The organism is Burkholderia sp. 3C (genome assembly GCF_054589155.1).
Window position 1 is genome coordinate 205,189 of sequence record NZ_BAAILN010000044.1, and the last position, 57,671, is coordinate 262,859.

General features: G+C 64.5%; 46 protein-coding genes, 1 pseudogene and 1 riboswitch. Of the genes and pseudogenes, 19 read left to right on the forward strand and 28 right to left on the reverse strand.

Annotation, left to right across the window (positions count from 1 at the left end; translation table 11 throughout):
* The 4 genes from ACYP33_RS07335 to ACYP33_RS07350 all read right to left on the reverse strand — a co-directional run.
* On the reverse strand, positions 1-2,631 hold a 2,631-nt coding region (locus ACYP33_RS07335; protein WP_459620695.1), incomplete at its 3' end, for a tetratricopeptide repeat protein.
* On the reverse strand, positions 2,621-5,446 hold the full coding sequence (locus ACYP33_RS07340; RefSeq protein ID WP_459620697.1) for a sugar ABC transporter: 2,826 nt from the start codon (positions 5,444-5,446) through the stop codon (positions 2,621-2,623). The genes ACYP33_RS07335 and ACYP33_RS07340, both read right to left, overlap by 11 nt.
* Positions 5,447-6,009: 563 nt before the next feature.
* Positions 6,010-6,441, reverse strand: a complete 432-nt coding sequence (locus ACYP33_RS07345) for a hypothetical protein (protein WP_459620698.1) — start codon at positions 6,439-6,441, stop codon at positions 6,010-6,012.
* Positions 6,442-6,517: 76 nt separating this feature from the next.
* Positions 6,518-8,482 (reverse strand): acyltransferase family protein, encoded by a 1,965-nt coding sequence (locus ACYP33_RS07350; protein ID WP_459620699.1) that lies wholly within the window; start codon positions 8,480-8,482, stop codon positions 6,518-6,520.
* A 430-nt stretch (positions 8,483-8,912) separates the two neighbouring features.
* Here ACYP33_RS07350 and ACYP33_RS07355 point away from each other — a divergent pair, with 430 nt between their 5' ends.
* Both ACYP33_RS07355 and ACYP33_RS07360 read left to right on the forward strand, forming a co-directional pair.
* On the forward strand, positions 8,913-9,380 hold the full coding sequence (locus ACYP33_RS07355; RefSeq protein ID WP_459620701.1) for a hypothetical protein: 468 nt from the start codon (positions 8,913-8,915) through the stop codon (positions 9,378-9,380).
* Between the two features lie 185 nt (positions 9,381-9,565).
* Positions 9,566-10,057 carry a DoxX family protein gene (locus ACYP33_RS07360; protein WP_414449996.1) on the forward strand — a complete coding sequence of 164 codons (492 nt, stop codon included), beginning with the start codon at positions 9,566-9,568 and terminating at the stop codon, positions 10,055-10,057.
* Between the two features lie 132 nt (positions 10,058-10,189).
* On the opposite strand, the gene ACYP33_RS07365 is transcribed toward ACYP33_RS07360, so the two are convergent.
* The 12 genes from ACYP33_RS07365 to ACYP33_RS07420 form a co-directional block, all read right to left on the reverse strand.
* The gene (locus ACYP33_RS07365; RefSeq protein WP_459620704.1) at positions 10,190-11,293 is read right to left on the reverse strand and encodes an amidohydrolase family protein; all 1,104 of its coding nucleotides are present in this window, start codon (positions 11,291-11,293) and stop codon (positions 10,190-10,192) included.
* Between the two features lie 186 nt (positions 11,294-11,479).
* Entirely contained in the window at positions 11,480-11,947 is a 468-nt protein-coding gene (locus ACYP33_RS07370; protein ID WP_459620706.1) for a GlcG/HbpS family heme-binding protein, read from the reverse strand.
* A gap of 90 nt (positions 11,948-12,037) precedes the next feature.
* Positions 12,038-12,958 carry a LysR substrate-binding domain-containing protein gene (locus tag ACYP33_RS07375; protein WP_459620708.1) on the reverse strand — a complete coding sequence of 307 codons (921 nt, stop codon included), beginning with the start codon at positions 12,956-12,958 and terminating at the stop codon, positions 12,038-12,040.
* A gap of 133 nt (positions 12,959-13,091) precedes the next feature.
* Positions 13,092-13,946, reverse strand: a complete 855-nt coding sequence (locus tag ACYP33_RS07380; RefSeq protein ID WP_459620710.1) for a fumarylacetoacetate hydrolase family protein — start codon at positions 13,944-13,946, stop codon at positions 13,092-13,094.
* 28 nt (positions 13,947-13,974) lie between these two features.
* Positions 13,975-15,180, reverse strand: a complete 1,206-nt coding sequence (locus tag ACYP33_RS07385; RefSeq protein WP_459620712.1) for a porin — start codon at positions 15,178-15,180, stop codon at positions 13,975-13,977.
* A gap of 156 nt (positions 15,181-15,336) precedes the next feature.
* A complete protein-coding gene (locus tag ACYP33_RS07390) occupies positions 15,337-16,083 on the reverse strand; it encodes an SDR family oxidoreductase (RefSeq protein WP_414450002.1) in 747 nt (248 codons plus the stop codon).
* A gap of 77 nt (positions 16,084-16,160) precedes the next feature.
* Positions 16,161-16,856 carry a GntR family transcriptional regulator gene (locus ACYP33_RS07395; RefSeq protein WP_414444403.1) on the reverse strand — a complete coding sequence of 232 codons (696 nt, stop codon included), beginning with the start codon at positions 16,854-16,856 and terminating at the stop codon, positions 16,161-16,163.
* A complete protein-coding gene (locus ACYP33_RS07400; protein WP_414450003.1) occupies positions 16,856-18,091 on the reverse strand; it encodes an LVIVD repeat-containing protein in 1,236 nt (411 codons plus the stop codon). Before ACYP33_RS07400 ends, ACYP33_RS07395 begins: the two co-directional genes overlap by 1 nt.
* Before the next feature lie 59 nt (positions 18,092-18,150).
* Positions 18,151-19,467 (reverse strand): MFS transporter, encoded by a 1,317-nt coding sequence (locus tag ACYP33_RS07405; RefSeq protein ID WP_414450004.1) that lies wholly within the window; start codon positions 19,465-19,467, stop codon positions 18,151-18,153.
* Between the two features lie 291 nt (positions 19,468-19,758).
* Positions 19,759-21,318 carry an aldehyde dehydrogenase (NADP(+)) gene (locus tag ACYP33_RS07410; RefSeq protein ID WP_459620714.1) on the reverse strand — a complete coding sequence of 520 codons (1,560 nt, stop codon included), beginning with the start codon at positions 21,316-21,318 and terminating at the stop codon, positions 19,759-19,761.
* A gap of 20 nt (positions 21,319-21,338) precedes the next feature.
* Positions 21,339-22,253: a 5-dehydro-4-deoxyglucarate dehydratase gene (kdgD, locus tag ACYP33_RS07415; protein ID WP_414450006.1), complete on the reverse strand. Its 915-nt coding sequence runs from the start codon at positions 22,251-22,253 to the stop codon at positions 21,339-21,341.
* A 122-nt stretch (positions 22,254-22,375) separates the two neighbouring features.
* A complete protein-coding gene (locus tag ACYP33_RS07420; protein ID WP_414450007.1) occupies positions 22,376-23,299 on the reverse strand; it encodes a LysR family transcriptional regulator in 924 nt (307 codons plus the stop codon).
* Between the two features lie 151 nt (positions 23,300-23,450).
* On the opposite strand from ACYP33_RS07420, the gene ACYP33_RS07425 reads away from it, so the two are divergent.
* The gene (locus ACYP33_RS07425) at positions 23,451-24,464 is read left to right on the forward strand and encodes a zinc-binding alcohol dehydrogenase family protein (protein WP_459620717.1); all 1,014 of its coding nucleotides are present in this window, start codon (positions 23,451-23,453) and stop codon (positions 24,462-24,464) included.
* Positions 24,465-24,562: 98 nt separating this feature from the next.
* Positions 24,563-25,000 (forward strand): GlcG/HbpS family heme-binding protein, encoded by a 438-nt coding sequence (locus ACYP33_RS07430; RefSeq protein ID WP_414444396.1) that lies wholly within the window; start codon positions 24,563-24,565, stop codon positions 24,998-25,000.
* A gap of 185 nt (positions 25,001-25,185) precedes the next feature.
* Here the strand turns inward: ACYP33_RS07430 and ACYP33_RS07435 are convergent, their stop codons facing one another.
* The 3 genes from ACYP33_RS07435 to ACYP33_RS07445 form a co-directional block, all read right to left on the reverse strand.
* On the reverse strand, positions 25,186-26,490 hold the full coding sequence (locus ACYP33_RS07435) for an Nramp family divalent metal transporter (protein ID WP_459620720.1): 1,305 nt from the start codon (positions 26,488-26,490) through the stop codon (positions 25,186-25,188).
* 105 nt (positions 26,491-26,595) lie between these two features.
* Complete coding sequence (locus tag ACYP33_RS07440; RefSeq protein ID WP_459620722.1) at positions 26,596-27,567, reverse strand: ferritin-like domain-containing protein; 972 nt, start codon at positions 27,565-27,567, stop codon at positions 26,596-26,598.
* A 407-nt stretch (positions 27,568-27,974) separates the two neighbouring features.
* Entirely contained in the window at positions 27,975-28,721 is a 747-nt protein-coding gene (locus ACYP33_RS07445) for an SDR family oxidoreductase (protein WP_414450012.1), read from the reverse strand.
* A gap of 129 nt (positions 28,722-28,850) precedes the next feature.
* On the opposite strand from ACYP33_RS07445, the gene ACYP33_RS07450 reads away from it, so the two are divergent.
* A complete protein-coding gene (locus ACYP33_RS07450; RefSeq protein ID WP_459620724.1) occupies positions 28,851-29,822 on the forward strand; it encodes a LysR family transcriptional regulator in 972 nt (323 codons plus the stop codon).
* A gap of 3 nt (positions 29,823-29,825) precedes the next feature.
* Here the strand turns inward: ACYP33_RS07450 and ACYP33_RS07455 are convergent, their stop codons facing one another.
* The 3 genes from ACYP33_RS07455 to ACYP33_RS07465 all read right to left on the reverse strand — a co-directional run bounded on the left by ACYP33_RS07455 (position 29,826) and on the right by ACYP33_RS07465 (position 31,984).
* Positions 29,826-30,458 (reverse strand): NAD(P)H-binding protein, encoded by a 633-nt coding sequence (locus ACYP33_RS07455; RefSeq protein WP_459620726.1) that lies wholly within the window; start codon positions 30,456-30,458, stop codon positions 29,826-29,828.
* A gap of 34 nt (positions 30,459-30,492) precedes the next feature.
* Entirely contained in the window at positions 30,493-31,077 is a 585-nt protein-coding gene (locus ACYP33_RS07460) for a YceI family protein (protein WP_459620728.1), read from the reverse strand.
* A gap of 76 nt (positions 31,078-31,153) precedes the next feature.
* Positions 31,154-31,984 carry an SDR family NAD(P)-dependent oxidoreductase gene (locus ACYP33_RS07465; protein WP_459620730.1) on the reverse strand — a complete coding sequence of 277 codons (831 nt, stop codon included), beginning with the start codon at positions 31,982-31,984 and terminating at the stop codon, positions 31,154-31,156.
* 281 nt (positions 31,985-32,265) lie between these two features.
* Here ACYP33_RS07465 and ACYP33_RS07470 point away from each other — a divergent pair, with 281 nt between their 5' ends.
* The 3 genes from ACYP33_RS07470 (at position 32,266) to ACYP33_RS07480 (ending at position 34,360) form a co-directional block, all read left to right on the forward strand.
* The gene (locus ACYP33_RS07470; RefSeq protein ID WP_459620732.1) at positions 32,266-32,859 is read left to right on the forward strand and encodes a TetR/AcrR family transcriptional regulator; all 594 of its coding nucleotides are present in this window, start codon (positions 32,266-32,268) and stop codon (positions 32,857-32,859) included.
* A gap of 190 nt (positions 32,860-33,049) precedes the next feature.
* Positions 33,050-33,175: a hypothetical protein gene (locus ACYP33_RS07475; protein WP_459620734.1), complete on the forward strand. Its 126-nt coding sequence runs from the start codon at positions 33,050-33,052 to the stop codon at positions 33,173-33,175.
* A gap of 132 nt (positions 33,176-33,307) precedes the next feature.
* Positions 33,308-34,360 (forward strand): GGDEF domain-containing protein, encoded by a 1,053-nt coding sequence (locus tag ACYP33_RS07480; RefSeq protein ID WP_459620736.1) that lies wholly within the window; start codon positions 33,308-33,310, stop codon positions 34,358-34,360.
* Between the two features lie 353 nt (positions 34,361-34,713).
* Here ACYP33_RS07480 and ACYP33_RS07485 read toward each other — a convergent pair whose 3' ends face one another.
* The 5 genes and pseudogenes from ACYP33_RS07485 to ACYP33_RS07505 form a co-directional block, all read right to left on the reverse strand.
* Positions 34,714-38,583, reverse strand: coding sequence for an SNF2-related protein (locus ACYP33_RS07485; RefSeq protein ID WP_459620738.1), 3,870 nt, complete (start codon positions 38,581-38,583; stop codon positions 34,714-34,716).
* Complete coding sequence (locus tag ACYP33_RS07490; protein ID WP_459620739.1) at positions 38,583-40,274, reverse strand: EH signature domain-containing protein; 1,692 nt, start codon at positions 40,272-40,274, stop codon at positions 38,583-38,585. The genes ACYP33_RS07485 and ACYP33_RS07490 overlap by 1 nt, the downstream gene beginning before the upstream one ends.
* A gap of 44 nt (positions 40,275-40,318) precedes the next feature.
* Positions 40,319-41,023: an OmpA/MotB family protein gene (locus tag ACYP33_RS07495; RefSeq protein WP_459620741.1), complete on the reverse strand. Its 705-nt coding sequence runs from the start codon at positions 41,021-41,023 to the stop codon at positions 40,319-40,321.
* Position 41,024: 1 nt separating this feature from the next.
* Entirely contained in the window at positions 41,025-43,028 is a 2,004-nt protein-coding gene (gene zorA, locus ACYP33_RS07500; RefSeq protein WP_459620743.1) for an anti-phage ZorAB system protein ZorA, read from the reverse strand.
* Between the two features lie 444 nt (positions 43,029-43,472).
* Positions 43,473-44,387: pseudogene (locus ACYP33_RS07505) on the reverse strand (tyrosine-type recombinase/integrase); the annotation flags it as partial.
* Between the two features lie 591 nt (positions 44,388-44,978).
* On the opposite strand from ACYP33_RS07505, the gene ACYP33_RS07510 reads away from it, so the two are divergent.
* The 7 genes from ACYP33_RS07510 (at position 44,979) to ACYP33_RS07540 (ending at position 52,597) form a co-directional block, all read left to right on the forward strand.
* Positions 44,979-46,082: a substrate-binding domain-containing protein gene (locus ACYP33_RS07510; protein WP_459620745.1), complete on the forward strand. Its 1,104-nt coding sequence runs from the start codon at positions 44,979-44,981 to the stop codon at positions 46,080-46,082.
* A gap of 230 nt (positions 46,083-46,312) precedes the next feature.
* Positions 46,313-47,371 (forward strand): ABC transporter substrate-binding protein, encoded by a 1,059-nt coding sequence (locus tag ACYP33_RS07515; RefSeq protein WP_459620747.1) that lies wholly within the window; start codon positions 46,313-46,315, stop codon positions 47,369-47,371.
* A gap of 22 nt (positions 47,372-47,393) precedes the next feature.
* On the forward strand, positions 47,394-48,215 hold the full coding sequence (locus ACYP33_RS07520) for an ABC transporter permease (RefSeq protein ID WP_459620748.1): 822 nt from the start codon (positions 47,394-47,396) through the stop codon (positions 48,213-48,215).
* Positions 48,212-49,132: an ABC transporter permease gene (locus ACYP33_RS07525; RefSeq protein ID WP_459620750.1), complete on the forward strand. Its 921-nt coding sequence runs from the start codon at positions 48,212-48,214 to the stop codon at positions 49,130-49,132. Before ACYP33_RS07520 ends, ACYP33_RS07525 begins: the two co-directional genes overlap by 4 nt.
* A gap of 41 nt (positions 49,133-49,173) precedes the next feature.
* Complete coding sequence (locus ACYP33_RS07530) at positions 49,174-50,208, forward strand: ABC transporter ATP-binding protein (protein WP_459620752.1); 1,035 nt, start codon at positions 49,174-49,176, stop codon at positions 50,206-50,208.
* A gap of 29 nt (positions 50,209-50,237) precedes the next feature.
* On the forward strand, positions 50,238-51,062 hold the full coding sequence (locus tag ACYP33_RS07535; RefSeq protein ID WP_459620753.1) for a phosphodiesterase: 825 nt from the start codon (positions 50,238-50,240) through the stop codon (positions 51,060-51,062).
* Between the two features lie 329 nt (positions 51,063-51,391).
* Complete coding sequence (locus ACYP33_RS07540) at positions 51,392-52,597, forward strand: MFS transporter (protein ID WP_414444371.1); 1,206 nt, start codon at positions 51,392-51,394, stop codon at positions 52,595-52,597.
* 258 nt (positions 52,598-52,855) lie between these two features.
* Here the strand turns inward: ACYP33_RS07540 and ACYP33_RS07545 are convergent, their stop codons facing one another.
* Positions 52,856-53,791, reverse strand: a complete 936-nt coding sequence (locus ACYP33_RS07545; RefSeq protein WP_414444370.1) for an EamA family transporter — start codon at positions 53,789-53,791, stop codon at positions 52,856-52,858.
* Here ACYP33_RS07545 and ACYP33_RS07550 point away from each other — a divergent pair.
* The 4 genes from ACYP33_RS07550 (at position 53,790) to ACYP33_RS07565 (ending at position 57,471) form a co-directional block, all read left to right on the forward strand.
* Positions 53,790-53,972, forward strand: a complete 183-nt coding sequence (locus ACYP33_RS07550; protein ID WP_459620756.1) for a hypothetical protein — start codon at positions 53,790-53,792, stop codon at positions 53,970-53,972. The two genes, ACYP33_RS07545 and ACYP33_RS07550, sit on opposite strands and share 2 nt — an antisense overlap.
* A 452-nt stretch (positions 53,973-54,424) precedes the next feature.
* A riboswitch (TPP riboswitch) is annotated at positions 54,425-54,518 on the forward strand.
* Positions 54,519-54,592: 74 nt separating this feature from the next.
* Positions 54,593-56,524, forward strand: coding sequence for a phosphomethylpyrimidine synthase ThiC (thiC, locus tag ACYP33_RS07555; RefSeq protein ID WP_414444368.1), 1,932 nt, complete (start codon positions 54,593-54,595; stop codon positions 56,522-56,524).
* 235 nt (positions 56,525-56,759) lie between these two features.
* Positions 56,760-56,972 (forward strand): glycine zipper 2TM domain-containing protein, encoded by a 213-nt coding sequence (locus tag ACYP33_RS07560; RefSeq protein ID WP_414444367.1) that lies wholly within the window; start codon positions 56,760-56,762, stop codon positions 56,970-56,972.
* A gap of 142 nt (positions 56,973-57,114) precedes the next feature.
* Positions 57,115-57,471 (forward strand): hypothetical protein, encoded by a 357-nt coding sequence (locus ACYP33_RS07565; protein WP_459620758.1) that lies wholly within the window; start codon positions 57,115-57,117, stop codon positions 57,469-57,471.
* Positions 57,472-57,671 lie beyond the last annotated feature (200 nt).

Here is a 57,671-nt window from a genome sequence, read left to right on the forward strand (position 1 = left end):
CAGCGTGCGGCGCGTCGCGGCCATGGTGTCGGTGCCGCCGTCGTCTTTCAGCAACTGGCCGAGCAAGGCCGCCGCCGCGTCGCCGTTCTCGAAGATGTCGGCCAGCAGCACGCGGCGGCCCCGCAGCTCGTCGCGCCGCTCGACATCCTGCCCCGCGCGGCGTGCCCGCAGCGCACGCGCCGCGCTGCCGCCCGCCGTCTCGGCCTTCACGTCCTGCGCCATCTGCAGCCAGACCTTGCGGCGGATCGACCACGCCAGATCCGGGTCGCCGGCATCCTCGTGCGCTTCGGCGAGCGTGAGCAGCCACAGCGGATCGCGCGACATCGACGCGCCCTGCCGCCGCAGCAGATCGAGCGCGGCGGCCGGCCGGTTCATGCGCATCTCGGCCGCCGCGAACGGCCCCCACAGCGCGCTGTCCTGCAACGCGCGCGAGCGCCACGCAACCATCATGTTGCGCAGCTCGGCGTCGCTGCCGTAATCCACCAGCGTCCAGATCAGCGCGGCGCGCACGTCGTCGGTCGCGCCCGGCAGATCGACCGCGCGGCGCAGGTCGGCGAGCGCGGCCAGCGGCGCGCCGGTCTCGCGGTAAAACTCCGCGCGCGCGCCGAGCACGCCCGGCGATTGTTCGGCCCGCGCACGATCCTCGGGCGAGAGGCCCTTGAGCAGCGCATCGACGCGATCCATCGCGCGCGCCAGCGTGTAGTAGTAGATCGCTTCCTGCAACGCGCGCATCGTGTGATCGCGCTCGAACTGAAGCTGCGAGGTCCGCCCCGCGTCGAGCGGGTACGGATCGTAGAAGTACGTCATCGCGCTCAGGTCGTCCGGGGTCGCCACGCCGCTGGCCAGCAGGTGCCGGTAGGCCGCGTCGGCGACGCCGTCCTGTTGCAACAGGCGCGCGAGCTGCGCCTCGTTGCGCCAGAACTGCGTATCGGTATCGGCCGCGCCCGGCTGCGCGGCCTGCAGCATCGCGAGCGCCGGGGCGTACTGGCCCTGGCGATACAGGATGCTCGCGCCGTGCAGCGCGTAGGACGTGTTGCCCGGTTCCGCCTGTTGCAGCTTGCGCCAGATGCCGAGCGCCTCGTCATCGTGGCCGGCGCGCTCGGCGAGCAGCGCCATGCGTTCGTCGAGCGCGTGGCTGCCGGCGGTGCGCAGGCGCGCGTGCAGGAAGGCCAGCGCGTCCTCGGGCCGGCCGAGCCGTTCGAAGGTGGCCGTGGTGGTATCGACCAGCCGCATGTCGTTCGGCGACGCATCCGACGCATGCACGAGCGCCACGACGTAGCTCGCATCGTCGTGCAGCATCGGCGCGAGGCGCAGCACGTTGGACCAGCCGGACGGATCGTTCGACGCCTGCGCGTAGCCGAGCCACGTATGCAGCGCGAGCAGCGGCGCGTTGTTCCATTCGGCGATCTGCGCGAGACGCTTGAGCCACAGCGCCGAATGCGGATTCTTCGCCACCTGGTCGGTGGCGACCTTCTGCGCGTTGGCGAGATCGTTCGATTCGAGGAACGACTGGTAGAGCAGGCTCGGCAGATCGTCGGAGGCGCGGCTGGCGGCGGGTGCGGTGGTGGCACCGCCGTCGGCCGGTGCCTGCCCCGTCGTAGCGGCAACCCGCACGATCCGCACCTCGCCCGCCCGCGTCGCGATACGCCGCGCACGCGGCCAGCCCTCGCCGACCGGGCCGTCCATGTAGAGGAACGCCGCCGCGTGCACACGGCGCGGCGCTGGCATCGACGCAACCCGCAGCGCGGCGCGCTCGATCCGGCCCACGTCCACACGGCCCATTTGCTGCGTGGACAAGCCGAGCAGCGTCTTCGCGTATTGATCGACGAGATCGGGACGCTGCGCGGCCCGAGCCAGATTGAGCAGCACGATCAACGTGTCGCGATCGTCGGCCAGCCCGCCGAGATGCGCTTGAGCGGCGGCCAGCGCCTCGTCCAGATGATTGCCGGCGCGCAGCGCGGCCACGCCCGCGATGAAGCAGCGCCGCTGTTCGGCGCGCGTCGTCGCATCGGCCTGCAGGCTGAACCACGCCGCCGCCGCGCGCCGGTAATCGCCGCCCCACAAGCCGTATTTCGCGACCTCGGCATTCCAGCGCCGACGGTTCGGCGCGTCCTGTCGCACCAGGCGCTCGTAGAACTGCGCGGCCAGCGCCGGCAGGTCGAGCGCCGCCGCGTTGCGGGCCAGCACGGTGAGATCGTCGGTGTCCCAGGCATCGCCCGCCACCGCCGCGAGCCGGGCCCGCAGCGAGGCGATCGCGCTGGCGCGGCGCGGATCGCCGGGCGGGAACGCGAACGCCTGCTGCTCGTCCACGTTCAGGCGCAGCAGCGTGGCCGCGCGATGCAGGCGCGCGTCGGGCTGGGCGTCCATGCGCGTGGCGATCCGTTCGGCATCCTCACGACGGCCCAGTTGCTGGTATTGCTCGCCGAGCGTCTTGAGCAGCTCGACGTTGTCGGGCTGCACGCGCAGCCACGCCTCCTGATACGCCACGCCCAGTTCGCTCGGGCCGGTAGTCGAGGCGATCCGCTCGCGCAGCGCTTCGCGCGGCCACGCCGTATAGAGGATCGCCACCGCCCCCGCCGCCAGCAGCAGCACGAGCCACGGCGGGGCGATGCGCGGGCGGTCAGCGGCCACAATCGATCTCGACGGCTTGATACGTGACGCGCGAACCGGCCACGCCGGTCGTGTCGAAGCGCAGCAGCGCGCCGTCCGCGTGTGTCGCGACCGGCTGGCCGGCGACCCGCACGCTGCAACGCTGCGCGTTCGCCAGTTCGACGAACGGCTGGTAGTAGCCGCCGAATTCGAACGCCAGGCCGTGCGGCGTCACCCGGAAGTGGCGCACGAAGCCGTTGGCCACCGCGATGTAGGGGCGCTGCGGCGCTGCGGCTGCGGCGGCCGGCGCGAGCGTGAAGCGCGCGGCGCCGTCGTCGATGTGGAGGTAGTTGCCGTCGGGGCCTGGCGCATAGCCGGTCACGCCCGAGGCGTGCGCGAGGTCGGGCACCTCGCTGCCGGCCCAGTGCAGCTCGCGCACCATGCCGTTCCCGCGCACCAGCCAGCCGTCGCGCGTGCCGGTCTGGCGCGCCACCGCGAAGGTGTGCCAGTCGAGCACCTTGCGGATGTAGTCGGTCACGTGCACCGGCAACAGCGGCTGCTTCAGCACGGCCGCGAAAATCTTGTCGAGCGAGCGCAGCGACGCCACCTTGGTGCCGCTGTACATGTGGTAATAGATGTCAATCGGCTTGAAGCGCAGCGGGCTGTCGGTCATCGAGAAGGTTTCGAGCACGCGGTCGAAGCCGTAGAACGGGCCTTGCCAATCGTTGGTGTAGACGTTCTCGTCCTGGTTCGGCGCGTAGACCTGATACGCGTTCGGCCCCTTGTCGACGCCGATCGGCGCGATCGCCGTCCAGGTCGGCTGCGAGCGCGTGATCACCGTGTCGCCGCCGTTGAAGTTGTAGACGCCGGCCTCGTACACCTTGCGCACCACGATGCCGGGCGGCTGGCAGTCGCCCGACCATTGCAGCACCACCACCTTCTTGTCCTGCGGCGCGAGCTTCGCGTTGATGTAGTCGATCGAGCCGGTGATCTCGCGGTCGATATTGAACTTGTAGCCCGGGATGTTCAGCGAGAACGCCGCATCGCCGCCGCCGCGATCGACCTTCGCGCCGGTGCTGCCGTCCACGTCTTCCCACTGGAACGGGTGCGAGTAGGTGTGCGTACCGATCTCGACCCACGGCAGCGCGAACATCTTGCGCGCGATCTCCTCGAGCCGTGGCGAAATCTTCGGATACAGCCCCGCCGGGCCCACCTCGCCCTCGATCACCGACAGCGTCATCGGAATCTTGTAGCGCGAGAAAATCTGCTCGTAGAGCGCCTCGCCCGAATAGTCCGGGCCGGGAAACTCGGTGCGCGACGCGAAACCGTCGCCATCCACGTGCGTCATCAGCAGGCGGCGGCCGTTTTCGGTGGTCACGCTCGGCGACGGCAGCGCCGGCAGCCGCAGCGCGGCCGTCAGGAACGACATCGGCTGGATCGCCCAGCGCTCCATCTCCACACCGTCGAGCGACACCACCGTGTATGGCGCGAGCGCGTAGCCGCCCCACGGCAGGATCGCCACCGGGTCCAGTTCGCCGCCGTTCACGCCGAGGCGCAGCAACGCATGGCCCGTCGCGCCGACGTGCACGCCGAGCAAGTCGCGCGGGTCGTTGCGAGGATTGATTTCGAAACCGATCATCGGATCGCGGGCGATCACGTTCACCGGCCCCGAGAACGGCCCGGCCACCGTCTGCAAGCCCAGCCCGGCCCCGAGCGGGCCGGCCGGATCGAAGCCGAGCTGGTCGAGGAACGCCACCGGCACATGGTCGACCACGCGCGCGGCGATCCAGCGCTCCCAGGCGCGCGTGTTCGGCACGCCCGTGCCCTGCAGCCACACCACCACGCCCGCGTAACGGTCGGGTGTGATGTCGTTCGGCAGGCCGGAGGCGAAATCCGCGTATTGCACGTCGTAGCCGAGATAGTTCAGCGGCGTCGCGAGATCGCGCACGCCGATGCTGCCGTCGAGCGGCTGCTTCGGGTTGTGATCCTGCACCACCAGAATCTTGCGCGGCAGCACCTCGATCGCGCCGATGCCCACGATGTCGCGCGCGGGGCTCGTCGCGTACGGCTCGACGCCGAGCGCCAGCACCGTTTCAGCGGTCTGGCGCGCGCAGTTGCGATCGGTGCGCGCGCAGGATTCGATCGACACCACCGGCACCCCGGTTTGCGCGGTGAACGCGCGGGCGGCGGCCGCGCGGCTGTCGCGCAGCGCGGGCGGCACATCGAGCGGGAACGTGCCCGTCTCGTTCAGGCCATGCACCAGCGAATCGCCCACCACCGCGTAGAGTTCCCGCGCGACCGGCATGGCGGCCTGCAAGGCATCCGGGCCGCCGGCGACGAGCCGCGCGTCGGGGTGCGCCGCGCGAATCGCGGCGACGGCGGCGAGCGCCTCCGGCGAGTCGAGCAGAAAGCCGCGATAGCCGCGCTGCCACAACGGCTCGATGGCGCGTGCCACGAACTGGGCCGGCGCTTCGCCGGCCTCGGCCGTGGTGCGCGCCATCCACAAGGTGTGCGCGAGCGGATGGGCCTGCGGATCGAAACCGCGCGCGGGGTCCACCACTACCGCGTCGAAGGCCTGCAAGGCGTCGACCGGCGGATTGGCGGCGAAGTAGAAGGCCAGATTGGGGCGGTGGGTGGTGGCCGTATCACCGGCGGCCGGGAGCGGCTGCGCGGCTGCCGGCATTTCGGCTCGCGCGGGGGCCGACTGGGCGACCGCCCGAGTGGGCGCATTGATCGCACCAATGAGCAGCCACGACAGGCCGATACACAACGCACGCGACACGGCGCGGCGTTGCGCGTTCCACTGCCGCCTGGGCGCGCACAATGCAGCGCCCGACAGGTCGGTTTGATTTCGCATGCAAGTCTTCGGATTGCACCGCGCATGAAAGCGCAATGTCATTCTGGGTTCGCGAGTGTTCGAAGCGGGAAATCGCTGCGACAGGCTGCCGTTGCCACGGCGTCGAACGACGCTGCGGCCGCGTCCCGCCTGCGGATTGTCCGGGCGGACCGGCGCGGCGACGCATCGATGAAACGGCGCGGATTTTAACTTGATTCACCAAATCTTACGCAGTATTTCTTCGTTCATGCGTCGATTGGGGCTTAATTCCAACGGATACGGATTGATTGGTTTTTTAAAACCACATATTGGAATTCCCGCAAACGTTTTCTGGTTTTCTCCCTAGACGAATTGATCTGTCCCGATAGTCTCGTTTTGGCGCCGGCATATATCGGTTCAATCGCGCGGACGCTTCGATCGAAACGCGCATCTCGAAAGCTATTTGTTAGCCAATACATAATCATGGTGTGGGATTGCCCAATCTATGCAGCGACGATCCGCTCAGGATTGGGCGTGTCGCTCCGGCAGCGCATGCGGATGACATCGCCAAGGTGCCTGCCTATCGCGCCGATCTCGCCTTGTGGTCAGCAGCGAGGCAAAGCCATCGGCGACCTGGGACGAGAAAACGGCGCGGTTTTGACGCTGATCGCACTGGTTGCATCGTCGTCCGACCCCAGCGAGAAAGATGTCACCAGATTCAGGTCTTCAGGAGCACCCAGTCCAAATCGACTGCAGCGTAGTCGACCCAAATCGGATACGAGGTTTGTTCCACCGACGCTGCCTACATATCGTAAATAGTCGTCGTTAAGTCCGGTGATCGCCGCAAGACTCTCGGCATGTGCCGCGGTCGTCGCGGACACGATTGCAAGCGCGCCGAGCATGGTGATCAGCTTCAAGGTTTTCCTTGTCATGTATTGCCGCGAACGGCCCTCGTCGATTGCCAGGATGAGTGAACGACCGAGGCTTTCCGATTGCTTCCAGAGCACGCCGAGACCGCCAGTTTCTCGGAAATGCATGCCGACTCCGCATGAATCAATCGCATTGATGCGAGCCCGCGTATTGTTGCAGTTCGACGTTATCCTCGCCTGACTGTCAGCCTCTCGAAGATTGCGCGCCACCCGGTGTAATCGTTGCCGCGATCGACGGAATCGACAGTTGCTCGGCGAGTGCGTTGACCATCATCACCGCGCCACCCGGCGCCAGGTGCCCGGTGTCGAAGGCCGAGATCTCTCCCTTCCCCTCCCCGACGCGGGTGTAGCAGCCCCGCTCGTTGCACAGCGCGTCGAACGAGTCGGCGAAACCGACACCCGTCTCGGCCGCCACCGCACGTACCTGCGCATTCACGATGTCGAAGTTCGGCTGCAGGGCGAACTTCGAGCGCGCCGGCAATATCGCGTGCCCGTTTGCGCGCCAATAGGCCCAATAGACGTTCGGCAGCGAGTCCTGCCAATGCGGCACCGCGCCCACCAGGACGATATGGCGCACGCCGGCCGCGCGCAGCACGGTAACCGTGGCCGGAATCTTCAACAGATCCGACGCGGTCCAGTTTGCGTCGAGGATCACAAGGTCAGGCTTGCCGCGCCGGATCGCCTCGATCGACAGCTTGTGCACCTCGGCGCAACGCGCGTGATCGGCGTCGCCGGGCAGCAATGGCGGGCAACCGGACGCAGTGTATTGGGCCAGTTGGTATCGATAGTGCCGCTGGAGGTCAACCAGGCCCGGATAAAGAGCGGCAGCGAAGGAATCGCCCCAGAGCGCCACGAGCGGCCCCTTGCCGTGTCCGTCGCATGCTGCAGGGAATACGCTCTTGTCGTCGCCCTCGAGGAAACACGAATGCTCGCGCCACGCCGTCTTCATGTCGAAATCCGTCGAGGTGAACCGGTTTGCCATGGTGGACATTCGGAAGCCCATGCCGTCACGTTTGTACGCCAGATAACCCGCCACGCCGATACCGGCGATCAGCACGCAGAGCACCAGTACATGCCACGCACAGCGCAACTTCATGCGACGAATCGGACGCTCGATGGCGAACGTGGTCAATGCCGCGAGCACGACGGCCAGCACCACCATGCCGGCGCGCAACGGCCACGACGGCACACCGGCTGCCATGATGCGAGCGAAGGCCAGCAGCGGCCAGTGCCAGAGGTACAGCGGATAGCTGATCAGACCTACCCAGACGACGGCGCGGCGCGACAGGCCGCGGTTGAGCACCGTGGACGGGCCACCGGCGATCACCAGGGCCGCGCCGAGTGTCGGCAAGAGCGCCCACCAGCCGGGAAACGGCTTCGCATCGTCGAGCAGCAGCACGGCAGCACCGATCAGCGCTGCGCCCGACCACGATGCAAGCTCGTTGGAACGCATGAGCCGGCCTTGGCCATCGGCCGCGAGCCACGCCAGGGCGCAGCCCGTCATCAGTTCCCAGAAGCGGCTCAGAGGCGAGTAGAACGCCGCGACACCGTCATGCTGCACGGTCAAGACGTTATATCCGAACGACAGCACCCAAACCGCGGCAATCGCCAGGCCGGCGCTGCGACGCAGCCGGTGAATCAGCATCAGGATCAGCGGCCATACCAGATAGAACTGTTCCTCGATCGCCAGCGACCAAAGGTGCAGGAGCGGCTTTTTCTCCGACAGCGTGTCGAAGTAGCCAGCCTGGTGCCAGAGGACAAAGTTCGAGATGAAGGCTGCACCGCCGGCGATCTGCGCACCGAGCAGCTTGAAGTCGTCGGCCAGCAACTCGAACCAGCCGAACGCGAAACACCCTATCAGGATCAACAGCAAGGCCGGGAAGATTCTCTTTACGCGCCGCGCATAGAAATCGGCCAGGCTGAACGAGCCAGCGGCCAATTCGGACAGAATGATGTTGCCGATCAGGAAGCCCGAGATGACGAAGAAGATATCGACGCCCACGAAGCCGCCTTTCAGTGCGGACGGAAACGCGTGGAACAGTACGACCAGTGTGACGGCCACCGCACGCAATCCGTCGATGTCAGGGCGGTACTTCAAGGCGAAGCTGTGCGCCGACTCAGGCGCGGCATGGCGGGAACCGACGTTCATTTTTTTATGCGCTTTATATACAAGCCCGTGGTCCCGGGCTCCCGCCCCCGGCAGGAGGCGACATTCTATCCGCGCATTACCGGGCACTTCACATCGTGTCGTCGAATTTTCATCGCAAGAATTGAAAACTTCGCGACAGCGATACAAGCCGCTTTTCCGAATCGCGGCATCAAATCATTTTTTATCGCGATTAGGCAGGAACGTGTCGTGACCATCAGGCTGGGGTGTTTTACGTCGCCTGAGAATGGCGCAGGACATCAGGCGACTCATTTTCCGATTGGAAGCGACGGCGTCGGCCGAGTCGGTGCGCATCGCGGCCGTGGGCGGCATCGTCAAGGCAGCACATTTGTCGGAATAAAGCGCAGCCGCCGGTGTTAACCCAGCGAGCGTGTCCGATCGGCCGCGCCCCACACCGTGAAAGGTTCGCGCCATGCCCTCAGCCCGCTTTGATATTCGTCGATCACTCGCTCCCGCCATCGCCGCCGGCACCATCGCGATACTGATCAACGTTGCGCTATTGGCGATCGCCGACAAGTATGGCCTCGTAACAGCGCGCGGCGGTTTGCTTACCTTATTGAATCGGACGCTGCACATTCCTGGGAACGGATTGGCGAGGAATTGGCTCTTTCAGCAAGCTTTTCACATTGCCGTCGGCATTGGAATGGCGATCGTCTACGCAGGAATCAATGCCAGGCCGGCGGCACGGCCAATTCTCAAGAGCCTTCTTTATGCGGCCGCGCTGTGGCTCGCCAATTCGCTGATCATTCTCCCCTCCATCGGGCAGGGCATTGCCGGAAGCCGCGTGATTTCCGTGCCGGGCATGATCTATTTCGCCTTTGCGCATACGGCGTTTTTTGTCATCAACGGGCTGCTGCTGGCCCGGTTCTCGGCCGAATAGCAGCCAGCGCATCTTGCCGCCCGTCGCTGGCGGCATTTTTCGCAGAGTTGGATAAAAGATAGAATACCGAATCAATTATTGAGCGCGGTTGAATTCAGTTCTCCATTCGCCAACCTTGACTGGCCATCGCGAAATTAAAATAATTCATCGGCAATTTCAATCGGCCAATACAAGACAGGCGGATCATGAAGCCAACCTCCCCTTCCCTCTCCAGAGAAAACGTTCATCCGGATCGCCGTTACGGAAGGGTTGAGGCGCAAACCTACGCACTCCTGCGGGCGGCATTCGGCCTGATTCTGTTCACGCATGGATTGCCGAAGGCGCTCCACATTTCGCATGGCGCCATGAATGATCCGATGGCCGCGTCGATCCACCTGATTCAGCACGTTCTCGGCTTGCCGTTTGCACCGCAGATCGCCTATCTGGTCATGCTGCTGGAAACCGCGGGCGCGCTGGCGCTCGCCGTTGGCTTCCATACCCGCATCGTTGCCCTGCTGTTCTGCGCCGAAATGATCGGGATTTGCTTTTCGCTCGGCCCGACCTGGCCCTGGCTCGACCGAGGCATCGAGTATCCCGTGCTGATGGGCATGCTGGCTTTATATGTCGCTTCGCATGGGGGCGGGCCTTACTCCGTGGATGGCCGCTTTTGGCGCACCTCGGAATTGGAGCGCCCGTGATAGGGCCGCTCGCTTATCGGCGTTCCCCCCGCCTCGTCCAGGCCGATGCGTGCAGCGAGCGTTTGGTGCCCCCCTTTCCGCGCAGCGGCAATGGCGATGCCGATCAACGCCGCGAACCCGGGCCAAAGCCACTCAGGCTTTGACATTGGCAAGAATGCCCAAGGCATTCTCCCATCCGATCTTCTCGAATTGCGCCGCGCTCATGTTCGACGCCTTCAGCCCGTTCGCCGTATCCAGCGGCGACGCCGCCGGGAAATCCGAGCCGAACAGGATGCGATCGCTCGGCATCAACGCCATCAAGGACGGCAGCGTGTACTGATTCCACGCCTGAGCCGTATCGAAGTAGAGCTTCCGAATCAACGCGACGGCACCGGCCGGCTCCGCTTTCATCAACTCCGGATCGCCCGAGACCATGCGCGCGAATCGAAACGTCAGATACGGTACGTCACCGCCACCGTGCGAAAAGATGAAACGAATGTTCGGATAACGAATGGTCACGTGATTCATCAGCAAGCTCGCGACCGTGCGCGACGTCTCCGTGCCGTACTCGACCACGACATCCGGCACCTTGGGCACCACGTTCGTGCAGCATGCCGGCTGAAGCGGATGGACGAACACCGTCGCGCGGCGCCGGTTCAATTCCTCCATCACGGGCGTGAAGACCGGATCGCCCAGATACTTGTCGCCGTAGCTCGTCATCATGCCCACGCCCTGCGCCTTCAGGGTATCGAGGCCATACGCGATCTCGGCAAGCGTCGCGTCGATATCGGGAAGCGGCAACGTGGTGAACATGCCGAAGCGGCCCGGGTGATCGACCGCCATGCGCGCCTGAAACTCGTTGCAATCGCGGGCGAGCGCCTTGGCCTGATCGAAATCGCCGAAGAAGATGCCGGGATCGCTGGTGGAGACAATCGCCATCCGGACGCCGCCGGCATCCATCGCATCGAGCGATTTCTGCACGGTCCAGCCTTCGTTGAAGGCCTGATGAGTGCGCCGCCCCCGCATCATCGCCAGCAGCGCCGGCGACGTGTAGTGGTGATGCACGTCGATGATGCGCAACGCCTGCGCCGGCTGTGCCCAGGCGTTACGGCCCAGCGCGAGCCCCACGCCGAGCGCCGCCGCCGCGCCCAGGAAGCCGCGCCGGCTCGCACCGGAATGGGAATGAGGATGGGGCAAGCCGCAGCCACAGGGCGGCGCGGCCGGTTGCAGATCGAGTCTCGACCATTTCTTCAACATCGTGTGTCTCCAGTCTTGTTGTTTCGATGCGGGTCGTTGCCCGCGCTCACGTTCGCCGGCACGCGATGCATCACAATTTCGCGTCGGATGCCGGCATCCACCGATGGCGCGGCACGCGCAAAGGGTTCCCACCGCGCAGCCGGCGGCAACCCGGCCTCATGCGGTACGCGCACCGCACCGCGCGCCCTATCGCAACGACGCCGCCGCGTTCGCCGCGGTCTGCCCATCCTGCTCGGGCGCCGCGCCGCTGACGCCGATCGCGCCGACGATCCTGCCGTCGTGAACGAGCAGCAAGCCGCCGTCGGCGGGCACCATGTCGGGCAGCGCAAGCACATTCAGGCGGCCCGCCGCGACCCGGTCGGCAAAGCCCTTGCTCGGCTCCTGGAACAGCAGCGCCGTTTTCGCCTTGCCCAGCGCCATCTTCACGCCGGCCAGTTGCGCGTCGTCCATGCGCACGAAGCACATCAGGTTGCCCCCGGCGTCGATCACCGCGATCGACTGGCGCCAATGGTGATCGTGCGCATAGGCCAACGCGGCGTCGACCAGCCCCTGCGCACCGGCCAGCGTGAGCACGGGTGTGTCGACGAACTGCGCGTGGGCCGCCGGAGCGCACGCCATCACGGCCCAGGCCATGACCGATGCCAATCGCTTCATTGAATCCTCCCATCGATACGTTCAGCACAAAGGCGCGCAACACGCGACAGCACACCGGCTACCGGCGTCGCGCAACGGCCGCTCACACCTTCAGGCCTGCAACGCAACAGGCTGCGTGCGCAAATCGATCCGCCTGATCAACGGCATCGCCTTGTGGAGCGCCGGGTTGTCGTTCCCCGCCTTCCATGCGAGATGCAGCTCCACCGACCGGACCGGGTCGATACCGGCGACCTCGCGAAACACGACGCCCTCGTACGACAGATGGCTCGCCGTTTCCGGCACCAGCGCGGCGCCCAGGCCGGATCGCACCACGGCCAGCATCGACAGGACCTGGCTCACATGCTGACGATAGACAGGCATTGCACCGATATGCGCGAACACGTGACGAACGAGATCGTGGAAATACTTCGCATCGTCGGGCGCATACATCACCATCGTCCGCCCGTCGAAATCGCGCAGATGCAGCGCGTCGCGCCGGGCGAGCGGATGATCGAGCGGCAACGCCGCCACCAGCGATTCGCGCGCGACGCAAAGGCTTCGCATGTCGTCGTGATCGGCGGGCAACTGCCGCAGCAGGCCGATGTCGAGCTGGCCGTTGTCGAGGGCATCCACTTGCGCGCGGCTGACCATCTCGCGCAGCTCGAGATCGACATCCGGCAAGCCGAGCCGCAGGCACCCCAGCATCTCCGGCAGGAATTCGTAACCGGCGGTGGCGGTAAAACCGATCGTGATGCGGCCCGCCTCACCCAAGCCGGTGCGCAGCGCCGCCGAACGCGCCCGTTCGGCGAGCCGCAGGATCGTTCGCGCCTCCGGGAGCAGGCTGCGCCCCGCACAGGTCAGGCTCACGGTCCGGTTCGTCCGGTTGAACAGCGCCGTGCCGATCTCATGCTCGATCAGTTGAATATGCCGACTGAGCGGAGGCTGCGTCATGTGCAGCCGCAGCGCGGCGCGGCCGAAATGCAACTCCTCGGCCACCGTCACGAAACAGCGCAGTTGGGTCAGATCGAACACAGTCACTCTCCTTTTCCCTCGCCACCCTCGCACGCAGGTGCGCAACGCCGGTGGCACATGGGATCGCCCCGCACGACGGATGCCGCTCCGCACACGCTCCGCACCCATGCCATCCGGCACGGGCATGGCGCGCTCAGATCGGCTCGTCGACGATCGTGTTGCGCAGGATGCCGATCTTCGAGATCTCGACCTCGACGACGTCGCCCGGTTTCATCCACAGCGGCGGCTGGCGGTACGCACCGACGCCGCCGGTCGTGCCGGTGACGATCACGTCGCCCGGCGCGAGCGGCGTAAAGGTGCTGATGTATTCGATCAGTGCAGGAATGTCGAAGATCAGATCGTCGGTCGGCGCGTGCTGGACGACCGCATCGTTCAGTCGCGTCGTCACGGTCAGCGCCGACGGGTCGCCCAGTTCGTCGGCCGTCACGAGCCACGGGCCGAAGCCGCCGGTACCCGGAAAATTCTTGCCGGGCGTCAGTTGGCTGGCATGGCGCTGCCAGTCGCGTACGCTGCCGTCGTTGTAGCAGGCATAGCCCGCGACGTAATCGAGCGCCGTTTTCGCACTGACATGCCGTGCTGGGCGGCCGATCACCACCGCCAGCTCGCCCTCGTAATCGAGCTTTTCCGAAGCGCGCGGGCGCACGATCGCCGCGTTGTGCGCCGTTTGCGAATCGGCGAAACGGGTGAAGATGGTCGGCTTGTCGGGAATCTCCCTGCCCGTTTCCCTCACGTGCGCGACGTAGTTGATGCCGATGCACAGGATCTTTTGCGGATCGGGAATCACGGGAAGAAACGCGATGTCGCCGATGCCGAAATCGGCCTGCGAACGCGCGGCGATCTCGCCGATTTCGGCGAGGCTGCCACGCAACAGCGCCTGCCTGAGCGTCGCGCCCACCTTCGATGCGTGCGGCGCCATGTCGATGATGCCCGATTCTGTCAGTACACCGAATGATTCGATTCCTGCGCGCTTGAAACTGATGATCTTCATGAGAATGTCCTTGAACTATCCGCTTGAATCAGAACCGGTGCATCAACCCGACGCCGGCCACGATCTGGCTGCGCGACGACGCTGGCTGGGCGTTGGCACCGTCGCCGATCGACGCGACCGCATTGACGATGTCGCCCGCGCCGTTGATGCCGAGCGTCTGGCCGCTCGCACGCTGGAATCCCTCCAGCGCGTACAGCGAGGTGCGTACCGACAACTGGTAGACCTCGGAGAAATTGATCTGCTGATATCGCGCGGCGGACGCGATGCGATTGGCCGCGGTCGCGCGCGTGTAGGCATAGCCCGCTGTCAGATCCACCACGGCCGACGGCTTGTAGTGAAGCACCGCACCGACCGTGTTGAAGATGGCGGTATCGGTGAATGACGAATGCGTGCCGGGGATGTACTGCGTGTTCGAATACATGAACGACACGTCCCACGCCTGATTGAACGCATAGCCGCCCGCGACGGCCACCCGCTGCTGGGCCTGAGCGGTCTGGTAGCCGACATTGATCGCCGAGACGCCGATCTGCGCGCCGTTGTTCGAGGTGGCCGACGACGGGCTCCACGCACCGCCGCCGGGCGTTGCATTGTTGATGCGCCAGAACGCCGCCGCGATCCCGATCGGGCCGTTGATGTACTGCGCGCCGGCACTCCAGGCCGAGCCCGCGTTGGTGCTGCCCGCTACCCCGCCGAACGAATACTCGCCGCTGAAGGTCAGCCCGCGGTAATTCGGCGACGTGTAGACGATCGCGTTGTTCTCGTGATAATCGGTATCGGTGCCGTCGATGTCGCCGGGATGCGCCGCGTAGTAACCGGTCAGCCGCGGCTCCGGGCTGTACGGCTGCAGCATCGTGTAGTACGCCGAATATTCGCGCCCCGCCGTAAGGGTGCCGTATCTGGGGTTGGTCAAGCCCACGAACGCGAGCCGGTTGAACGCGAGCCCGGCCGTCGACTCGGCGCCGTTCGCGCCATTGAACCCCTGCTCCAGCGTAAAGATCGCCCGCGTCTGGCCGCCAAGATCCTCGCTGCCCTTGAAGCCGACGCGATCGGCGGCAAACACCCCGGTCGTCATCTTGACGAGCGAACGGCCACCGCTGGTGGAACCGAGCGTGGTGGCGCTGCTCTGATAGCCGATGCCGTTATCCACGATGCCGTAGAGCGTCACCGAGCTTTGTGCATACGCACCATCGGCCATCAGGAACGCACACGCCGAAATCCAGATTGTCTTGCGCATTGCTTGTCTCCTTCTAGTTGTCGTATCGTCGTTACATCGCCTGAAACATTGCACTCCTAACTTTTATTTCGATTTTTTCGCGGCTGGTTCGTCGCGCCCATCACGTCACGTCATGTCGGAACGCGGCATCGCCGCCGCGCCCGACTCAAGCTCGACTCAGCCGCGGCCGAGGAACGACGGCATTTGCGACGCCATCACCGTGACGAACGGCACGTTGGCATCCAGGCTCATGTTGGCGATCAACAAGACCGTGTTGCCGACGTTCGCCGCATCCATCGTGGGCTCGACGGCGGTGGTGCCGTTCGGTTGCAGCACGCCGTTGGCCATGCGCGCCGTCATCGGCGTGGCGGCGTTGCCGATGTCGACCTGCGAGCTGACGATGTCGAACTTGCGGCCGTCCAGCCCGATCACCTTGGTCAGCCCCGTTACCGCATGCTTGGACGTGGTGTAGGGCGCCGAGCCGGGGCGCGCGACGGTTGCCGACAGCGAACCGTTGTTGATGATCCGGCCGCCGCGCGGCGATTGATCTCGCATCATCCGGAACGCGGCGTTCGCACACAGGAACATCCCGTGGATGTTCACGTCGATCACCTTGGTCCATTGCTCGAACGTGACATCGCCGAAATTCGTCGCGGGAGAGCCGGTGCCTGCGTTGTTGAACAGCACGTCGAGGCGGCCATGGGTCGATGCGACCTGGTCGAACAGCGCCTGCACCTCATCGGGCCGGGACACGTCGGTCGGCACCACCAGGCTTTCGCCGCCGGCCAGGCTGGCGGTCTCCTCCAGGGCGTCGCGCCGGCGGCCGGCCAACGCGACGGCATAGCCGTCCTGCAGCAGTGCGGTAGCAACGGCCCGGCCCACGCCGCTGCCGGCACCGGTCACAATGGCAATTCGCTTCGTCATCCTAATTTCCTATCGTTTGTCAAATGCGTTGTCAGGGTTGCCAGCCGGGTCGAAGCACCCGGCCGGCATTGCTTCGTCTACTCCGGCAAATCGAGATTCGATTGCAGGATGATGTCGGCCGTCGCGCGGTAATGCGCCACCAGCATGTCGATCGCACCTTGCGGCGGCCCGTCGATTGCCGCGTCGATCAGCGCCTTGTGCTCGTTCGTGACGTCACGTGCCGGATACGCGAGGCTCATCGACAAAAAGCGGTAGCGCGCCGCGTGGTCGGTCATCAACGAACAGAAATCCAGCAACCAGCGCGACGGGCACGTGGCGAGCAGCGCCATGTGAAACTGCTTGTGCGTGTCTTCCCACGGCGCGTTCTCCTCGAACACTTCCGAATTGGCCGAGCGATCGGTTCGTGAAAGCCGATGCCCGGCCAGGATCAGTTGCTCTTCCCATTTCATCGTCCGGTGGGCGAGCGCCTCGCGCAGCGCGACGGTCTCGACCCAGCAGCGCGTGTTGGTCAGCTCGACCAGTTCGCGCCGCGATACCTGTGCCACGAAAAATCCCTTCTGGTCCACCTTCTGCACGAAGCCTTCGATCACGAGCTGATTCAGCGCCTCGCGTATCGGCGTGCTGGTCACGCCGTAACGCTGGCTGATCTCGTCGATCAGGAGCTTGGCCGACGGGGTCAGCTTGCCGCACAGAATGTCCTGCCGGAGCACCCGATAGACGGCGCTCGTGCGGGTGAAACTGGTGGCGGGTTTGGAACTTTGCGAAGGCAACATCAAATATCCTCGAACTGCGCGATGGTCAGGCCTGCATTCGTGTCGGTGATGTACATCAGCCCGTTGCGGTCGACGAACACGTCGGCGGACTGCGTGACCTGCACCGCGCCCGGCCGGATGTCCACCACCTCGAGCGGCGCGCCCGGCACGATATGCCCGACCTCGCGCGGCCTGAAAGCATTGGAAATATCGAACACGCGAACGCCAGCATTATGCCAAGTCGCGAAGATCAGGTTTTCGCTCTGAAACGCGCCGGGACGGTTCTCGTGAAGGTTGTGCGGGCCGAACTTGCCGCCGACCGCGCAGTAGTTCAGTTCCTCCGGCTGCGGCAGCGTGGCGATCGAGATCGGCCGGCCCGGTTCGCGCACGTCGAACACCCACGTATGCGCCAGCCCCGCGGCGCAGTTCGAGCTCATCGCCTCGTCGGCGATGATCGCCAGCCCGCGCCCCGGCAACGGCAGCGGCGTATGGGTGCCGCCCGCGAACGGCGGCGACATCACCGTGTGACTGAGCAGCTTCGGCGCCACCGGATCGGACAGATCGTGGATCGTCAGCCCGCCGTCGCGCCACGCGCCGTACAGCTTGCCGTCAGCGGGAATCGCGTGATGCAGCGCCCAACGCTTGCCCGGGGGCCAGGCCGGGGTTTCGTCGCCATCGCGATGCATGCCCGGCAGCGCCCAATGGCCGGCGAGCGTCGGCTTGGTCGGGTCGGCCACGTCGAAGATCGCCAGCACGAAATCCGAGTAGCCGCTCAGATGCGCGGACGCGTAGGCGTAGCGCCCGCCCGTCCACCAGAGCCGATGCAGGCCGATGCCGCCCACCGGGCAGAAGCCGATTTCACGCGGGTTGGCCGGGTCCGAGCCGACATCGTAAATCCGCAGCCCCGCCTCGAACGGCCGTTCTCGACGCGTGAAGCTGTCGTCGATCGCATTCGTGAAATAGTCGTCCTGGCTCTTGTATTGCTGCAGCGCCCACACGTTCGCGCTGTTGACCGCCAGCAGCAGGCCGTCATGCAGTTGCAGATGATGCGCACGCGTGTTCTTCGCACAGGCGATGAAGTTGACCGGCTTCGGCGCTTTCGGATTGCCGACGTCGATCACCGAAATGCCGTCGCTGAACATGTGGCCGATATAGGCATGGCCGCGATCCACCATGATCTGAACGCCGTCCGGGCGCTTGCCCTGGTCGGTGTGGCCCAGGAAGGTCACGTTCGAAGAACGGGAAATGGGATGCATCGTCAACCTCTCGTCAAGTCACTGGAACAGAACATCCGCGGCGTGCGGTTCAGCGGCATTCAGGCGATCTCCGCGAGCGAGCGTTGGCGCGTCTCCGGCCCGATCAGATGCAGCCCCGACGCCGCGATCACCATCAAGCCGGCGATGCAGCCGAACACCGCCCCGAGACCGAACCCGTGCTGGATCAGCGGCAGCGCCGGCACGAACCCCGCGGTCGCGAGACGTCCGATGCCCGCGGCCATGCCGAAGCCCGACGCACGCGCCTCGGTGGGGAACACCTCGGACGCGAAGATCTGCATCGTGTTGCCGCCCACCTGGTAGAAAAAGATCATCAGGAAACCGGCCGCCATCAACTGCAGATTGGTGCCCGCATTGGCGAACGCCACCGCGAACACCCCCGAGCACAGGAACGTGATGAAGGCCGTGCGGCGGCGCCCGAACCGGTCGAGCGCAAACATCATGAACAGGCTCGCGAACGGTGCGGCCAGCGTCATGCCGAACGTGTACGACAGCGATTTCGTGATCGTGAAGCCCTGGCTGTTCATGATGTTCGGCAGCCAGGTGCCGAGCCCGATCGTCACGCAGAAGAACGCGCTGAAGCAGACCATCGCGGCCAGCAGGCGCACCCGGTAGTGCTTCCACACCATCACGAACGGGTCGGCCTTCGTGTCGTGCGCCACGTCGGCCAGCTCTTCGGCCGGTTCGCCGAGCCCCATCTTCTTCAGGATCGCCAGCGCCTCGCGGCCACGCCCCTTCGCGGCAAGCCAGCGCGGCGATTCGGGCAGCGCGAAACGCAGCACGAACAGCACCAGCGCCGCCACGCCGATCGCCCCCCAGATCCCCCGCCAGCCGATCGACTCGCGGAAGTACAGCGTGACGAGGAACGCCAGCGGCCACACCAGCGCGCCGCCGATGAAGTGCACCAGGGCGAGAATCCGGCCACGGATGTCCTTCGGCGCGTATTCACCCGCATAGGTGAACGCCAGGGGCTGCTCCGCCCCCAGCCCGAGCCCCGACACGAAGCGCGCCAGGATCAGCCACATCACGCTGGGCGCCAGTGCGCTGGCGATCGTTGCCAGGCCGAACAGCAGCAGATTGAACTGATACACGGCCTTGCGGCCGAACCGGTCGGTGAACTGGCCCTGCGCGAACGTGCCGATCGCCAGCCCGAACAACTGCGCACCCCCGACCCAGCCGAGCTGGGCCTGCGTGGCGAAATGCTGGTGCAGCATGTCGGGAATGAAGGAACCGAAAATTGCATAGTCAATGACATCCAGGCAGTAGCCGGCCGCGACGAGCGCGATCACCTTGACGTGCGTCGGCGTGATCGCGGCCGAGTCCAGCGTGTCCGAAACAAAAGCGTCAACTGTTCTCATTGTCTCCTCTCTTCTCTGCCAATACCGGCTGCCCGCGGCCGACGATTCGATGATCGTGGACATGCGTCTATGTTTATATATTGCTCGGTATTTAGTTAAAAAATATATCATCGTAAACATCAACGGTACAAAATATATTTCAATTTTGCGTGTGCTTCACCGCCTCCCTCTGTTGATTGGACGATCGGTTGCGTGCCGCGGAATGCGGCGGAACAGGCCGGACCGGGCCACCCCGCAAGGCGTGGCGGCCCGGCGAGCGACCGCATGGGCCGCCCGGATGGTGGCGGTGAACTAGCGGCGCGTCTGGCCGTCGACCAGCCGGCGAAGCTGGAACGGGTTGTCGTCGGCAAGCGCCGCCGGCAGCAGCTCGGCAGGGAAATCCTGGTAACAGAGCGGGCGCAGGAAACGCCGGATCGCCAGCGAGCCGACCGACGTGCTTCGGCTGTCGGAGGTCGCCGGATACGGGCCGCCATGCACCATCGCATGGCAGACTTCGACGCCGGTCGGCCAGCCGTTCGCGAGCAGCCGGCCGGCCTTGCGTTCGAGCACCGGCACCAGCACACGGGCGATCTCGGTGTCGTCCGGGTCCATCTGCAACGTCGCGGTGAGCTGGCCGTCCAACTGCTCGGTCAGCGCCATGAGCTGCGCGATGTCGCGGCAACGAACCAGCAGGGACGACGCACCGAAGACTTCCGCCTGCAACGCGTCGCTACCGAGGAAGGCGTCGGCGTCGGTCGCGAACCACGCGGCGCGGCATCGGTTCGGTCCGCTGCCGGGCAGCCCCCGCGCCAGGACGGTGACCGCCGGATGCTCCAGCAGCGCGGCGACGCCGGCGTCGTAGGCCGAACTGATGTCGGGCGTCAGCATCACTTGCGCGGCGCTGCCCGAGAGCGCGGCGGCAGCCGTCGCGACAAAGCGCTCCAGATCGGGCGACGCCACCGCCAGCAGCAGGCCGGGATTGGTGCAGAACTGGCCGGCGCCGAGCGTCAGCGACGCGGCGAACGCTTGCCCGAGCGCGTCCGCGCGCGTGCGCAACGCGCCGGGCAGCAGATAAACGGGATTGATGCTGCTCATTTCCGCATAGACCGGAATCGGCTCGGCGCGGGCCGCCGCCACCTTCATCAATGCGGTTCCCCCGCTGCGCGAGCCCGTGAATCCGACGGCCTTGATACGCGGGTCGGCCACCAGCGCGGTGCCGACCTGACGGCCCGAGCCGAACAGCATCGAAAACGTTCCGGCCGGCATGCCGGTGCGTTGCACCGCACGCCCAATCGCGCCGCCCACCCATTCCGCCGTGCCCGGATGCGCGTTGTGCGCCTTCACGATCACCGGGCAGCCGGCCGCCAGCGCGGACGCCGTATCGCCGCCCGCCACCGAGAACGCCAACGGGAAATTGCTCGCACCGAATACCGCCACCGGCCCGATCGGAATGTGACGCTGGCGCAAGTCGCTGCGCGGCTGCGGCGTACGCGCCGGGAGCGCCGGATCGAGTCGCGCCTCCAGCCAGCCGCCATCGAGCACGACATCGGCGAAAAGACGCAGTTGCGCCGTCGTGCGCGCGCGCTCGCCTTCGAGCCGCCCGCGCGGCAAGCCGGTTTCCTGCATCGCGCGCTCGATCAGCGAGTCGCCCAGCGCATCGATCTCGTCGGCGCAGGCCTGCAGAAACGCACTGCGCTGCTGCAACGTCGTCTCGCGATAGGCGTCGAACGCCTGCCACGCCAGTGCGCAGGCCTGCTCCACCTCGGCCGTCCCGGCCAGCCCGTAGGCCGGTTCGAGCACCGCGCCGTTGGCCGGATCGGTCGCGCGATGCTCGCCGGTCTCGCCGCGCACGGCGTCGGCGCCGATCAACATGCTGCCTGTCAGCGCCCGCATCACCGACGCGCCCCGATCAGGTTCTTGAGCAACGCGAGTTCGTCGTCCTTGAGATCCGCAAGCGGCGTGCGCACCGGGCCGGCGGAGCGGCCGACCGCCGTCATGCCTGCCTTCACGATCGACACCGCATAGCCGGCCCGGCGATTGCGGATCAGCGTATAGGGCAGCACGAAATCGTGCAGTTCGCGCTGAATGAACGCGTGATCGCGGGCGCGCACGGCGGCGTAGAAGCTCAACGCCCATTCCGGCAGGAAGTTGAAGATCGCCGACGAGTAAGTCGTGACGCCCATCTCCAGATACGGCAGCGCATAGGTCTCGGCGGTCGGGAGGCCACCGATGTAGGTCAGGCGATCGCCGAAGCGGTTGTAGACGCGCGTCATCCGGTCGATGTCCCCCACGCCGTCCTTGTAGCCGATCAGGTTCGGGCACCGCTCGAGGATCTGCGCGACGGCCACATCGTCGAGCATCGCGTTCGCTCGGCTGTAGACGATCACGCCCAGGCGGGTCGACTCGCACACGCGGATCACATGCGCGGCGACGCCGGCGGCATCGCATTCGGTCAGGTACGGGGGGAACAGCAGGATGCCGTCGGCGCCGGCCGCCTCCGCTGCCTGCGCATGCTCGATCGCCTGAGCCGTGCCGCCGCCCGCCGGCGCGATGATCGGCACCTTGCCGTCGACGGTTTCGACCGCGGCCCGCACGACCCGATCAACCTCGGCGGCGGTCAGCGAGAAGAATTCGCCCGTGCCGCCGGCAGCGAAAAGCCCGGCCACCGGGTAACGGGACAGCCATTCGAGGTTCGCGCGATACGCGTCTTCGTCGAATGCGTAGTCGGGGGTGAAATGCGTGATCGGAAAGGAAAGGAGGCCTGCGCTCAAGGTGTCGCGCAGTTCCTGGTGGGTATATCGGGTCATCGTGCCGTCTCCTAGATAATGAAGACGACTTTAGAAAGATTATCGATGCCCGTACATTTCAATCACTGAATGGATTGATACCTTTACTGGATCACGCATCGACCGACGTCACCCGGCGCGGCTCACCCGGCGCCGAGCACCGGATGACTATCGCGCAACGCCGCACACCGCTGCCGCAGGAAACCGTGCAGTTGCGTGATGACCGGGGTCAGTTGCGCGCGATGCGCGCACAGCAGATGCAAAGGCGATGGCTCGCAGTGATCATGCGGCAGCAGTTCGACCAACCGGCCGGCCGCCAGATCGGGAATCAAATCCAGTCGCGACTTGTAGATCAGGCCTTCCCCGGCAATCGCCCAGCGCCGCACCGCATCGGCATCGTCGCTGATGCGGTTGCCCGTCACGGCCACGGTGCGATCGCCACCCGGCAGCGTGAACCGCCACCGTTCATGCACCTGCTCGCTCCACACGAAGCGCAGGCAATTGTGTCGCCGCAAATCCTCGACGTTCGCCGGCTTACCGTGACGCTCGATATACGACGGCGCCGCGCACAGCGCACGGCGATTGCCGTCCACCAGCGACATCGCCAGCAGCGACGAATCCGGCAACGCGCCGTAGCGGATGGCGATATCCAGCGGCTGCCGCACGAGGTCCACCGAACGGTCGCTGATGCGCACCTGCAAGGAGAGCCCGGGATGCCGATGCTGGAATTCATCCAGCCATGGCAGCAACAGGTTGCGGCCGAAGTCGGACGACGCCGACACGCGCAACGGGCCGCTCAATACCGCGCGCCCGGTCGACAAGGCCTGTTCGCCCTGCATCTGCGCACCGAGCATCGAGCGCGCGTGCGGCAGATAACGTTCGCCAGCATCGGACAGTTGCATGCTGCGCGTCGAGCGCGTGAACAAGCGCGCATTCAGCGCTTTTTCCAGCCGCTGCACGCATGCGCTCGCATGGCCGGGCGCGATATTGAGCTGCCGCGCCGCTTCCGAAAAGCTGCCCAGCTCGGCCGTATGGACAAAAATCTGAACGTCGTCGAGGCGAATCATTTTCGTCGAATTAACGAAAGTATTTGGTCATTTCGGGTGTTTTTCCGAATATCCGCCAACGATACCATCAAACCCGACATCACCCAATGACGCTGAAAGCCTTGCCAGTCAAGGCTTCCACGTTGCCCGCCCCTATCCGCAGGATATTTTCATGAAAGCTGTCGGCTTCTACCAGAACCATCCCATCGAGCACCCCCAAGCGCTGGAAGACATCGCGTTGCCGACGCCGGCGCTGCGCGACCACGACCTCCTCGTGGAAGTCAAAGCCGTGTCCGTGAACCCGGTCGATACCAAGATTCGCCAGCGCGGCGACGTGCCCGAAGGGGCCGCTCGCGTGATCGGATGGGACGCGGCCGGCATCGTTCGCGCCGCCGGCCCGCTCGCCACGCGCTTCAAACCGGGCGATCGCGTCTGGTACGCCGGCGACATCACGCGGCCCGGCAGCAACAGCGAACTGCAGGCGGTCGACGAGCGCATCGTCGGCCCGATGCCGACCACGCTCGATTTCGCCGAAGCCGCCTCGCTGCCGCTGACCGCGATCACCGCGTGGGAACTGCTGTTCGACCGCCTCCAGGCGCATGCCGCCGATCCCACCGAGAACGGCGTGCTGCTGATCGTCGGCGCGGCCGGCGGAGTGGGTTCGATCCTGACTCAACTCGCTCGGCAGTTGACCAGCCTGACGGTGATCGGCACCGCGTCGCGCGACGCCAGCCGCGACTGGGTACGCGCCCAGGGCGCGCACCACGTGCTCGACCATCGGCAAGACTGGGCGCCGCAATTGAAGGCGTTCGGGATCGACGAGGTGAGTTACGTGGTGGGGCTGAACGACAGCGCGAGCTATCTGAAACAGATCGCCGGCGTGCTTCGCCCCGAAGGCAAGTTTGCGCTGATCGACGATCCGGACAGCCTCGACATCCGGGCGTTCAAGTCCAAATCGATTTCGATCCACTGGGAATTGATGTTCACGCGGTCGATCTTCGGAACCGCCACGCTCACGCGTCAGCACGCGCTGCTTCGCCGGGTTGCGGAACTCGTCGATCGCGGCGATCTGAAGCACACCATGACGCGCCGCATCGACGGCATCGACGCCGCCGGCCTCAGGCAGGCGCATGCCTGGGTGGAAACCGGCGGCATGATCGGCAAGGCCGTGCTCGCCGCGCGCTGATGCGCGGCGCGGTTTCTCGTTCAACGCGTTCGACACACCCGCGCGCATCGAGCGGCATCGCTCGATGCGTCATCGTCCCTCACCTTGCAAAGCCCGACATGACCACCACGCCCCCTCCGTTCTTCACCACCTCCGTGATCACGCGCGAAGCTGCCGCCGCGCTGATCGATGCCGCGCGCAAGGCGTCCGAGGCGATCGGCTTCGAGCCGGCCATCGCGATCACCGACCCGGCCGGCCACCTTCGTGCGTTCGAGCGCACCGACAATAGTTCGTTCCTGGCTGCCGACATTGCGATCGACAAGGCATGGACCGCCGCCACGTTCGGCATCGACACGAACGTCTGGATCGAGGTATTGAAAGAGCCCGGCGCGGCTTATCTTCAGCATCGTCCGCGGCTGACGCCGGTGGGCGGCGGGTTTCCCATCTCGATCGATGGCAAGCTGATCGGCGGGCTCGGCATTTCGGGCGGCAACCATGCGCAGGATCGCGAGGCGTGCATCGTCGCGTTGCAGGCGCTCGGGTACGCAACGGCGTAATTCGTCGCGCGGCTGGACAGGCCTCCTCAACGTCAAGCGCATTCACCGTGCGGCGTGCCCGCATGCCCTGCGGATGCAACGGCAAGCGGCGCCCGCTCGACAGGTCGGGGCAGAGATCGTGCGACTCGACGCGCAACGCGGCGAGCCCTCGGGCTCACCCCATTGACCGCATGAATTCCAGCGCCTCATTCGGAGAACAATTCGAACAGCAGAACCAGGTTCAACGACAAAACCACGACCATGCCGGCCATGGCAGCAAGGTTCGTCGCCATGTGATTTCGAAATCGTCCCATCACATCCGGCCGAGACGTGAACCAGACGAGGGCGATCATCGGCACCGGTAACGCAATGCTCAGCATGACCTGGCTCAGCACAAGCGCACGCGTCGAGTCGACACCGGCCGCGATGACGACAAAGGCCGGCACCATCGTCAGGAGCCGCCGCAGCCAGACCGGAATGCGCCACCCGGTAAAGCCTTGCATCACCATCTGCCCCGCCATGGTCCCGACGACCGAACTCGAGATACCCGACGCAATCAATGCGCAGAGAAAGAGCGTGGCCGCGGCGCCACCCAGCAACGGGGTCAGCGTTTGCCAAGCGTTCTCGATAGTAGAGATGTCGGCGTGACCATCATGGAAGGCGCTCGATGCCATGACGACCATCGCCATGTTAATGAGGCCGGCCACGCCAAGCGCGATCATCACTTCTCGGTTGGAAAACGTGATCAGCCGTGCGCGCTCGTCGTCGTTGGCCACCGACACGCGATTCTGAGTCAAACCAGAGTGCAGAAAGAGAACGTGCGGCATGACCGTGGCCCCGATAATTCCCACCGAGATCGTCAGCGCCGCATGGTCCGGGATGCTCGGCCGCACGGTATGTATCAGTACTGCAGACCATTGGACAGGTGCAATCAGCAACTCGGTGAGGTACGACATCCCGATTACGCCGACCAGGGCAGCGATCAGCAATTCAAGTGGTCGGAAACCCTTCGACTCGAATTGCAGCAGGCCATACGTGACGACTGCGGTGATCGACATGCCTGCCAGCATGGGTAGATGGGAAAGCAGTGAAACGCCGATGGCGCCGCCGACGAATTCGGCCAGGTCGGTCGACATTGCCGCGAGCTCGGCCAAGCCCCACATCCCGAACACCATGCCACGCGGCAAATGTTCACGGCAGAGTTCCGCGAGATTCCGCCCGGTCACGATTCCGAGTTTTGCCGAGAGCGCCTGGAACAGCATCGCCACGATATTTGCAGAGGCAACCACCCAGAGTAACGTGTAACCATATCCCGCCCCGGCCTGGATATTCGTCGCGAAATTGCCGGGGTCCATATACGCAATGGAGGCGACGACGGCTGGACCCGCACACGACATTGCCGTCCGCGCCCGCCCTCGCCGGCCGGCCAATGCTTCATGGATATCGAATTGCGTTCTTTCCGTCAACGTCCGGCTCGGTGGTACCGCCACGCGGCTCGCGCTTTCGTTCATGGCCCCTCCGCCAATGCATTCGATGATTCGAATTCCGAACGATTTACAACCGGATCGGGAGTGCTCGTGGTGGCGCCTCGGCACTCCCGGCTCACTGCGCGATAGTCAGGCGCTCATGTTGAGCGTGCCGTTGACGCCATTGGGAAAGAAGCCGCCCTTCCCGGCTGCGGTACTGGTGAGGTAGACGATGTTCAGCACGTTCGGATAGTTGCGGCTGTACGCCAGCCCATTCGCGTCGAGCGGCACGATGTTCGACGTGCCGGGCGTGCTGCCGGAAATGCCCTGATCATCGCTGCCGACATGATCCAGGCTTCCGCGCGCCGCGGAGATCGCATTTGCCGCGCTGATGAGGCTCGATGTGTCCAGCCCTTTTGCATAAAGCGTCGTGCGCACCAGCCCGGCGTGATACGCCTCGGCCGCGAGGATGCCTGCGGCCGCCTCGAGAAAGGTCTTGTTGGTGATGAGCGGCGACGCCCCTTTGTATGCCGTCACGCCGACATCTTCGAAGATGAATGCGCCGAGCAAGAAGTTGTTGTCGCTTGCATAGGGGTTGAATACCGCGCCGGCACCGACCAGGCCGGCCGCGCGGGCCGCGACGGAAAACGCGCCGTTGGGATCGACGCCACCGACGTCGATCGAGGGTTGAGCCACCGCGGCGGATCCGAGCGCGGTCCGCAAGAAATTGACATGCTCTCGCTCGTCCATGGCGATTTCGTTTGCATAGGCTTTGACCAGCGGATCCTGGAACGGCACCTGCTGCCCCGCGATGACGTTCCCCATCGTGCCGACACCCGTGGTCATGCCAGCCGGCAAGCCGCTGCCCGTGGTGGCATAGGTATAGAACTGCGCTTCGAGATATTCGAGGTTGAGCGCGAAGTTGAGGATTTCGGCATCGGTCGGTGCGGAGCTGGCCAGCGCGGCGTCACCCGAACCGCCCCCGCATGCACTGATCAGCGTTCCGCCTGCGAGGCCCAATGCCAATCCGCCTGCATTCCTAAAGAACTGGCGGCGCTCCTGTCGCCGCTCGGCACGTCGATTGAAGACCTCGATAACGGCTTCCGATTGATTGTCTTGCATGGTCGTTCCCCTCTACTCAGATCGAAGCAATGGAGATGCGGTACGCCGAAGCAAGCATGACTAGCCACGCCCTGTTGCCGGACGATCGCGCACGCTGACGTGAAGCAGTCGAGATCATGGATGACCCCGCCATCTTCACGTTTCAGATACGACGGTCAACCGAGGGCAGATGCATCAAATAAAAAATTCCGGATCAATCTCACGCACGCGACAGATGCGGCATGGCAACAGACAACACGACCACATGAACGCCAGGCGCGGGATCGTTTCCTGCTGCGACCTCGACGTCGAGGCAACGGAACGGCGTCGATCATGACCTGGGCATGGTTGCCCTTGTCATCGGTGATCGCCCGGGAACCCTGGCGTACCGTGTTGATGCGAATCGCGTGATTGATCCGGAGTACTGATCAGGGAATCTGGCGGGTTGGCCGGAACACGATCTCGTTCACGTCGACATCGGCGGGTTGCTCGATGGCAAAGGCCACCGCACGCGCGAAGGAATCGGCCGAGATGGCATGGGCCTGATAGAAGTCGCGCATGCCTTGCGCGATGTCCGGCTCGGTCACGCTGCCCTTCAACTCGCTGTCCACCGCACCCGGCGACACGATGGTGGTGCGGATATTCCAGGGTTTCGTCTCCTGCCGAAGCCCTTCGGACAGCGCCCGCACGGCATGCTTGGTCGCGCTGTAGACAGCCCCGTTGACCATCACCTTGTGGCCGGCCACCGACGCCACGTTGACGAACTGTCCGCCCTTCTGGCGCTGCATGTGCGGCAGCGCCGCCGCGACACCGTACAGCACGCCCTTCAGATTGACGTCGATCGTTCGATCCCAGTCATCGACCTTCAGTCGTTCCAGCGGCGAAAGCGGCATGAGCCCCGCATTGTTGATCATCACGTCGATGCGCCCGAATGCGTCCACCGCCGTGTCGACGAGACGCTTGACGTCGTCGCGCACGGTGACGTCGGCGGCAACGGCCAGCGCGCGGTGTTGCGGGTGATTCAACGCTTCGGCCAATGCCTGCAGACGCTCGGCACGCCGCGCGCCGAGCACGACGTGCGCCCCCCGCGCGCTCAAGCGGCGCGCCGCCGCCTCGCCGAGACCGCTGCTGGCACCCGTGATGACGATGACCTTGCCCTGGATGTTGTCGCTCATGGAACGCTCCTGTTGATCGGTGAGGCCCCATTGTGGAGAGCGCATTGTCAAAGCACTAGCCGTGTACGTGTTGATCCATTATCAAGTTAAAGTTGACACTGCCCGCCGACACCTTTCAGGAAGCACCCCATGTCCCTCATCGACTTTCGCGCCATCGAGACCTTTTCGAAGGCGATCGAACTCGGCAGCATCCGGCGCGCTGCCGCCGCGCAAGGCATCAGTCCGCAAGCCGCGAGCCAGTCGCTCGCGAACCTCGAGGAGCGCCTCGGCGTGCGCCTGCTCCATCGAACGACCCGCAGCATTGCACTGACCTACGAAGGGCAGCAGTTCCTCGAGGCCGCTCAACCGGCCTTGATGGCATTGGAACGTGTGGTCGATCGGATTCGCACCGCCAAGGACGAGATTGCCGGCCCGCTGCGCATCGTCGCGCCCCGATACGCGTTCCTGCCGTTGCTGTGGCCCCTGGTCGACGCGTTTTGTCACCGCCATCCCGATGTCGAGCCGGACATCAAGCTCGACGACCGCATCGGCAACTGGGTGCAGGACCGGGCCGATGTCGGCTTCCGGATTGGCTCGGCGCCCGAGGATGGCGTGGCCGTTCGCCGGCTGTTCGCCATGCAGTTGATTGTTTGTGCGGCCCCCGCGTATCTGGCGAGGCACGGCGCCCCCGATTCGATCGAACAACTGGCCTCGCACCGATGCAGCGTGTTCCGGCACCCCGGAAGCGGCCGCGTGCTGCCCTGGCTTCTCAAGGTGGGTGGGGAAGTGATCTCCCATGACCTCTCCCCGACGCTCTCGACCAACGACGCCCAGCTCGAGACCGAAGCGGTGCTCGCGGGTCATGTCATCGGCTTGTTGTCCGGGTTGTCGGCGGCGCCGTTGATTCGGTCGGGGCAGTTGGTGCCGCTGCTGGCGGACCATGTTACGGACCACATGGGCGTTCACGTCTACTACGGCAGCCGGACGGCGCAGCCGTCACGGGTTCGTGCGTTTGTCGATCTGACCGTGGAGCGGCTGGCCGGGTCGAATGAATATGTCCTGGATGCCAAGGAACTGGCCACGCTGGAAGCGAAAGGCCGCAGGAAATCGGGGCGACGATGAGATTCAGTTCATCGCTTCCGCATGAATCCAACGACAGCCCACCTTTGCCGCAATGACGGCATCGAGCAACGAAGCCGCGATCGCCTCCGCTGGATTGACCCGAAGTTTTTTCGGCAGGATCGGGGCGAGCAGTCGAAACAGTGTCAGCGCGGCTTGCTCGGCACGCCTTGCTTCATGTCGCTCCCCGCCAATCAGGCTGGGGCGGCAGATCGTGAGCGATTGGAACCCGATGTTCCGGATGTCTCGCTCGACCTCGCCTTTGGTCCGGTAGTAGAAGCTCATGGAATTCGCCGATGCGCCCATGGCGGTGACAATCGCGTAGGTCTTCACGCCGGCGGCATGCGCGGCTTCGCCGATTGCAACGGGCAGTGCGTGATCGACATGACGAAACGCCTGCTTCGAACCGGCCTTTGCCTGGGTCGTTCCCAATGCGCAGATCACCGCGTCGGGTCGATGCGACATGAGCGTTGGAACCAGCGCCTCCAGGTGCGGCCCGACCGGGTTCAGCAGTTTGTCATGCAGCGCCAGCGCTTGCCGGGTTGGCGCAATCACCTCGGAAAACGCCGGGTTGGCCAGCGCCAGCTTCAAGGTTCGGCTTCCCACCAATCCTGTCGCGCCCAGCAGCAGCAGTTTCATCTTCGGTCCCTCCCGGTCGGCAAGCATCGCTGGATTATTGCTTGATTCCCTCGAAGTTGATGGTGACGCGCACCTCATCGCCCACCTCGGGCACATAGGCCTTCATGCCGAAATCGGAACGTTTGATCGTCGTGGTTGCGGTAAAGCCGGCCTTGTAGACGTTCGTTCCGTTCGTATCCTGCGCCCGTCGATTGAACGTGGTCTTGAGGACCAGCGGCCTGGTGATCCCGAGCAAGGTGAAGTCGCCCTGGATGTCCGCCGTCTTGGCGCTCGTCATCTCGATGTGCGTGCTCTTGAACGTCATTGTTGAAAACCGTGCGACGTTGAAGAACATCGGCCCCTGCAACACCTTGTCGCGCGCGGCAAAGCCCGTGTCGACGCTGTCCGCGCCCAGGGTCACCGCGACCGTGCTGTGTTCCGGCTTCGCCGTGTCCAGCAGCAGCGTGCCTTCAAGCTCGTGAACCGAGCCTGTGATGGTCGAGAAGCCGAGATGGTCGATCGTGAAGATCGCCTGCGTGTGGGCCGGGTCGAGGGCATAGGTGTCGGCCGCGAACGCGCAAGCAAACGGCGCGGCGCTGATCAGGGCCGCCGCAAAAAGCGGCTTGAGCGAGAGGGTCATGGCGGTGGATCGTTTCAATGAATTGGAATTCGGAACGGCGTTCAAGGCTTCGATCGAACGTTCCGGAACGGCTTGATTACGCGTGCTGCGTGCCTTGCGCCGAGTTGGATACGGCTTCCCATTTGTCCCAGTTGCCGAGGCGCGCCTGGTAGGCGGCCTTGAACTTCGCGATCGTCGTCGAGCCGAGCACCAGGCGAAGCGGAGGTTCATCCGCGTCCACGGCTTTGAAGATCGCCGCGGCGGTGGCCGCCGGATCGCCAAAATCCTCGGGTTTGAACGACGAGCGTATGGCCTGGCGGATGGGGTTGTAGACGTCGATGGCCGGCGGGGATTGCACCGCTGCGCGAAACCCGGTGGTGAAGTGGCCTGGTTCCAGGATCGTGACTTTGATACCGAATGCAGCCACTTCGGCCGCGAGTGCTTCCGAGATGGCCTCGACGGCAAATTTGGTGGCGGTGTACGTGCCCCCCGTCGGGAAAGCGATCACGCCGCCGATGCTCGACACCGTCAGGAGATGCCCGCTGCGCTGTGTCCGCAAGATCGGCAGCGCGGCCTGAATGACCCATAGCGTGCCAAACACATTGGTGTCGAAGCTGGCTTTGGCCTGCTCGGCTTCCAACTCCTCGATGGCGCCCATGTAGCCATAGCCGGCGTTGCTGACGATGACGTCCAGACGCCCGAAATGCCGATGGGCCTGACCGACCGCTGCAAACACCGCATCGCGATTCGTCACGTCGAGCGGCAGCACCAGAATCGCATTGCCATGAGCCTTGACGAGCTCATCGAGCGCCCCCACGTCGCGTGCCGTGGCAACCACCCTATCGCCGCGTTGCAGCGCAGCCTCCGCCCAGACACGGCCAAATCCTCTCGATGTCCCCGTGATGAACCAAACCTTCGACGACGCCATGTTATCGACTCCTCAATAAATTTGCACTCAGTGCAATATATGCACTGAGTGCAAATTCGTCAAGGGCAATCGACCCTCCGAGGAACGGCGTCCGGGCGTGGCGACGCGCTTCGGAAGTCAGTGGCGTTCGTGCGGCCTGGCGGCCGTCGTTGCGACACCTGTTCGTTCGTCAGCGATCCGCGCCAGAGCGGCGGGGGGTGGCTACGGCATAATCCGGTGGGCGGAAAGCTCACGTACCGATTAGACAATGCCGTATCTCGGCGGCTGTCAGAGTGACAACGATGATTGACATAGAGAACACCCAGAACGACCTGCGTGAACGCAAGCGTCAGTTGACCCTCGATCTGATCGCCCGAACGGGGCTCAGGCTCTTCGTGGAAAACGGCTACGAGGCGACGACGCTCGATGCCATTGCGGCGGCATCGGGCATCTCGCGGCGCACGTTCTTCTCCTATTTGAAGTCGAAAGAGGATGTCCTGCTGGCGCATGAGAGCGGCAATATCCCGCGCCTTCTGCGCCCGACTTTCCTGGAGCAATCACCGAAGCAGCGGCCGATGGACGCCGCCCGGAAGACCTTCCTGATCCTGGCCTCAATGTATGAGACCAAGGAATCCGTCATGGCGGATCGCATCTTGCGGTCGATTGAAACGCTTCGGCTACGCAAGGAAGCGCTTCACGTTCAGTTGGAGGAGGTGCTGGCCGAGGCGATGTACGAACGATGGCCCGATCCGGCCCGGCGGCCGGCCTTGCGCCTGACCGCGATGATGGCGATGGGTACGCTCAGGTTCGCCAAGGAGAACTGGCGGCGGGATGAAGCGGCACATCCGTTGACACACTACATCGACGAGGCGTTCGATCTTCTCGCTGAGCAGTGAAGGCGTGCTCCGAACTCGGCGAATCTCGGTAGCCAGGATGCCCAGACTGGTGTGTTGATCAGCGGCGGACATTGGTCGCCGATCAAGCAATCGGCTGAACGACATTCCCCGTGTGACCTCCCCCCGACCAATCGGCTCGTTACGCCGTCATTCCTGTGGCACCTGAGAGAGTACCGATCGGAGGCTAACCATGAAAGAAATCACGGTTGAATTCGTCAAATCAATTAGCGATAAGGAATTCGACGAGTTGTGCCATGTCTTGATCGCCCCCGATCCCGAACGCGATGGCAACATGCGCGGCACCGACAGTGACTGACCTCCCCCGACCGGCCGGGCATCTGGCTTTCGTGCAAAGCGCATCGAAGCCGCCTTCCCTGCACGGGCCGCGGCCATTCAAGGCAGCGCCGTACCGGCCGATAAAATATTTTCACGGTATTGAACGACCACAATGAGCCACGAAGAGAAAGACCCGGCCGGCAGCCCGCTTCAAGCTGCATTTCTGCGCCACGAAGAGAGCCTTGCCTCGCCCGGAAGCCAGCCCGGCGAGGATAACCCCGCCGTGTATCGCACGCTGCTCGAGTCGACCCGGGCGATCCCCTGGAAGATCGACTGGGCGACGATGCAGTTCGCGTACATCGGCCCGCAGATCGAAAAGCTGCTCGGCTACGCGCCGTCCACATGGAAAACGGTGGAGGACTGGGCCGCGCGCATGCATCCGGAAGACCGCGACGCCGTGGTGAATTTTTGCGTCGCGCAGTCGCAAGCGGGCGCGGATCACGAGGCGGACTATCGCGCGCTGACCGCGGACGGCGGCTACGTATGGATTCGCGACGTGGTTCACGTCGTGCGCAAGGAAAATGGTGAGGTCGACGCGCTGATCGGCTTCATGTTCGACATCAGCGAACGCAAGCGGACCGAGGAAAAAGTCGCGGAACTCCAGCGCGAACTGGAGCGGCTCTCGTTGTCCGACAGCTTGACCGGGATCGGCAACCGTCGCATGTTCGACACGGTCGTGGCGCGCGAATGGGCGAGCGCCGCGACATCGAGAAAACCGCTCTCGCTGGTGATGATCGACATCGATTTCTTCAAGTCGTACAACGACTATTACGGCCACCTGCAAGGCGACGAATGCCTGAAGCGCCTGGCGCGCGTGCTCGGCGAAGCCGCCGGCCCGAACGCGTTCCTGGGCCGGTTTGGTGGCGAAGAATTTACGCTCGTGCTCGCCGACACCCACGCCGATGATGCCGTGCGTATCGCGGAGCGCTGCCGCACGCTGATCGCGGAGGAATCCATCGCGCATCTGCGCTCGCCGCACCAGCAGCGCGTCACCGCGAGCTTCGGGGTCGCCACCGTGGTGCCGACCGAAAACATCGACGTCACGGCGTTCATCAACCTGGCGGATGCGCAGCTTTATCAGGCCAAGGATCAGGGGCGCAACCGCATCGCGGCGGTGGACCGGGCCGGTATCGGTGGCGAGGGATTCAAGCTTCAGTCGCGTTGATGATCTCGTCGAGTGGGTCGTGCACGTTCAAAAATACGCGACACGCGGAAAGCACTGAATGCGGCCGCAATAAAAAAACCGTGAAGCCTGACGCTTTCACGGGTTTCGGGACGTCATCGATGCACGTCGAACTGCGATCTGGTGCGGGGATCAGAATAGAACAAATCCATCTGTTTCCTGTCGTGCAAGAAGGAGCGCACCTCAAGATGGCCAGATGCCCCCATATCTTCACGACCTTGAATCGGCGGTGCCCCCAGCAGCGCCCCGAGCCCTGCCGCCTATTCAATCCCTGAAAATTCGGACGCCGCATCGCCTCGCTCTGAGGCTGCCTGAAAAACCGCCCACGAACTCGCTCAAACTATCAATTCAACCATCGTCGCCGCATCCTGCAAGGCGTCGTCGAACTCGTAGTTAGTTATGGGGTACAGGTTAAGAAGCTCAGCTAGGCGCTCGCGAACCACAAGTTCCACTTGGTTCGCTGCTGCCTGCTCCCTTGCTCCAGACGTGAACCCTTGGTTGGTCACAGCAATCCTGCGGAATCGGGTGCCGCGGAACCTTGCCTGGTATCTCGCCGCACCTGCCACCACCTCCTTAACGGCATCCCAGCCAAGTTCTGCGGATTTCGAACTCTTGCACTGGATGAGCTCGCCATCTCGTTTCTTCAAGGCGACGATGTCGATGCCGCCGTCGCCCCCACGCTTTGGCGTGACGGTCGCTTGAAATCCCTGCTTCTGCCAAAGCAGAGCACAGAAAACCTCGAAGCTATCCCCGTCCATACGGTCAACTTCCTCCATCGTGAGGCGACGCTCCGGCAGAGCCTCCCCAACTGTCCCGTCTCCGACCAGTTCCTTGAAAGACGCATCCTTGCCTGAGCCGTTGAGCATCGCTGTCAAACCACCATCATCGAGCGTGGCACCAGCCAATCCGGCCTTTCGCTTCAAGAGCTGGTCCAGCCGCACTTCGAAGGTGGGGAAGTCGTCTGCGACCACGGTTGGGCAATACACGAACACATCTCGCTCTTGGCCGATGCGGTACGCCCGGTCCGTCGCCTGCGACTCCTTTGAGGGATTCCAAGCGCGCGTGAAATGGAACACGTGGTTCGCGGCAGTCACATTCAAGCCGGCACCTGCGGCCAGGGTCGACAGGATGATGACGTCGAATCCTTCCTTGGCGGTGAATTTGTCGATGTACGCCTGGCGGCCCTGAGAATCGCCGTTGATGATGAATGGCCGCAATCCGAACGACTCTTTCAAGAAGTAGTACAGCGCGGCTTGCGCCTCACGAAGCTCAGTGAAGACTATGGCCTTTTCGCCGGCCTTCCGGACCTCGTCGAGGCGTTCGAGTAGCCAAGCCAGTTTCGGCGAATTCGAGAGGTGTGCTTCGCGCCCAGACTTGTCCACAAGGAACTTGGTTCCGGGAAGGCAATAGGGCTCGGCGCAGACAGCCTTCATCAGGTGGAGCGCACCGAAGGAGAGTTGCGCACGTTTGCGGCCGTTGGACTCGTTGGCTGCATCCTGGAGCTTCTTCAATCCCCCCTTGTAAAGGATGCGCTGATGGTCCGTGATGGCGATTTCCAGGAGTTCCTGCTCGGCCAGCTCTGACTTGAACTGAAGCGCGTCCGCCCCAGCTTTCTTCACCACGAAGAACTTCTTCTTCAGATCAGCAGCGATATCGGCCTTGGTTCGTCGCAGCGTCTGTGGTGCAATCGCCGCCTGCAGTCGCTTCATCGAAGCAACCTGCTCGTCGGTCTCACATTCGATGGGGCGACGGTAGCTCTTGCCAAAGTCCTCCAGGGCCCCAAGCAGGCCGGGTTGAACTAGGTCAAACAGGCACCAGAGGTCGGCAAGGGAATTTTCTACAGGGGTCCCTGTACAAGCGATGCGGAAGTCAGCCTTCAGCTTCTTCGCGGCGAGGGTCACCATCGTGCCAGGCGTCTTAATGCGTTGGGCTTCATCACATATGAGAAGCGCAAGCGGCTGCTTGGCCAGCGAGAACTCGTACGAGGTCAGCACTTCGTATGTCGTAACTATGACCTTGGCCGTGCCTGCCCAGTTTGGCTTAAGCAGCTCGACAATTCCCTTGTCCTGCAACTGGCTGTCGATGAGTCCAAGCGGCTGCTTACGGTCACTCAGTTTGTCGCCGTACAGAACGAGCACTTCGGGGAAGGATTCGTTAAAGAACTTTCGGGCTTCATTCGCCCAGTTCTCAAGCAAGCTCTTCGGCGCGAAGATGATGGATGGAGCCGCATTCGGGTTGAACTCGTAGTACCAAGCGAGCACGGAAAGCAGTTGGAGAGTCTTTCCCAGTCCCATGTCGTCAGCGAGAAGTGCACCTCGGCACTCTGCTGGCCCCTTCGACATCAGGTGCTGGAACCACGCAACCCCATAGAGTTGGTGCTTCTTGAGCTCGATGCCGGGGCGCAGGCATCTCGGTAACTGCGCTGTCCATCCTTCAGGCAAGGCCAGTGACTCACGGCGCTCTTCCAGGTAGTCGACGCCGTGGAAGTTCGTCTTGACCAAGAGCGTCTCCCGAGGCCCCTTTTTTTTCTTGCCCTTGGACTCCCCCTCGACCTTAACCCGATCCTGCTTGCCGAGCATGGAGTTGAACCCATCTGCGAGCGTCCGAGCCTGCCCAGTCGACACGGCGGTCGGCAGGCTCGTGTTTCGCACCTCGGAAGCTCCAGCTTTCTCTGCTTCCTCAACTTGTCGGGTGAACTCATTCACCCACTCCTTCGTGAGGGGGATGACCACTTGTCCTTCATGACCTTGAAGGGTCACCTTCACCATTGGAATCAGGTCGGATGGGAGCCAACCTGAATTATCGTCACCGTCCTTCTTCTCGCGCTGGAAGACGGGCACGTAGATAGGCTTGGCGACTCCGATACCTTCGATGCGACTGCTATACCCATCGAGCTGATAGACGTCCTCGAAGTTGATGCGCTCAGCCGGTTGTGTGCGCCACAAATGCGCCAACTGCAGGCCTTGTTCCAACTGAATCGTCGACTCGGCGTCGATGGTCAGGTCATACTCATCCCACGGAAAGCGCTCCCTGTCTTGTTCGAGCGCAGACCTCAGATCCTGCAGAAACCCATCGAGCTCACTCGGGGTCTTGAACGTCGAGCCGTTTGTACGAGACGCGCCATCTCCGAAGTGCTCCGTCACCAACAGGTCAACCGTGTTGACGCGACCTTGGTCTGTTCTACCGACAATGCTAAAGACCGCTGCCACTGGTCCAGCCTTGGCACGGTCATGTTCGAACTCGTCCTCCTTCAGAACTTCACGTGCGCCGTCCCCAAGAAAGGCGAAGGGGTTGTGGATGAACTTCTCTGCCTTGACGCCAGCAACCTTTCGGCCCGGCATCTCCCTTTTGATAATCGAAAGAACCTTTCGCACCGGCTCGGAGATGACGACGCGCACGCGACCGGGACCTCGCGTCAGATCATAGTGCGGCTGCACTGAGTTAAAGCCGTCAAAGGCAGTGAGCCAGCCGTCCGGTGCGCCCTCGAATGTCGGCGAGACCGTCAGGACCCGGCCAAATGGTGTGTCTTCGCTAGACAATGGCAAGCGGAGGCTGTCCGGAGTGAGGACCAGCGTTGTCTCCAGATACGGGTTAGCGTAAAGCGCTCCAGCTTGGTCGGCAGCACGGCGAATGCGCCCCCAAGCCAGCTCCTGGGAGTGTTGGTTGCGCTCGCTGGTCGGCCGAGTGCGCAGAGCGGCAATCTCAATGACCGTGGACCATGCCCATGGAGAGAGCATCTGCGGTCGACCACCGACAATAGCAACTGCACCTTGCAACCGATCTACCGAGACCGGTCGGGTCCCATCAGACCACCCAGAAATCTCAAGGTCGAAGTCATCGGAGGACAATGTGCCGGCGCCGTCGATTACCGGCCTGAGTGGCCCTTGTGGAGGGAGTTCGAGCAGCTTCAGGGCACCGACGTGCTCAGCCGAGATCTGCAGAGCAAAGATGTCAGCCCAGGAGATGGTTGCGCTGGCAACCGCCAACTGGCACCGACCGTCAGAAGCCAACTGGACAAGGTAGGCACCAAGCACGGTGTCCTCCGCTCCAGCCTCGTGAATGGCATCAAGCAGTCCTTCTGGAGTCGGCTCCGTGAGCTCGTGTGCGAACTCAATCCGTACGCCTGCATCGGTCCAGGCTGTCTTGAGTGTTGGTTCCGAAGACTTGGCTGTCTTGGAACGCTTGAGAAAATCGAACAGGCCCATCAGGTCTCCGGGTAATACCAAGCCTCGCGACTGTTTGCCCACTTGAATCCAAGTGCCTTCAGTTCAGCCGCCAGTTGCACACGCTGAAGTGGGTCTTCGATCCAAAGACGCCCTCCATTTGACGACTTCCGCCGATCGTCGATTGACGCTCCCCGGAACTGGTCGATGACTGCTTTAAGTCGACCCATATCAGGTCCGCCAGTAGTCGAATTCGTCGCTCTGATCGTTGCATTCGACCCCGAGCGATCTCCAACTTCAGACATGCGTCCCGTGCTGGTGGTCGTATCCGGAGGTGAACTCGCCGCAACCCGCCTCGATCCCGCGACATCGGGAATAATCCCCAGTTGTCGAAGTTCCTGCTCTGCTCGGGATGCCCAGCCATCCCGATGAATAATGCGCAGTGCACAACCATTTCGGTAGCCAGCACCCAAGTCGGAAGAGCCTCCCTCGTAGTGGCGCGAATAAGGCTCGAACGGGAGTTGGTCGGCCCGATAGACGTAACAGGCGTTCGGCTTCTTGCTGAACTCGACGATGAGATACGGGCCCAACTTCATCATGAAAGCGTCGACCTCAGGCTTGCTAGTGAGCTGGGCGTAAGCGCCTTCTTCCCGAGCAATGAGCTCACGAACGCCGGCGTTGGTCCGCTTCAGCGCCATTGTGTCAGTGCCGAATACCAGACGGGTCCAGGAAATCTGCTTCATGTACTTCGACCAAAAGGCCAACCGCCCCTCATCGGCATTGTTCCGCGCTGCCAGGATGTCGAAGAAGTCCTTGAGGTTGCGCTCGTTGACCCAGCCGAGCACCATTTGCCATACGGGGTCCGATACGCGGTTCCAAGCCGTTGCGATACCTGCAGCCTTGAGCTTCGGATTCCTCCAAACCGTCGGTTGGCACACGAAATCACGCAGCGTCTCGTCCGGCGGAGCTCCCTTGCAACCGTGATAGCGGATAAGGATGACTTCGACGGCATCGTCCCGGAAGCCGGGCTTGCTCTGGATGAGCTTGATGAGTTGCGGAATAAGCCTGCGGAACTCGACGTCCACCGCGGCTGCAGCCCCGTGGACTGCCCCAAGAACCAGTGAATGCCAGAACCAGCTAGACGGGGGGATGCCAAGGTCCGCTGCCAGACGGTCCGTGGCCTCGGTCTCACCACGCAGATAGGCCCTCGAATACTTCTCGACCGGCCGTGAAGTGAGTACCTCGGCTTCGTGCCGAAGGACATTGACCCAGTCCGGAACCAGGTCCTTGCTCGCTTGGCGGTCAATCAACGGCCACGTGCGTTCAAGAAAAGCGCGAAGCGCTTCCCATCCCGCATGTGTCGAGACGTCCAGACCTCGGTCAAGATCGAAGTGGAAGTACGAGTATAGGAGTCCGTGCCAAGTCAAACGCCACAGCTCTCCGCGCTTCGCCTCAGCCTCGTAAGAGGCAAGTAACGCAGGAAATTGCTTGGAGGCCAGAGCCATTGCGCCAGCCTGCTCGCGGATGGGCTCCGCCACCGCAGAGGCTACAAGGTCACGCTGCCATGTGTCGAGCGGTTGGCCACGCACAAATGTACGTGCTGCGGCGTAAGCGTCCTCCTCGCTGGGCTTGGCCTTCGCAAACCCTTGGAACAGTTGCTCTGCTTCTCGCGTTGGCTTCTCGATCAATTCTGGTTTCCCGAACTCCCCGTCGTGCAGGCCCATTGCTGCCATCGACGTAGCCAAGTCAAGACTCAATCGCTGAAGAGCAGACGTAGCTAGCACCGGCCAAACTCCTTCCCTTTCAGGACATCGCTTCCCTTCGGCACCTGTTCGTCCAATCCCCAAAAGTCAATCTTGAACTCAACTCGGCGGCTTTCGGCCTTGTCCGTCTTAATAGAGTTGAACGAGTAGCCTCCTACAAGAAAAAGCTCTTGGACCTTCCGCAATTGCTCAGATGTCAACCCGTCCGCCGCTCCACTGCTTTCGAACAGGGAACAGACTACGCTTCGACTACGGTCGAGACTGAGCTGAAGGTTATAGAGGTAGGTGCCGTCCTCGTCGGTGAACCCCTCGACGACGACGCTTCGCATCCAGCGCCGACCTTCAGCCGTGTCCTTTGCACGCAGAAGCACGGGGATGTAGCTGCGGAGAAACTGGCCCGCTGTCGTGCTGATGGTATAGCTGCCGCTCTCGAACCGAACCTCCTTACCGAGGTCGATGCGGAAATTCTGTTGGTCAACGCCGACCCCGGTGCTCTTAGGGTCCTGAGCAATCATCTGCATCAGGCGGCTGATCGCAGCAGTCCGCTCGATGGTCGCGCGCGTGGCCGCGTCAATGCTCTGCGTGACTGAAACCAAGGTCACGGCCATTACAACGAGGAAGAGCACCATCAATGCGGACATGAGGTCGGAGAAGGAAATCCAAAACGGACTTTCCCCCTCGTGCTTTGTACCTCTCTTGAGAACTAGCCGTGTCAGCACGTCAGGCCCTCTTCATGCGCTGGACGGCATTAGCCAGCTCTTGCACCACACCGTTCAGGTGACCGGTGCCCTGGGCAAGGTGACGATCAGTCTCGGCGATGGTCGACTTGACCTGACTGACCAGCGAGTTGCCAAAGTCGCTAAAAGCCTTCACCAAGGCCGCATTGACTTGGTCTAAATGCAAGCGGGCTTCTGCCTCCGAATGCCTCATGGCGTCCGCACTTGACTTGATGCTGTTGACCAATTCCTGCGAAACGCCGGCCTCCTTCTTCACGGATTCGATCAACCCCATCAAGGACGCCACCTGCGTGTCTACTGTCTTGCGTGTGGTGTCGTACTGCTCGAACCCGCGCTGTACTGCGGTAGACGCTGCTTGCAGGGACGCCGCCGTCGAAGCCAGCGTGTCCGTCACTTGGGTAGAGCGCTCAAACACGCCAGTCACCGCAGTTCCAGCATTTTCGAAGCGCTGGGCTGCAGAACCCATCGTCAGGGCCCCCTGGTTCATGCCGTCGATGGCCCGTAACGAGACATCGCCAAGCATATCGATGTTGCGCTGTGTCTTGGAAACTTGGTCGGCAACGGTGCCGAGCAAGGACTCGACCTGTGTCGAAAGGCCACCGACCAGTTGGTCCGTCTGAGCCGCCAGCCGCTCATTTCGGCCGGCCTCCTCAGCAGCAGAGGCTTTCCGAACACCTTCCAGGCCCTCCATCGCCATTGCGACCTCGCCGAGGACTTTCATCACGGCCTCATCCATCGCCTTCTTGGAGTTGCTCTGTTCTTCAGATACGAGGCGACGGAAATCTTGGACGAACTCGCGCATCTGGTCGGTGAGCAGTTGCTGGTTGTCCGCCGCTTTCTTCATGGCGTCCTCGAGCGTTCCGCTCATCTGCGAGGCGGCCTGCTCGTTAGTGCGCTTAATGTCTGCCAACAGCCCCTGCAGAGACGATTGAACTGCTGCCATCGAGTCCATCGACCTCTGCATCTGCTCGTTGATGCCCCGCATCTGTCCGCCGAAGGTGTCCTCCAGCTTCGCCATAAAGCCGGTGAGTAGGTTCTCCAGCATTGTGTTCACCTGGTCGCCGTTACCGCGAGTCGTTACCTCAATCGCTTCGCTGACGCGCTTCATCGGCTCAGCGATGGCCGTCGAGATGGACTCGCCGATATGCTTGCCTAACGCCAGCGATGACGCTTCCTGCGCTGCAATCTGGCGATCAACAAGGTTGGTCATCATCTTGTGGAGGTCTTCGACAAGAGCGTCCTTCAACTGCGCCGTACTGGCAGCGCTCTGCTCCGAAGACTTAACCAGCCGTGCCAGATACTCCTCACCGGCACCTGTCTTGTACAAGCCATCAATGCCGTTAGTCAGCTGCTCCGCCAAGCGATAGAAGTACGCAAGGACAAGGCGGCTGAGGAAGACCACCAGCATCGCGCAGAGAATAGCAAAACCGGATGCCACGAAGGCATGCTGGACACCCTCGAGTAGCGGCCCGAGCCCATTAACCGTGTTCTGGATTTTCTCGGGGTCAACCTTGAATTTGTCGAGCCCATTAAGCAGGCCAGCAAACGTCCCGATGATGCCGAGTCCGGTGAGGACGCCTGGTAGATGGCGGGTGAACTCATCGAACAGGCGGCCATCAACCAAGACCTCCTTGGTGAACATTGCTTCGGCGGGAACCGTAGCGCGGAATTCGGTCGAGGCGGTAGCGCCGGAGCCCGCCAGCCGCACTTCGTGCACCGTATGCGCGTATTCTTCCCATAGATGCCGGAACGGCTCCTTCGAGAATATATCGTTGACGTTTTTGGGGTTGGGGGCGGAGCCTGCTAGTTGGCGAACGGCCTTCACCGATGCCGTCAACTGCAACCAGACTTGGGTACCCTTCACGGCGTATCCAATCAGGAAGATGACGGTGAAGGCCGCAACCAGAAGAAAGACGTAGAGCGGCAAGCCATGCAGGCTCGCGAGCGACGGATGGACTGCACCCAAGGCCTTCGATACTTCGTTCACTTCTTTCCCCTCTCCGACCTACGTTCCCCTTTATCGGACGAGTCTTCTAGCTTTCTCGCCGAATCCATTGCACGAGCAGAAGTTTTCAACCAAGACGTCCAACATGTTGGTCAGGCTTCGACGCTCATGTTCGGCGGCCAAAGCTAGAAGCTTCTTAGTTCTGGGCATAACCCTGAAGACATCCCAATGTCTTCTCAGCGCCCATAATTTTTTGTATTGCATCGCGCAATATATATTACAACGTAAAACGCGATCAGTGGAGCAGCCTCCTAAAACGCCGGACACAGCCACTCACTTGAACCAGCGGTAGGCATAACACTGTGTTTTTGACTGACACCAGGCAGGAAGTGATGGACGTGTTGACGTGCCCAGAGCGTCGACTTCAACATCGAGTTAGTTGGTTTGCGCACCAGTATCTGCCTTGATTTTTTCCAAATAATCAGCCTACTTCTGCATCACTATTCTTCGCTCCTTGATGAATTTCGTTCGGTTGTACGCTTTTGCAAGGTTATCGGGAACGGAGTGGGCTAGCTGATGCTCGATCACCTCTGGCTTTTGCTCTAATTCTTCATGAAGAATTGTTCCCGCCATCGCGCGAAAACCGTGTCCGGTGATTTCAGTTCGTGTGTCATAGCCTAACCTCCGCAGCGCCGATCGCTCATAGGACGCGAGGCCGATCGCGCACCCGGAAACACATATCGGCCATGACCAGTGAGCGCACGAAGCTCTTGCAAAATCTGAACAGCTTGGCGAGCCAACGGGACAAATTGCCCCGTCTTGGTCTTCGTGACGAGATATCGCCACTCGCCAGGTCGAGTGAATAGCAGGGGGCAGCTTGAGCGCACACAGGACAGGGGATGTGCCTGAGAAGCCATCAAACGCTCACAGCATATCCGCCACCTTGCGTGGCTCAGTGATAGATGCAAATGGGTCGTCTGTGCTGGCGGAATTGCGTCAACAAGATCACGAGCCGGGTCGGTGGTGCAATACCCGTCCTTGATCCCATACCAACATGCACGCCCAATCTCCCCTCGAACACGGTGAGCCGTAAACCGTGCACCTCGGCTATCAATTCGTTTCAAGACCTGAAAGATCTCGGGGGCGTGAGCTCAAATATCGGCCGCTTGCCGATCCACGGGATGACGTCCTTCTCAAAACGAGACATCGTTTTAGCCCATGAGCCCTCAGTGACATATGGCTAACGTTCGTTCATGAAGCCTCAAGCGACGGATTCGAACAAGTGAGAGGCCGCTAATACCGCTGCGCGCTTGTCCGCCTTTTTGGCCTCCCCTGGGTCCACGCCTGCGGCGAGCTTCTTTCGGGCCCATCCCTTTCTTCACGCGCCGCCGCCAGTGACACATATAAAAAACCCGTGAAGCCTGACGCTTTCACGGGTTTCTGAACTTCATCGATGCACATCGAACTGCGATCTGGTGCCGGGGACCGGACTCGAACCGGCAAGCCAATAAAGGCGGCGGATTTTCGTCACACTGCTTCTTTCAAAGCCGGCTACGCTTGACGCGGCCGTTCGTGCGCTGGACTATGCCTTCGCCGTCGTCTGCGCGCGTAACCCGCACGCGTGACCTTAGGCGCCCCCCGTCTAGTCTCTACACCTTCCCGAGCGTCGCGCACGCGACAATCGGGCTTGGCTCGGCGTTGCCTCGGCACACCGTTGCGCGCCAGGGGTTTCACCGAATTTGAGGGGTTCTGCACCAGCCGTTTCCGACCGGGCACTCAATCATTTAAGTCCGCTATGTCTACCAATTTCATCACCCCGGCTGAAAGGGCGGTCCGCATTCTACCACTGGTCCGGCACGACTTCGCAGCGCTCTGCCGCCATCCATGTAGCGGCGCAAAAACAACAGCGCGCAAGGATCGGCCGGCCGTCACGGAAGCGTCACAATCGCTGCCGATAATCGACAATGTAAACGTTTACATCCGCGAGATTCCATGACTTCGACCATCAAGGATGTGGCAGCCCTGTCCGGCTTTTCGATCGCGACGGTGTCACGCGCGATCAATGCGCCGCACACCGTCAGCCCCGGCACGCTGGCGACCATCCGGGCGGCGATCGACACGCTGCAGTTCCGCCCGAACCCGCTTGGCCGCCAGTTGCGCAGCGAACGCACGCAGCTGGTGGGGGTGATGTTGCCGACACTCGCGAACCCGGTGTTCGCGGAGTGCCTGCAAGGGCTGGACGAACTCGCCTCGCAGGCCGGCTTCAAGCTGATCGTGATGAGCACGGAGTATGACACGGCGCGCGAACGGCATGCCATCGAAACGCTGCGCTCGCAGCGCGTCGAAGGGCTGATCCTGACGGTCGCGGACGCACACGCCCACCCGCTGCTCGATGCGCTCGACGCGGATGGCCAGCTCTACGTGCTGATGCACAACGACACGCCGCACCGCCCGTCGGTGGCGGTGGACAACCGGCTCGCGGCCTACGACGGCGTGAGCCGGCTGATCGCGCGCGGCCATCGCCGCGTGCTGATGCTGGCCGGCTCGCTGTCGGCGTCGGATCGCGCCAAGCAGCGCCACCTCGGCTACACGCAGGCGCTCGCCGATCACGGCCTGACGCCGCTGCCGGTGCTCGAGGTGGACTTCAACGCGCCGGTCCTGCCCGACGCGGTGCTCGCGCACCTGACCTCGGAAGCCACCCGCCCGACCGCGATTTTCTGCAGCAACGACCTGCTCGCGATGGTGGTCATGCGCGGCCTGCGCGGCGCGAATTTCAACGTGCCCGACGATTTCTCGGTGCTCGGCTTCGACGGCCTGGCGATCGGCGAACTGCTCGCGCCGTCGCTGGCGAGCGTCGCGTCGCCGAACCGCGAGATCGGGCGGTCGGCCTGGCGGCGGCTGGCCGAACGGCTGGCCGGCAATACCCACGAGAAGCCGGCGCTCACGCTGCCGCACACGCTGCGCGACGGCGGCTCGATCGCCACGCTGCCCGGCACGCCGGCGGCGCGGCTGCCGCGCCGCGCCACCGACGTGGAGGTGGGCACCGCCACGAACGCCGACGACGCCGCCGCCGGCAACGCGGCGCCGAACGCCTGAAGCCGCAGCCCGATGTTCACCGTGCCCCGCTCGCCCCGTCCAACCCACCGGCCCGATTCGCGCCGTCGTTTCACTTCGGTATCCATACCGATCGGGCCGGCCCCGGCACACGGCGGCGCCCGCCAGCGCCACGCATCGAGCGCGCGGCACGTACCGCCCGCCGCCCCGTTCCCGGCAGCGCATGTCGCCCGGCATACCGACGCCCTCGCCCCCGTCAGGAGACTTGCTTGATGTTTCGCCCACGCTTCCCGCGCGCGCTGTCGACCGCGCCGCGCCGCGCCGCTTGCGCGCTGGCGACCCTGGCCGCGCTCGGGTCGCTGGCTGCGATCACACCGGCCGCCGCGCGCGATGACGACACCGCGATCTGCTACAACTGCCCGCCCGAATGGGCCGACTGGGCGGCGCAGATCGCGGCGATCCGGCAGAAGACGGGCATTCGCGTGCCGGCCGACAACAAGAACTCGGGCCAGGCGCTCGCGCAACTGCTCGCGGAGCAGAAAAGCCCAGTGGCGGACGTGGTGTACCTCGGCGTGTCGGCGGCGATGCAGGCCAAGGCCCGGGGCCTGGTCGAGCCGTACAAGCCGGCGCACTGGGATCAGATCCCCGCCGACATGAAGGATCCGCAAGGCTACTGGTTCGCGATCCATTCGGGCACGCTGGGCTTCTTCGTCAACAAGGATGCGCTCGACGGCCGGCCGGTGCCGCGCTCGTGGGCCGACCTGCTCAAGCCCGAGTACAAGGGGATGGTCGGCTATCTCGATCCGTCCAGCGCGTTCGTCGGCTACGTGGGCGCGGTGGCGGTCAATCAGGCGCTCGGCGGCTCGCTCGACAACTTCGCGCCCGCGCTCGACTGGTTCCGCAAGCTCAAGGCGAACCGGCCGATCGTGCCGAAGCAGACGTCCTACGCACGCGTGCTGTCGGGCGAGATCCCGATCCTGATTGACTACGATTTCGACGCCTATCGCGCCGAATACAAGGACCGCGCCAACGTGGCGTTCGTGATCCCGGCCGAGGGCACGATCACGGTGCCCTACGTGATGAGCCTGGTGAAGAACGCGCCGCATGCGGCGAACGGCCGGAAGGTGCTCGATTTCGTGCTGTCCGACGACGGCCAGAAGCAATGGGCCGACGCCTACGTGCGCCCGGTGCGCGCGCAGACGATCAGCCCGGCGGCGGCCGCGAAATTCCTGCCGGCGAGCGACTACGCACGTGCCAAGCAGGTCGATCTGAACAAGCTGGCGGCGGGCCAGCAGGCGTTCGGCCAGCAGTACCTGCAGGCGCTGCGGTAAGCGGGCGGAGCGAGGCCACACGATGCGCGATCTCACGTTCCCCGCTGGCTGGCGCATCGCGCTGGTCGCACCGGCGCTCGCGGTGTTCGCGGCGTTCTGGCTGCTGCCGATGGCGGTGCTCGCGCGCGTGTCGGCCGGCGACGATCTGGTGGCCACCTATCTCGCGCTGCTCGGCAACGCGCGCTACATGACGAGCCTGGCCTCGACGGTCGCGCTGTCGGCCGCGGTCACGGCGCTGACGCTGGCGCTGGCGACCGCGTCGGGGCTGCTGCTCGCGCGCCGCCGCTTCGCCGGCAAGCGCCTGCTGGTCGCGCTGCTGACCTTCCCGCTGGCGTTTCCGGGCGTGGTGGTGGGCTTCATGGTGATCATGCTGGCCGGGCGGCAAGGCCTGATCGGCATGCTGTCGGCCAGGCTGACCGGCGATCGCTGGGTGTTCGCCTATTCGGTGGCGGGCCTGTTCGTCGGCTACCTGTATTTCTCGATTCCGCGCGTGATCGTCACGGTGATCGCGGCGGCCTCGAAGCTCGATTCGTCACTGGAGGAAGCGGCGCGCTCGCTCGGCGCGTCGCCGTGGCGCGTGTTCATCGACATCGTGCTGCCCGCGCTCGCGCCGGGCCTGATCGCCTCGGGCGCGATCTGCTTCGCCACCTCGATGGGCGCGTTCGGCACGGCGTTCACGCTGGCCACCGAGCTCGACGTGCTGCCGATGACGATCTACACCGAGTTCACGCTGAACGCGAACGTGGCGACGGCGGCGGGCCTGTCGATCGTGCTCGGCCTGGTGACGTGGGCGGTGCTGGCCGTGGCGCGCAGCCTGACCGGCCAGACGGCGGCGGCGGCATGAACGCGCCGCGATCCACGCAACATTCGGCGGCACGTCTCGGACGGCGGCTGCCGCGTCTGCCGCATCTGCCATCGGGCCGTGCCGTCGCGGCCGGCGTGCAATGGGCCGTCACGCTCGCGCTGTGCGCGTTCCTGCTGGTGCCGGTGGCGATGTCGGTGCTGGCCGGGTTGACCGTCAATTATTTGCGCGGGCCGTCGAGCGGCCTCACGCTGCGCTGGCTCGGCCAGGTGTGGACGCAGTATCACGACTCGGTGTTCCTCTCGCTCGAAGTGGCGGCGGCCACGCTGGCCGTCACGCTCGCCACCGGCGTGCCGGCCGCCTACGCGCTGGCGCGCAGCCGCCATCGCGCGGCGCGGCTGGTCGAGGAAGCGCTGGTGCTGCCGGTCGCGCTGCCGGGGCTGGCGTCGGCGCTGGCGCAGCTGGGCGTGTACGGCGGCTTCACGGCGTTCCGCACCAGCCTGTGGTTCATCGTCGCCGGGCACGTGGTGTTCACGCTGCCGTTCATGGTGCGCGCCGTGGCGGCGGTGGCCGCGCGCGCCGACCTGCGCACGCTGGAGGAAGGCGCGGCCAGCCTCGGCGCATCGTTCCCGACGCGCTTCGCGACCATCGTGCTGCCGAACCTGCGCCCCGGCATCGTGGCCGGCGCGCTGGCCGTGCTGACGCTGTCGATCGGCGAATTCAACCTGACCTGGATGCTGCACACGCCCGACACCAAGACGCTGCCGGTCGGGCTGGCCGATACCTACGCGTCGTTGCGCATCGAGGTCGGCAGCGCCTACACGATCCTGTTCCTGCTGATGACGCTGCCGCTGCTGGTGGCGATGCAATGGCTCGGCGTCGATGCGACCGGCACGCGCGTGGGCGACGCGTCGAGCGCATCAACGCGATCACCTCGATCGCGCGAGCCGTCCGCCTGAATGCAACCCATGCTCCCCTGCCTGCCCTGCACTGCCCGCCGATGAAGCTCGATTCGATCCCCGTCACGCTGACGCGCTGCGCCAAGACCTTCCGCGCCACGCGCGTGCTCGAACCGCTCGACCTGGCGATCGGCGCGGGCGAGACAGTGGTGCTGCTCGGCCCGTCCGGTTGCGGCAAGACCACCACGCTGCGCCTGATCGCCGGCCTCGACACGCCCGACGCGGGCGGCACGATCGCGTTCGGCGACGAGGACGTGACCGCGCTGCCGATCGAGCGCCGCCAGGTGGGCATGGTGTTCCAGAACTACGCGCTGTTCCCGAACCTGTCGGTGCGCGGCAACGTCGGCTACGGCCTGAAGATCCGCCGCACCGATTCGGCCACGCTGCGCGCGCGCGTCGACGAGCTGCTCGCGATGATGCAACTGACCGCGCACGCCGAAAAACCGGTGACCGAACTGTCGGGCGGCCAGCGCCAGCGCGTCGCCCTGGCCCGCGCGCTGGCGGTGCGTCCGCGCGTGCTGCTGCTCGACGAGCCGCTGACGGCGCTCGATGCGAAGCTGCGCGACACGCTGCGCCGCGACATGAACGCGCTGCTGCGCGAGCTGGGCGTGACGACCGTCTACGTGACGCACGATCAGGCCGAGGCGATGGAGCTGGGCGACCGCATCGTGGTGATGGGCGCGGGCCGCATCGAGCAGATCGGCACGCCGCGCGAGATCTACTACCAGCCGGCCAACCGCACGGTGGCGCAGTTCATCGGCACGCTGAACCGGCTCGCCGGCGTTTGGCACGACGGCGCGCTGCACACGGCCGGCGGCGCGGTGCCCAGCGCGCGCCCGGCGGCCGAACTGTTTTTCCGCCCCGAGGACGCTCAACTGGCCGATCCCGACGATCCCGCCACGCATCTGCGCGGAACGGTGGCGGCCTGCGCGTTTCTCGGCGAACGCACCCGGCTGACCATCGAACATGCGGCGCCCGATGCGGTCGTGATCGACGTGCCCGGGCGCATCGCGCTCGCGCGCGGCACGGCCGTCGGCCTGACGATCGCCGCCGAAGGCCTGATCGCACTCCCCTGATTCCACTTCGCCACACACCAGGACACACCATGCTGCTCGCCCAGATCAGCGACCTGCACATCAAGCGCCCGGGCGCGCTCGCCTACCGTCGCGTCGATACCGCGGCCAGCCTCGCGCGCACCATCGCGCGCCTGAACGCGCTCGCGCCGCGCCCCGACGCCGTGCTCATCACCGGCGACCTGACAGACTTCGGTCACGACGAGGAATACCAGCACCTGAAACGGCTGCTCGCGCCGCTCGAAATTCCGTATTACCTGCTGATCGGCAATCACGACGAACGCGGCGCGCTGCGGCGCGTGTTCGACGAGCGCGCCGAACTGCAGGGCGGCGAATTCGTGCAGTACGCGCTCGATCTCGGCCCGCTGCGCCTGATCGCGCTCGATTCGCAGACGCCCGGCGTGAGCGGCGGCACGCTGTGCCCGGCGCGGCTCGGCTGGCTCGCCGACGAACTCGACGCGGCCGCACGGCGCCCGGTGATCGTCGCGCTGCATCATCCGCCGTTCGCCTCGGGCATCGATCACATGGATCGCCAACGGCTCGACCCCGAGGCGTCGCGCCGCCTCGACGCGCTGCTGCGTCGCCACGCCAACGTCGAGCGTGTGTTGTGCGGGCATGTGCATCGCACGCTGTTCGCGCGCTTCGGCGGCACCATCGCGTCGACGGTGCCCGCGCCGGCCCATCAGGTGGCGTTCGACCTGCGCCGCGACGCGGCGCCCGCGTTCGCGATCGAGCCGCCGGCCTTCGCCGTGCATCGCTACGATCCGGCCGAGGGGCTGGTTACTCATCATGTCTATGTCGAGGATAGTGACGGGCCGCATCCGTTTTATGACGCGGCGGGGGCGCTGATCGACTGACGGGCGGGGGGTTTCGGGGTTTCGGGGTTTCGGGGTTTCGGGGTTTCGGGGTTTCGGGGTTTCGGCACTTCGGCACTTCGGCACTTCGGCACTCGGCACTCGGCACTCGGCACTCGGCACTTCGCAGCGTGGCGCAGAAAGGCACCGGGAGGCGCTGGACCGGAAGACGTGAATCGCCACCGCGCAACCAGATCGCCGCGTCGGCAGAGTTCATGCCGCTCCGGTATGATCGGCAGCCTTTGTCGGTCGGTCGGGCCGGCGCGTGCGCATGCGTTGCGCGCACGGCGTCTCATCGCCCCGGCGCCGCCACGCTTCGATCCGCTCTCGCCATGTCCAGCTCATCCCGCTCCGCCGCTTCGCCGTCCGACGCCCACCGCCACTACTCGCGCGGCCTGCTGCTCCTGCTCGCGACCATCGCGGGCGTATCGGTCGCCAACATCTACTACAACCAGCCGCTGCTCGGCGCGCTGCGCAACGCGTTCCCCGCCGACGCCAACTGGATCGGCGTGGTGCCGACCGCCACCCAGCTCGGCTACGCGGCCGGCATGCTGCTGCTCGCACCGCTCGGCGACCGCTTCGACCGCCGCAAGCTGATCCTGCTGCAGATCGCGGGCCTGTCGGTCGCGCTGCTGGTGGCCGCCGCGGCGCCCGCGCTGCCGGTGCTGGCCGCGGCCAGCCTGGCGATCGGCGTGCTCGGCACCATCGCGCAGCAGGCCGTGCCGTTCGCGGCCGAAATCGCGCCGCCGGCCGAGCGCGGCGCGGCGGTCGGCACGGTGATGAGCGGGCTGCTGATGGGAATCCTGCTGGCGCGCACGGCGGCCGGCTTCATCGGCGAATACCTGGGCTGGCGCGCGGTGTTCGTGGCGTCGGTGGTCGCGTTGATGGCGGTGGCCGTGGCGGTGCTGCTGCGGCTGCCGCGCAGCACGCCCACCTCGACGCTGCGCTATCCGCAGTTGCTGGCCTCGCTCTGGCATCTGGCCGTGGAGCTGCGCGGGCTGCGCTACGCGGCGGCCACCGGCGCGGCGATGTTCGGCGCGTTCAGCGCGTTCTGGCCCGCGCTCACGCTGCTGCTGGCCGGCGCGCCGTTCCACTACGGGCCGCAGATCGCGGGCCTGTTCGGCATCGTCGGCGCGGCGGGCGCGCTGGCCGCGCCCTATGCGGGCAAGTCGGCCGACCGGCGCGGGCCGCGCGCGGTCATCACGCTGTCGATCTGGCTGGTGGCGGTGTCGTTCGGGATCTTTGCCGTGTCGGCGAGCAGCCTGATCGGCCTGGTGATCGGCGTGATCGTGCTCGACGTGGGCGTGCAGGCCGCGCAGATCTCGAACCAGTCGCGCATCTACGCGCTGAAGCCCGAGGCGCGCAGCCGCGTCAACACGGTCTACATGGTCTGCTATTTCATCGGCGGGGCGCTCGGCTCGTCGGCCGGCGTGGAAGCATGGCACCTGGCCGGCTGGAGCGGCGTGTGCGCGGTCGGGCTGGCGTTCGCGGTGCTGGCCGGCGCGATTCATCATCGCGGCGCGCGGCATACGGATTGAGGCGGCGCGGGTGGAGCGCTGCGGGTACTACGGATGCAGGCGGTGCGGATAGAGCGCTGCGGGCATTACGGGCACAAGCGGTGTAGATAGAGCGCTGCGGGCACTGCTCGGACGCAGACGGCACGGATACAAGCGCAGGGGGCACGATCGGCACTGGCGGCGCAACACACCCGCCCCCGAACCGCCCGTCACGCACGGCTCGCGCCGCTCCCAGCCCACCCGCCACCGTCCCACCGGCCGGCAGCCCCCACCCTCACCTCACCGCGCCGGCTTGCGCGCCGGATCGCAGACGAACGACAAGCCCACGCTGCCGAGAATCGCCAGCGTGGCGATCACCGTGGCGGTCGTCACCGGCTCGCCGAGCAGCAGCGCGCCGAGCGCCACGGCGACGATCGGATTCACGTACATGCAACTGCTCGCCAGCACCGGGCTGGTGTTGCGGATCAGATAGCCGTACGCCACATACGCGATCATCGTGCCGAAGATCATCAGGTACAGAAATGCGAGCGTCGGCAGCGCGGCGAAATGCACGCTGCGCTCGCCGAGGAAGAACGCCGCGGTCGACGAGGCCAGCCCGCCCAACCCGATCTGCAGCGCGGTCGAGAGGAACAGGTCCGACGGCAGCTTGAGCCGGCTCGACAGATGCACGCCGCCCGCCCAGAACAGCCCGCCGCACAGCACCGAGATGCTGCCGAGCGTCGAGCCCGGCGTGGACGGCCCGCCCGAATTGAGGATCACGATGCCGACCATGCCGAGCCCGACGGCTACCCACTCGCCGCGCGCGACCGCACGCCCGGCGATCGCGGCGATCACGGTGGCGAACAGCGGCACGGTGGCCACCATCACGGCCGCCGAGCCGCTGCTGACGGTGCGCATGCCGAGCGCGATCAGCCCCGACGACGCGGCCACCAGCATGGTGCCGACGATCGCCGCGTTGCGAACCTCGATCAGCGACGGCATCGCCGGCTTGCGGCGCATCGCGAACACGAACAGGCCGATCCCGGCGATGCCGTTGCGCATGCCCGACAGCAACAGCGGCGGGAACGCCTCCAGTGCGATATGGAGCGCCAGATACGTGGAGCCCCACACGAAATAGATGAACGCGAGGGCCAGCGCGACGCGCCCGCCTCGGCTTTCGGGCAGACGGAAGCGGATACGCCCCGCGAGGGCGAGCAGTCGATCGAACGGGGTCATGGTTCAGCTCGACGCGAACGTGGCGATCAGCGCGGACGACGAGGCGACGGACGACGACGCGAAACAAGGTCGAGGCGCGCCGGACACGGGCGGCACCGACGGCGCGGCCGGGGCCTCGGCGAGCGGCGCCGCGAAGCGATCGGAACGAAGGGAACGAGCGTGCGCGCGCGGCCGGCAATGAGCCGGAGCGGCAGGGAAAAACAGGCGGGACGGCATGTCGTCGAGAACGGAACCGAAGGAAGTCGAACTGGCCCGGCAGCGCGGGAGCGCTGCGACCGGCAGCACGTCGAAAGCATTATGCATGAACGCCACGAACGAAATTCGGGGTCAATCAGGAAATGCGCGGCGCTGACGTTTCGGCGCGACACAGCCACCCGGCAATTGTCGTCAAACGACCGGAATCAGCCGCCAAACGACAGCACCAGACAGCGCCAACCCACGGCGCCCACCGCCAACGCCGGACCGACAGCGCCGAATCGCCCCCGGCGTTTTCCAACCATTTTTGCGGCCGCCAGCGGCCAGGGGCCTGCCTCGATGGCCTGCCACGGCGGCAATCGGTATCCCGACCGGTTGAAACCTCGGCCGTCCGGGTGTATCGTTCGGCCTGCTAACGCGGGGGTCCTGCGTTGCGCGGTCCGGCGTTCGGGATTTCGCGCTTCGCGGGTGAGAAATACCCTTTGAACCTGATCTGGATAATGCCAGCGCAGGGAAGCGTACGGGCTTGCGCCATCCGTCGTCCTTCCGGCCAGCCTGCCGCCTATTTCGTCTCCTGCTTAGCGCCCCACATCAGGAGATGAACGCATGAATGCCAATCCGAAGTTCCTGTCCGCCGACGCCCGCGTCGACGCCGCCGCCGTCGCTCCGCTGCCGAATTCGCGCAAGGTCTACGTGACCGGCTCGCAGCCGGACATCCGCGTGCCGATGCGCGAGATCACGCAGGCCGACACCCCGACCGGCTTCGGCGGCGAGAAGAATCCGCCGATCTACGTGTACGACACGTCCGGCCCGTACACCGACCCGGACGCCACCATCGACATCCGCTCGGGCCTGCCGGCGCTGCGCCAGGGCTGGATCGAGGCGCGCGGCGACACCGAAACGCTCGACGGCCTGTCGAGCGAATACGGCCTCGAGCGCGCGGCCGACCCGGCCACCGCCGAGCTGCGCTTCCCCGGCCTGCATCGCAACCCGCGCCGCGCGGCGGCCGGCAGGAACGTCACGCAGATGCACTACGCGCGCCAGGGCATCATCACGCCGGAAATGGAATACATCGCGATCCGCGAGAACCAGCGCCGCGCCGAATATCTCGAAAGCCTGAAGACGAGCGGCCCGAACGGCGCCAAGCTGGCCGCCATGATGGGCCGCCAGCACCGCGGCCAGGCGTTCGGCGCCGCCGCGTTCGGCGAGCAGGCGCTGACCGAGATCACGCCGGAATTCGTGCGCGACGAGATCGCACGCGGCCGAGCGATCATCCCGGCCAACATCAACCACCCGGAATCGGAGCCGATGATCATCGGCCGCAACTTCCTCGTGAAGATCAACGCGAACATCGGCAATTCGGCCGTCACGTCGTCGATCGGCGAGGAAGTCGACAAGATGACGTGGGCGATCCGCTGGGGCGGCGACACGGTGATGGATCTGTCGACCGGCAAGCACATCCACGAAACGCGCGAGTGGATCATCCGCAACAGCCCGGTGCCGATCGGCACGGTGCCGATCTACCAGGCGCTGGAAAAGGTCAACGGCAAGGCTGAGGACCTGACCTGGGAAATCTTCCGCGACACGCTGATCGAGCAGGCCGAGCAAGGCGTGGACTACTTCACGATCCACGCCGGCGTGCGCCTGCAATACGTGCCGCTGACGGCCAACCGGATGACCGGCATCGTGTCGCGCGGCGGCTCGATCATGGCGAAGTGGTGTCTCGCGCATCACAAGGAGAGCTTCCTGTACGAGCACTTCGAGGACATCTGCGAAATCATGAAGGCCTACGACGTGAGCTTCTCGCTCGGCGACGGCCTGCGCCCCGGCTCGATCTACGACGCGAACGACGAAGCGCAGCTCGGCGAACTGAAGACGCTCGGCGAACTGACGCAGATCGCCTGGAAGCACGACGTGCAGGTGATGATCGAAGGCCCGGGCCACGTGCCGATGCAGTTGATCAAGGAAAACATGGACCTGCAGCTCGAATGGTGCGACGAAGCGCCGTTCTACACGCTCGGGCCGCTGACGACCGACATCGCGCCGGGCTACGACCACATCACGTCGGGCATCGGCGCGGCGATGATCGGCTGGTTCGGCACGGCGATGCTCTGCTACGTCACGCCGAAGGAACACCTCGGGCTGCCGAACAAGGCCGACGTGAAGGAAGGGATCATCACGTACAAGCTCGCGGCGCACGCGGCCGATCTGGCCAAGGGGCATCCGGGCGCGCAGGTGCGCGACAACGCGCTGTCGAAGGCACGCTTCGAGTTCCGCTGGGAAGACCAGTTCAACATCGGCCTCGATCCGGACAAGGCGCGCGAATTCCACGACGAGACGCTACCGAAGGATTCGGCCAAGGTCGCGCACTTCTGCTCGATGTGCGGCCCGCACTTCTGCTCGATGAAGATCACGCAGGACGTGCGCGACTTCGCGGCCAAGCAGGGCCTGACGGAAAACGAGGCGCTGAAGAAGGGGATGGAGGTCAAGGCCGTCGAGTTCGTGAAGACCGGCGCCGAGATCTATCACCGCCAGTAAGGCGGTTCGCGGCGGGCCATGGTCGCACGGCCTTTCAACAGGCAAGCGCAAGCCGTGTGCCCGCCGCGATACATTTGATTACGCCGGACAAAACGGCTTAACAAGTCCTTACAGCAAGGTCGGGCGCGCTCGCCTAGATTGGTAATGTCGCGCGCGAATGCGAACTATCGGTGAGCCACATGCCTGCATCGACGCACCGCGCGCCCCGACCCTTCCATTCTGTGAGGACACAGCCATGAACGCGATTCGACGAGCCGGCATCGGCGCCATCCTGATCGCCACCATCGCAAGCCTGTCGGCCTGCGATTCGATGAGCACGCGCCAACGCGATACCGCGATCGGTGCCGGCGTGGGCGGTGTGGCGGGCGCAGCAATCGGCGGCAGCGCGCTGTCGACGCTGGGCGGCGCGGCCGCCGGTGGGCTGATCGGCAATCAGGTCGGCAAGTAAGGCCGGAGGCGCTGTGTGAAGCGGCCTGTTTTCGGCGCAGGATGAAATCTGCCGTTACCGTTTCACACAGCGTTTCATCTTTCGCAGGCCTAAGCTCCGGGTATCTTCCTTCGACCAGGACGCCTCCGCGCGGAGGCTCGCCATGAAAACCCGCCTCCTTATCGCCGCCGGCCTCGCCACCGTCTCGCTCGCCGGCTGCTATTACCCGTACGGCTACTATCCGGGCGGCTATTACGCTGCCGCACCCGTGCAGACCGAAGCCGCGCCGATCGCCGCCCCGGCTTCCACTTACCCGGCGCCGGTTGCCGCGCCTGCTCCTGCGTATGTCGCACCGGCCTATCCGGCCTACTACCCCGCCTATCCGGCCCCGGCCTACTACCCGGCCTATTCGGGCTTCTGGGCGCCGTCGATCTCGCTCGGCTTCGGGTTTGGAGGCGGTTGGGGTGGACGGGGCTGGGGCGGCCGAGGTTGGGGCGGCGGTTGGCACGGGCGGCGTTGATCGTCGATGCGGGCCGGCTTGCCGGGTGCCGAAGCGAGGCTTCGGTGCCGTCATGCGCGTGCCGCCGATCGCTGCGCGCACAAGGATTCCAACAGGGCCGATCCGGCGGCGTGGTGACATCGCGCACTGACGGCCAGCTCGCTCGCACCATTTTCCGCTTCTTGCCGTTTCATCCCGGCGTGTAACATCGGGCGCGCGGG

What these genes read in the sequence shown, in the direction of transcription:
- ACYP33_RS07340 (WP_459620697.1), bottom strand. Translation starts at nt 5,446, where the DNA reads ATGCGAAATCAAACCGACCTGTCGGGCGCTGCATTGTGCGCGCCCAGG.
- ACYP33_RS07345 (WP_459620698.1), bottom strand. Translation starts at nt 6,441, where the DNA reads ATGCATTTCCGAGAAACTGGCGGTCTCGGCGTGCTCTGGAAGCAATCG.
- ACYP33_RS07350 (WP_459620699.1), bottom strand. Translation starts at nt 8,482, where the DNA reads ATGAACGTCGGTTCCCGCCATGCCGCGCCTGAGTCGGCGCACAGCTTC.
- ACYP33_RS07355 (WP_459620701.1), top strand. Translation starts at nt 8,913, where the DNA reads ATGCCCTCAGCCCGCTTTGATATTCGTCGATCACTCGCTCCCGCCATC.
- ACYP33_RS07360 (WP_414449996.1), top strand. Translation starts at nt 9,566, where the DNA reads ATGAAGCCAACCTCCCCTTCCCTCTCCAGAGAAAACGTTCATCCGGAT.
- ACYP33_RS07365 (WP_459620704.1), bottom strand. Translation starts at nt 11,293, where the DNA reads ATGTTGAAGAAATGGTCGAGACTCGATCTGCAACCGGCCGCGCCGCCC.
- ACYP33_RS07370 (WP_459620706.1), bottom strand. Translation starts at nt 11,947, where the DNA reads ATGAAGCGATTGGCATCGGTCATGGCCTGGGCCGTGATGGCGTGCGCT.
- ACYP33_RS07380 (WP_459620710.1), bottom strand. Translation starts at nt 13,946, where the DNA reads ATGAAGATCATCAGTTTCAAGCGCGCAGGAATCGAATCATTCGGTGTA.
- ACYP33_RS07385 (WP_459620712.1), bottom strand. Translation starts at nt 15,180, where the DNA reads ATGCGCAAGACAATCTGGATTTCGGCGTGTGCGTTCCTGATGGCCGAT.
- ACYP33_RS07390 (WP_414450002.1), bottom strand. Translation starts at nt 16,083, where the DNA reads ATGACGAAGCGAATTGCCATTGTGACCGGTGCCGGCAGCGGCGTGGGC.
- ACYP33_RS07395 (WP_414444403.1), bottom strand. Translation starts at nt 16,856, where the DNA reads ATGTTGCCTTCGCAAAGTTCCAAACCCGCCACCAGTTTCACCCGCACG.
- ACYP33_RS07400 (WP_414450003.1), bottom strand. Translation starts at nt 18,091, where the DNA reads ATGCATCCCATTTCCCGTTCTTCGAACGTGACCTTCCTGGGCCACACC.
- ACYP33_RS07405 (WP_414450004.1), bottom strand. Translation starts at nt 19,467, where the DNA reads ATGAGAACAGTTGACGCTTTTGTTTCGGACACGCTGGACTCGGCCGCG.
- ACYP33_RS07410 (WP_459620714.1), bottom strand. Translation starts at nt 21,318, where the DNA reads ATGTTGATCGGCGCCGACGCCGTGCGCGGCGAGACCGGCGAGCATCGC.
- kdgD (WP_414450006.1), bottom strand. Translation starts at nt 22,253, where the DNA reads ATGACCCGATATACCCACCAGGAACTGCGCGACACCTTGAGCGCAGGC.
- ACYP33_RS07420 (WP_414450007.1), bottom strand. Translation starts at nt 23,299, where the DNA reads ATGATTCGCCTCGACGACGTTCAGATTTTTGTCCATACGGCCGAGCTG.
- ACYP33_RS07425 (WP_459620717.1), top strand. Translation starts at nt 23,451, where the DNA reads ATGAAAGCTGTCGGCTTCTACCAGAACCATCCCATCGAGCACCCCCAA.
- ACYP33_RS07430 (WP_414444396.1), top strand. Translation starts at nt 24,563, where the DNA reads ATGACCACCACGCCCCCTCCGTTCTTCACCACCTCCGTGATCACGCGC.
- ACYP33_RS07435 (WP_459620720.1), bottom strand. Translation starts at nt 26,490, where the DNA reads ATGAACGAAAGCGCGAGCCGCGTGGCGGTACCACCGAGCCGGACGTTG.
- ACYP33_RS07440 (WP_459620722.1), bottom strand. Translation starts at nt 27,567, where the DNA reads ATGCAAGACAATCAATCGGAAGCCGTTATCGAGGTCTTCAATCGACGT.
- ACYP33_RS07445 (WP_414450012.1), bottom strand. Translation starts at nt 28,721, where the DNA reads ATGAGCGACAACATCCAGGGCAAGGTCATCGTCATCACGGGTGCCAGC.
- ACYP33_RS07450 (WP_459620724.1), top strand. Translation starts at nt 28,851, where the DNA reads ATGTCCCTCATCGACTTTCGCGCCATCGAGACCTTTTCGAAGGCGATC.
- ACYP33_RS07455 (WP_459620726.1), bottom strand. Translation starts at nt 30,458, where the DNA reads ATGAAACTGCTGCTGCTGGGCGCGACAGGATTGGTGGGAAGCCGAACC.
- ACYP33_RS07460 (WP_459620728.1), bottom strand. Translation starts at nt 31,077, where the DNA reads ATGACCCTCTCGCTCAAGCCGCTTTTTGCGGCGGCCCTGATCAGCGCC.
- ACYP33_RS07465 (WP_459620730.1), bottom strand. Translation starts at nt 31,984, where the DNA reads ATGGCGTCGTCGAAGGTTTGGTTCATCACGGGGACATCGAGAGGATTT.
- ACYP33_RS07470 (WP_459620732.1), top strand. Translation starts at nt 32,266, where the DNA reads ATGATTGACATAGAGAACACCCAGAACGACCTGCGTGAACGCAAGCGT.
- ACYP33_RS07475 (WP_459620734.1), top strand. Translation starts at nt 33,050, where the DNA reads ATGAAAGAAATCACGGTTGAATTCGTCAAATCAATTAGCGATAAGGAA.
- ACYP33_RS07480 (WP_459620736.1), top strand. Translation starts at nt 33,308, where the DNA reads ATGAGCCACGAAGAGAAAGACCCGGCCGGCAGCCCGCTTCAAGCTGCA.
- ACYP33_RS07485 (WP_459620738.1), bottom strand. Translation starts at nt 38,583, where the DNA reads ATGGGCCTGTTCGATTTTCTCAAGCGTTCCAAGACAGCCAAGTCTTCG.
- ACYP33_RS07490 (WP_459620739.1), bottom strand. Translation starts at nt 40,274, where the DNA reads ATGGCAGCAATGGGCCTGCACGACGGGGAGTTCGGGAAACCAGAATTG.
- ACYP33_RS07510 (WP_459620745.1), top strand. Translation starts at nt 44,979, where the DNA reads ATGACTTCGACCATCAAGGATGTGGCAGCCCTGTCCGGCTTTTCGATC.
- ACYP33_RS07515 (WP_459620747.1), top strand. Translation starts at nt 46,313, where the DNA reads ATGTTTCGCCCACGCTTCCCGCGCGCGCTGTCGACCGCGCCGCGCCGC.
- ACYP33_RS07520 (WP_459620748.1), top strand. Translation starts at nt 47,394, where the DNA reads ATGCGCGATCTCACGTTCCCCGCTGGCTGGCGCATCGCGCTGGTCGCA.
- ACYP33_RS07525 (WP_459620750.1), top strand. Translation starts at nt 48,212, where the DNA reads ATGAACGCGCCGCGATCCACGCAACATTCGGCGGCACGTCTCGGACGG.
- ACYP33_RS07530 (WP_459620752.1), top strand. Translation starts at nt 49,174, where the DNA reads ATGAAGCTCGATTCGATCCCCGTCACGCTGACGCGCTGCGCCAAGACC.
- ACYP33_RS07535 (WP_459620753.1), top strand. Translation starts at nt 50,238, where the DNA reads ATGCTGCTCGCCCAGATCAGCGACCTGCACATCAAGCGCCCGGGCGCG.
- ACYP33_RS07540 (WP_414444371.1), top strand. Translation starts at nt 51,392, where the DNA reads ATGTCCAGCTCATCCCGCTCCGCCGCTTCGCCGTCCGACGCCCACCGC.
- ACYP33_RS07550 (WP_459620756.1), top strand. Translation starts at nt 53,790, where the DNA reads ATGGTTCAGCTCGACGCGAACGTGGCGATCAGCGCGGACGACGAGGCG.
- ACYP33_RS07545 (WP_414444370.1), bottom strand. Translation starts at nt 53,791, where the DNA reads ATGACCCCGTTCGATCGACTGCTCGCCCTCGCGGGGCGTATCCGCTTC.
- thiC (WP_414444368.1), top strand. Translation starts at nt 54,593, where the DNA reads ATGAATGCCAATCCGAAGTTCCTGTCCGCCGACGCCCGCGTCGACGCC.
- ACYP33_RS07560 (WP_414444367.1), top strand. Translation starts at nt 56,760, where the DNA reads ATGAACGCGATTCGACGAGCCGGCATCGGCGCCATCCTGATCGCCACC.
- ACYP33_RS07565 (WP_459620758.1), top strand. Translation starts at nt 57,115, where the DNA reads ATGAAAACCCGCCTCCTTATCGCCGCCGGCCTCGCCACCGTCTCGCTC.